Source organism: Lysinibacillus sp., from assembly GCF_032093475.1.
Classification (GTDB): Bacteria; Bacillota; Bacilli; order Bacillales_A; family Planococcaceae; genus Lysinibacillus; species Lysinibacillus irui.
Genome location: NZ_DAMDAY010000010.1, coordinates 1 through 50,768 on the forward strand (window position 1 = coordinate 1; position 50,768 = coordinate 50,768).

74 protein-coding genes are annotated in these 50,768 nt (G+C 37.5%); 3 read left to right on the forward strand and 71 right to left on the reverse strand.

Going from position 1 to position 50,768, the window contains the following annotated elements:
* From RT445_RS04180 to RT445_RS04445, 55 genes are all read right to left on the reverse strand, one after another.
* Window positions 1-89, reverse strand: an 89-nt coding sequence (locus RT445_RS04180; protein WP_313469899.1) for a phage holin, incomplete at its 3' end; no start/stop codon positions are given.
* Between the two features lie 13 nt (window positions 90-102).
* Window positions 103-351, reverse strand: a complete 249-nt coding sequence (locus RT445_RS04185; protein ID WP_066036374.1) for a hypothetical protein — start codon at window positions 349-351, stop codon at window positions 103-105.
* 143 nt (window positions 352-494) lie between these two features.
* Entirely contained in the window at window positions 495-683 is a 189-nt protein-coding gene (locus RT445_RS04190) for a transcriptional regulator (RefSeq protein ID WP_313469779.1), read from the reverse strand.
* A 92-nt stretch (window positions 684-775) separates the two neighbouring features.
* Entirely contained in the window at window positions 776-1,933 is a 1,158-nt protein-coding gene (locus RT445_RS04195; protein ID WP_313469781.1) for a siphovirus ReqiPepy6 Gp37-like family protein, read from the reverse strand.
* 33 nt (window positions 1,934-1,966) lie between these two features.
* Entirely contained in the window at window positions 1,967-2,200 is a 234-nt protein-coding gene (locus RT445_RS04200) for a hypothetical protein (RefSeq protein ID WP_313469784.1), read from the reverse strand.
* A gap of 15 nt (window positions 2,201-2,215) precedes the next feature.
* The gene (locus tag RT445_RS04205) at window positions 2,216-2,617 is read right to left on the reverse strand and encodes a hypothetical protein (RefSeq protein ID WP_313469786.1); all 402 of its coding nucleotides are present in this window, start codon (window positions 2,615-2,617) and stop codon (window positions 2,216-2,218) included.
* A 12-nt stretch (window positions 2,618-2,629) separates the two neighbouring features.
* Window positions 2,630-4,129, reverse strand: coding sequence for a pectinesterase (locus tag RT445_RS04210; protein WP_313469788.1), 1,500 nt, complete (start codon window positions 4,127-4,129; stop codon window positions 2,630-2,632).
* A gap of 14 nt (window positions 4,130-4,143) precedes the next feature.
* Entirely contained in the window at window positions 4,144-5,004 is an 861-nt protein-coding gene (locus RT445_RS04215; RefSeq protein WP_313469790.1) for a phage tail family protein, read from the reverse strand.
* Between the two features lie 9 nt (window positions 5,005-5,013).
* On the reverse strand, window positions 5,014-8,616 hold the full coding sequence (locus tag RT445_RS04220) for a hypothetical protein (RefSeq protein ID WP_313469792.1): 3,603 nt from the start codon (window positions 8,614-8,616) through the stop codon (window positions 5,014-5,016).
* Window positions 8,617-8,664: 48 nt separating this feature from the next.
* Entirely contained in the window at window positions 8,665-8,790 is a 126-nt protein-coding gene (locus RT445_RS23670) for a Com family DNA-binding transcriptional regulator (RefSeq protein WP_396631791.1), read from the reverse strand.
* A gap of 19 nt (window positions 8,791-8,809) precedes the next feature.
* Window positions 8,810-9,379 (reverse strand): bacteriophage Gp15 family protein, encoded by a 570-nt coding sequence (locus RT445_RS04225; RefSeq protein WP_313469794.1) that lies wholly within the window; start codon window positions 9,377-9,379, stop codon window positions 8,810-8,812.
* Between the two features lies 1 nt (window position 9,380).
* Window positions 9,381-9,779, reverse strand: coding sequence for a hypothetical protein (locus RT445_RS04230; RefSeq protein ID WP_313469796.1), 399 nt, complete (start codon window positions 9,777-9,779; stop codon window positions 9,381-9,383).
* Between the two features lie 105 nt (window positions 9,780-9,884).
* On the reverse strand, window positions 9,885-10,328 hold the full coding sequence (locus RT445_RS04235; RefSeq protein WP_313469798.1) for a phage tail tube protein: 444 nt from the start codon (window positions 10,326-10,328) through the stop codon (window positions 9,885-9,887).
* Window positions 10,328-10,750 carry a minor capsid protein gene (locus RT445_RS04240; RefSeq protein WP_313469800.1) on the reverse strand — a complete coding sequence of 141 codons (423 nt, stop codon included), beginning with the start codon at window positions 10,748-10,750 and terminating at the stop codon, window positions 10,328-10,330. The genes RT445_RS04235 and RT445_RS04240 overlap by 1 nt, the downstream gene beginning before the upstream one ends.
* Complete coding sequence (locus tag RT445_RS04245) at window positions 10,750-11,076, reverse strand: minor capsid protein (RefSeq protein ID WP_313469802.1); 327 nt, start codon at window positions 11,074-11,076, stop codon at window positions 10,750-10,752. The genes RT445_RS04240 and RT445_RS04245 overlap by 1 nt, the downstream gene beginning before the upstream one ends.
* The gene (locus tag RT445_RS04250) at window positions 11,076-11,420 is read right to left on the reverse strand and encodes a putative minor capsid protein (RefSeq protein ID WP_313469805.1); all 345 of its coding nucleotides are present in this window, start codon (window positions 11,418-11,420) and stop codon (window positions 11,076-11,078) included. Before RT445_RS04250 ends, RT445_RS04245 begins: the two co-directional genes overlap by 1 nt.
* Window positions 11,420-11,803, reverse strand: coding sequence for a head-tail connector protein (locus RT445_RS04255; RefSeq protein WP_313469807.1), 384 nt, complete (start codon window positions 11,801-11,803; stop codon window positions 11,420-11,422). Before RT445_RS04255 ends, RT445_RS04250 begins: the two co-directional genes overlap by 1 nt.
* Window positions 11,803-11,994: a hypothetical protein gene (locus RT445_RS04260; RefSeq protein WP_313469809.1), complete on the reverse strand. Its 192-nt coding sequence runs from the start codon at window positions 11,992-11,994 to the stop codon at window positions 11,803-11,805. The genes RT445_RS04255 and RT445_RS04260 overlap by 1 nt, the downstream gene beginning before the upstream one ends.
* 10 nt (window positions 11,995-12,004) lie before the next feature.
* On the reverse strand, window positions 12,005-12,979 hold the full coding sequence (locus RT445_RS04265; protein ID WP_313469812.1) for a phage capsid protein: 975 nt from the start codon (window positions 12,977-12,979) through the stop codon (window positions 12,005-12,007).
* 15 nt (window positions 12,980-12,994) lie between these two features.
* Window positions 12,995-13,552, reverse strand: coding sequence for a phage scaffolding protein (locus tag RT445_RS04270; protein WP_313469814.1), 558 nt, complete (start codon window positions 13,550-13,552; stop codon window positions 12,995-12,997).
* Window positions 13,553-13,657: 105 nt separating this feature from the next.
* The gene (locus tag RT445_RS04275) at window positions 13,658-13,918 is read right to left on the reverse strand and encodes a hypothetical protein (protein ID WP_313469817.1); all 261 of its coding nucleotides are present in this window, start codon (window positions 13,916-13,918) and stop codon (window positions 13,658-13,660) included.
* Window positions 13,915-15,042: a phage minor capsid protein gene (locus RT445_RS04280; protein ID WP_313469819.1), complete on the reverse strand. Its 1,128-nt coding sequence runs from the start codon at window positions 15,040-15,042 to the stop codon at window positions 13,915-13,917. Before RT445_RS04280 ends, RT445_RS04275 begins: the two co-directional genes overlap by 4 nt.
* Before the next feature lie 4 nt (window positions 15,043-15,046).
* Window positions 15,047-16,540, reverse strand: coding sequence for a phage portal protein (locus tag RT445_RS04285; protein WP_313469821.1), 1,494 nt, complete (start codon window positions 16,538-16,540; stop codon window positions 15,047-15,049).
* A 27-nt stretch (window positions 16,541-16,567) separates the two neighbouring features.
* A complete protein-coding gene (locus RT445_RS04290; protein WP_313469823.1) occupies window positions 16,568-16,801 on the reverse strand; it encodes a hypothetical protein in 234 nt (77 codons plus the stop codon).
* Window positions 16,802-16,876: 75 nt separating this feature from the next.
* The gene (locus tag RT445_RS04295; RefSeq protein WP_313469825.1) at window positions 16,877-18,178 is read right to left on the reverse strand and encodes a PBSX family phage terminase large subunit; all 1,302 of its coding nucleotides are present in this window, start codon (window positions 18,176-18,178) and stop codon (window positions 16,877-16,879) included.
* Window positions 18,150-19,028, reverse strand: coding sequence for a terminase small subunit (locus RT445_RS04300; RefSeq protein WP_313469826.1), 879 nt, complete (start codon window positions 19,026-19,028; stop codon window positions 18,150-18,152). Before RT445_RS04300 ends, RT445_RS04295 begins: the two co-directional genes overlap by 29 nt.
* Before the next feature lie 113 nt (window positions 19,029-19,141).
* The gene (locus RT445_RS04305) at window positions 19,142-19,489 is read right to left on the reverse strand and encodes a hypothetical protein (RefSeq protein WP_313469829.1); all 348 of its coding nucleotides are present in this window, start codon (window positions 19,487-19,489) and stop codon (window positions 19,142-19,144) included.
* A 592-nt stretch (window positions 19,490-20,081) separates the two neighbouring features.
* Window positions 20,082-20,207 (reverse strand): hypothetical protein, encoded by a 126-nt coding sequence (locus RT445_RS04310; protein ID WP_313469831.1) that lies wholly within the window; start codon window positions 20,205-20,207, stop codon window positions 20,082-20,084.
* A gap of 6 nt (window positions 20,208-20,213) precedes the next feature.
* The gene (locus RT445_RS04315; RefSeq protein WP_313469833.1) at window positions 20,214-20,627 is read right to left on the reverse strand and encodes a LuxR C-terminal-related transcriptional regulator; all 414 of its coding nucleotides are present in this window, start codon (window positions 20,625-20,627) and stop codon (window positions 20,214-20,216) included.
* A gap of 283 nt (window positions 20,628-20,910) precedes the next feature.
* A complete protein-coding gene (locus RT445_RS04320; protein WP_313469836.1) occupies window positions 20,911-21,087 on the reverse strand; it encodes a hypothetical protein in 177 nt (58 codons plus the stop codon).
* A gap of 179 nt (window positions 21,088-21,266) precedes the next feature.
* On the reverse strand, window positions 21,267-21,605 hold the full coding sequence (locus RT445_RS04325; RefSeq protein WP_313469839.1) for a hypothetical protein: 339 nt from the start codon (window positions 21,603-21,605) through the stop codon (window positions 21,267-21,269).
* A gap of 32 nt (window positions 21,606-21,637) precedes the next feature.
* Window positions 21,638-21,892: a helix-turn-helix domain-containing protein gene (locus RT445_RS04330; protein ID WP_313469841.1), complete on the reverse strand. Its 255-nt coding sequence runs from the start codon at window positions 21,890-21,892 to the stop codon at window positions 21,638-21,640.
* Window positions 21,877-22,287 (reverse strand): RusA family crossover junction endodeoxyribonuclease, encoded by a 411-nt coding sequence (locus RT445_RS04335; RefSeq protein WP_313469844.1) that lies wholly within the window; start codon window positions 22,285-22,287, stop codon window positions 21,877-21,879. Before RT445_RS04335 ends, RT445_RS04330 begins: the two co-directional genes overlap by 16 nt.
* Before the next feature lie 15 nt (window positions 22,288-22,302).
* A complete protein-coding gene (locus RT445_RS04340) occupies window positions 22,303-22,641 on the reverse strand; it encodes a hypothetical protein (protein ID WP_313469847.1) in 339 nt (112 codons plus the stop codon).
* A gap of 79 nt (window positions 22,642-22,720) precedes the next feature.
* On the reverse strand, window positions 22,721-23,317 hold the full coding sequence (locus RT445_RS04345) for a dUTP diphosphatase (protein WP_313469850.1): 597 nt from the start codon (window positions 23,315-23,317) through the stop codon (window positions 22,721-22,723).
* A gap of 198 nt (window positions 23,318-23,515) precedes the next feature.
* The gene (gene ssb / locus RT445_RS04350) at window positions 23,516-24,022 is read right to left on the reverse strand and encodes a single-stranded DNA-binding protein (RefSeq protein WP_313469852.1); all 507 of its coding nucleotides are present in this window, start codon (window positions 24,020-24,022) and stop codon (window positions 23,516-23,518) included.
* On the reverse strand, window positions 24,019-24,180 hold the full coding sequence (locus RT445_RS04355; RefSeq protein ID WP_313469854.1) for a hypothetical protein: 162 nt from the start codon (window positions 24,178-24,180) through the stop codon (window positions 24,019-24,021). Before RT445_RS04355 ends, ssb begins: the two co-directional genes overlap by 4 nt.
* Window positions 24,177-24,416, reverse strand: a complete 240-nt coding sequence (locus RT445_RS04360; protein ID WP_313469856.1) for a hypothetical protein — start codon at window positions 24,414-24,416, stop codon at window positions 24,177-24,179. The genes RT445_RS04355 and RT445_RS04360 overlap by 4 nt, the downstream gene beginning before the upstream one ends.
* Entirely contained in the window at window positions 24,413-24,601 is a 189-nt protein-coding gene (locus RT445_RS04365; RefSeq protein WP_313469859.1) for a hypothetical protein, read from the reverse strand. Before RT445_RS04365 ends, RT445_RS04360 begins: the two co-directional genes overlap by 4 nt.
* Window positions 24,594-25,046: a hypothetical protein gene (locus RT445_RS04370; RefSeq protein WP_313469861.1), complete on the reverse strand. Its 453-nt coding sequence runs from the start codon at window positions 25,044-25,046 to the stop codon at window positions 24,594-24,596. The genes RT445_RS04365 and RT445_RS04370 overlap by 8 nt, the downstream gene beginning before the upstream one ends.
* A 32-nt stretch (window positions 25,047-25,078) precedes the next feature.
* Window positions 25,079-25,951, reverse strand: coding sequence for a DnaA ATPase domain-containing protein (locus RT445_RS04375; RefSeq protein WP_313469864.1), 873 nt, complete (start codon window positions 25,949-25,951; stop codon window positions 25,079-25,081).
* A complete protein-coding gene (locus RT445_RS04380) occupies window positions 25,863-26,798 on the reverse strand; it encodes a DnaD domain protein (RefSeq protein ID WP_313469867.1) in 936 nt (311 codons plus the stop codon). The genes RT445_RS04375 and RT445_RS04380 overlap by 89 nt, the downstream gene beginning before the upstream one ends.
* A 181-nt stretch (window positions 26,799-26,979) precedes the next feature.
* On the reverse strand, window positions 26,980-27,153 hold the full coding sequence (locus tag RT445_RS04385) for a hypothetical protein (protein WP_313469869.1): 174 nt from the start codon (window positions 27,151-27,153) through the stop codon (window positions 26,980-26,982).
* Between the two features lie 13 nt (window positions 27,154-27,166).
* Window positions 27,167-27,904 (reverse strand): PD-(D/E)XK nuclease-like domain-containing protein, encoded by a 738-nt coding sequence (locus RT445_RS04390; protein WP_313469871.1) that lies wholly within the window; start codon window positions 27,902-27,904, stop codon window positions 27,167-27,169.
* 16 nt (window positions 27,905-27,920) lie between these two features.
* Window positions 27,921-28,829: a hypothetical protein gene (locus RT445_RS04395; protein ID WP_313469873.1), complete on the reverse strand. Its 909-nt coding sequence runs from the start codon at window positions 28,827-28,829 to the stop codon at window positions 27,921-27,923.
* A 71-nt stretch (window positions 28,830-28,900) separates the two neighbouring features.
* The gene (locus tag RT445_RS04400; RefSeq protein WP_313469876.1) at window positions 28,901-29,185 is read right to left on the reverse strand and encodes a hypothetical protein; all 285 of its coding nucleotides are present in this window, start codon (window positions 29,183-29,185) and stop codon (window positions 28,901-28,903) included.
* Complete coding sequence (locus RT445_RS04405; RefSeq protein WP_313469879.1) at window positions 29,182-29,460, reverse strand: hypothetical protein; 279 nt, start codon at window positions 29,458-29,460, stop codon at window positions 29,182-29,184. Before RT445_RS04405 ends, RT445_RS04400 begins: the two co-directional genes overlap by 4 nt.
* Before the next feature lie 208 nt (window positions 29,461-29,668).
* Complete coding sequence (locus tag RT445_RS04410) at window positions 29,669-29,803, reverse strand: hypothetical protein (protein ID WP_258859247.1); 135 nt, start codon at window positions 29,801-29,803, stop codon at window positions 29,669-29,671.
* The gene (locus RT445_RS04415; RefSeq protein WP_313469881.1) at window positions 29,787-30,029 is read right to left on the reverse strand and encodes a hypothetical protein; all 243 of its coding nucleotides are present in this window, start codon (window positions 30,027-30,029) and stop codon (window positions 29,787-29,789) included. The genes RT445_RS04410 and RT445_RS04415 overlap by 17 nt, the downstream gene beginning before the upstream one ends.
* On the reverse strand, window positions 30,026-30,538 hold the full coding sequence (locus tag RT445_RS04420; protein WP_313469883.1) for an XRE family transcriptional regulator: 513 nt from the start codon (window positions 30,536-30,538) through the stop codon (window positions 30,026-30,028). Before RT445_RS04420 ends, RT445_RS04415 begins: the two co-directional genes overlap by 4 nt.
* A gap of 173 nt (window positions 30,539-30,711) precedes the next feature.
* On the reverse strand, window positions 30,712-31,008 hold the full coding sequence (locus RT445_RS04425) for a hypothetical protein (protein WP_312507360.1): 297 nt from the start codon (window positions 31,006-31,008) through the stop codon (window positions 30,712-30,714).
* 35 nt (window positions 31,009-31,043) lie between these two features.
* A complete protein-coding gene (locus tag RT445_RS04430; RefSeq protein WP_313469886.1) occupies window positions 31,044-31,283 on the reverse strand; it encodes a hypothetical protein in 240 nt (79 codons plus the stop codon).
* Window positions 31,283-32,038 carry a Rha family transcriptional regulator gene (locus RT445_RS04435; RefSeq protein WP_312507362.1) on the reverse strand — a complete coding sequence of 252 codons (756 nt, stop codon included), beginning with the start codon at window positions 32,036-32,038 and terminating at the stop codon, window positions 31,283-31,285. Before RT445_RS04435 ends, RT445_RS04430 begins: the two co-directional genes overlap by 1 nt.
* A gap of 208 nt (window positions 32,039-32,246) precedes the next feature.
* Window positions 32,247-32,513: a helix-turn-helix domain-containing protein gene (locus tag RT445_RS04440; protein WP_313469888.1), complete on the reverse strand. Its 267-nt coding sequence runs from the start codon at window positions 32,511-32,513 to the stop codon at window positions 32,247-32,249.
* 18 nt (window positions 32,514-32,531) lie between these two features.
* A complete protein-coding gene (locus RT445_RS04445) occupies window positions 32,532-32,753 on the reverse strand; it encodes a helix-turn-helix domain-containing protein (RefSeq protein WP_313469890.1) in 222 nt (73 codons plus the stop codon).
* 144 nt (window positions 32,754-32,897) lie between these two features.
* On the opposite strand from RT445_RS04445, the gene RT445_RS04450 reads away from it, so the two are divergent.
* The 3 genes from RT445_RS04450 to RT445_RS04460 all read left to right on the forward strand — a co-directional run bounded on the left by RT445_RS04450 (window position 32,898) and on the right by RT445_RS04460 (window position 35,123).
* Window positions 32,898-33,299, forward strand: coding sequence for a helix-turn-helix domain-containing protein (locus RT445_RS04450; protein WP_313150728.1), 402 nt, complete (start codon window positions 32,898-32,900; stop codon window positions 33,297-33,299).
* A gap of 105 nt (window positions 33,300-33,404) precedes the next feature.
* Window positions 33,405-33,893, forward strand: a complete 489-nt coding sequence (locus RT445_RS04455) for an ImmA/IrrE family metallo-endopeptidase (protein ID WP_112116973.1) — start codon at window positions 33,405-33,407, stop codon at window positions 33,891-33,893.
* Between the two features lie 30 nt (window positions 33,894-33,923).
* Window positions 33,924-35,123 carry a site-specific integrase gene (locus RT445_RS04460; protein ID WP_312507366.1) on the forward strand — a complete coding sequence of 400 codons (1,200 nt, stop codon included), beginning with the start codon at window positions 33,924-33,926 and terminating at the stop codon, window positions 35,121-35,123.
* A 246-nt stretch (window positions 35,124-35,369) separates the two neighbouring features.
* On the opposite strand, the gene dusB is transcribed toward RT445_RS04460, so the two are convergent.
* The 16 genes from dusB to RT445_RS04540 all read right to left on the reverse strand — a co-directional run.
* Window positions 35,370-36,410 (reverse strand): tRNA dihydrouridine synthase DusB, encoded by a 1,041-nt coding sequence (gene dusB, locus RT445_RS04465; RefSeq protein WP_274795188.1) that lies wholly within the window; start codon window positions 36,408-36,410, stop codon window positions 35,370-35,372.
* 92 nt (window positions 36,411-36,502) lie between these two features.
* A complete protein-coding gene (gene folK / locus RT445_RS04470; protein WP_274795187.1) occupies window positions 36,503-37,015 on the reverse strand; it encodes a 2-amino-4-hydroxy-6-hydroxymethyldihydropteridine diphosphokinase in 513 nt (170 codons plus the stop codon).
* Window positions 37,015-37,380: a dihydroneopterin aldolase gene (gene folB / locus RT445_RS04475; protein ID WP_274795186.1), complete on the reverse strand. Its 366-nt coding sequence runs from the start codon at window positions 37,378-37,380 to the stop codon at window positions 37,015-37,017. The genes folK and folB overlap by 1 nt, the downstream gene beginning before the upstream one ends.
* A complete protein-coding gene (gene folP / locus RT445_RS04480) occupies window positions 37,380-38,234 on the reverse strand; it encodes a dihydropteroate synthase (protein WP_274795185.1) in 855 nt (284 codons plus the stop codon). The genes folB and folP overlap by 1 nt, the downstream gene beginning before the upstream one ends.
* Window positions 38,235-38,247: 13 nt before the next feature.
* Window positions 38,248-39,087 carry an aminodeoxychorismate lyase gene (gene pabC / locus RT445_RS04485; RefSeq protein WP_274795184.1) on the reverse strand — a complete coding sequence of 280 codons (840 nt, stop codon included), beginning with the start codon at window positions 39,085-39,087 and terminating at the stop codon, window positions 38,248-38,250.
* Entirely contained in the window at window positions 39,088-39,669 is a 582-nt protein-coding gene (gene pabA / locus RT445_RS04490) for an aminodeoxychorismate/anthranilate synthase component II (protein ID WP_274795183.1), read from the reverse strand.
* A complete protein-coding gene (locus RT445_RS04495) occupies window positions 39,666-41,075 on the reverse strand; it encodes an anthranilate synthase component I family protein (protein WP_396631776.1) in 1,410 nt (469 codons plus the stop codon). The genes pabA and RT445_RS04495 overlap by 4 nt, the downstream gene beginning before the upstream one ends.
* A 149-nt stretch (window positions 41,076-41,224) precedes the next feature.
* Window positions 41,225-42,154 (reverse strand): cysteine synthase A, encoded by a 930-nt coding sequence (cysK, locus tag RT445_RS04500; protein ID WP_274795182.1) that lies wholly within the window; start codon window positions 42,152-42,154, stop codon window positions 41,225-41,227.
* A gap of 240 nt (window positions 42,155-42,394) precedes the next feature.
* Complete coding sequence (locus RT445_RS04505) at window positions 42,395-43,366, reverse strand: peptidyl-prolyl cis-trans isomerase (protein ID WP_274795181.1); 972 nt, start codon at window positions 43,364-43,366, stop codon at window positions 42,395-42,397.
* Complete coding sequence (gene hslO, locus RT445_RS04510) at window positions 43,350-44,231, reverse strand: Hsp33 family molecular chaperone HslO (RefSeq protein WP_274795180.1); 882 nt, start codon at window positions 44,229-44,231, stop codon at window positions 43,350-43,352. The genes RT445_RS04505 and hslO overlap by 17 nt, the downstream gene beginning before the upstream one ends.
* 21 nt (window positions 44,232-44,252) lie before the next feature.
* Window positions 44,253-45,020: a type III pantothenate kinase gene (locus tag RT445_RS04515; RefSeq protein ID WP_274795179.1), complete on the reverse strand. Its 768-nt coding sequence runs from the start codon at window positions 45,018-45,020 to the stop codon at window positions 44,253-44,255.
* Between the two features lie 317 nt (window positions 45,021-45,337).
* Window positions 45,338-46,171, reverse strand: coding sequence for an aldo/keto reductase (locus tag RT445_RS04520; RefSeq protein ID WP_274795178.1), 834 nt, complete (start codon window positions 46,169-46,171; stop codon window positions 45,338-45,340).
* A gap of 142 nt (window positions 46,172-46,313) precedes the next feature.
* Entirely contained in the window at window positions 46,314-48,344 is a 2,031-nt protein-coding gene (gene ftsH / locus RT445_RS04525) for an ATP-dependent zinc metalloprotease FtsH (protein ID WP_274795177.1), read from the reverse strand.
* Window positions 48,345-48,625: 281 nt separating this feature from the next.
* Entirely contained in the window at window positions 48,626-49,168 is a 543-nt protein-coding gene (hpt, locus tag RT445_RS04530; protein ID WP_274795176.1) for a hypoxanthine phosphoribosyltransferase, read from the reverse strand.
* 67 nt (window positions 49,169-49,235) lie between these two features.
* Window positions 49,236-50,642: a tRNA lysidine(34) synthetase TilS gene (gene tilS / locus RT445_RS04535; protein ID WP_274795175.1), complete on the reverse strand. Its 1,407-nt coding sequence runs from the start codon at window positions 50,640-50,642 to the stop codon at window positions 49,236-49,238.
* A gap of 34 nt (window positions 50,643-50,676) precedes the next feature.
* On the reverse strand, window positions 50,677-50,768 hold a 92-nt coding region (locus RT445_RS04540; protein ID WP_313469901.1), incomplete at its 5' end, for a hypothetical protein.

Here is a 50,768-nt window from a genome sequence, read left to right on the forward strand (position 1 = left end):
GTTACTTGTTGAACTAGTAATAACAAAAATGCGAAAAGTGATACTAAGAATGGTTTATGCTTTAAACGTACTTTCCAGTTGATTTTCATTTGTTAATTCCTCCTAAAAGATGTGTTTTTCCATGCGATCCATACGGCCTTCAAGTGATGTTAAGCTTTTGCTTATTTCACGCATTGCATTGGCTTGTTCCCCTTGTGCTTCTGTTAATGTTTCTAAGTTTTTTAATAGTCGTTCTTCACGCTTATTGGAATTCCAAAATACATAAACGACCAAACAAATACACAAGATTGACCACACCACCTGTGAGTTTGCTATATGACTTGCTGCCGTTACTGCGGATACAATATCCATTCGATCACCTAACCTTTGCCCTTTTTTGTGTAAATAAAAAGCCATGAGAAGCATTGAGATTCAGTACAACGTACTATTGCCCATCTCGATTGCTCTCATAGCATAATAAAAAGCACCCTCGACTGAGAGTGCTTTATTTTTAATCATCTTAAAGGATTGAACGATGATGGTGAATGAGATATTTTGTTGAATACTCCGTAGACGTGACCGCATTCACTACAATATACCACATCAAACCAATCATCTCCGCCTTTCGATTTCTCTTCGCTTCCTTCAGAGACGATATTTTGTAATCCTACCACTCCACACTCAGGACATTTTGGTTCTGCCATTAATACCCCTCCCTTCTTTATCCTATAATTCGACAAAAGGAAAGGATTTCCTTCTATTAATGACAAAAAATAAAGCTAGTCCATGACTGCGTTTACCTTCTAACCTCACCACTAATTTGTGATAGTTCCTGCTTAATTTTTTGAATCAATGTGGGTCGATTATTCCCAAAAGTAGCCTCTATTTCAAATCCACCAACCTCATGAATCTCTTTTATATCAGTTATTCGAGCATCCATAGTAACGCCCCATTCCATGTTTTGAATCGTTGGTATATCGCCAAGATCATAGTCTTTTTGATAAACAAAAGGACTATTAGTTAAGATCTGACCTTCTAGATATTCTTCTTGAATTAATTCGGCCAGTTGTTGTTTCCCACGATCTGTTAATGCCTGTACAATAACTTGCTCTGGTAGTGGTTGGTCGTCATCATCGGTTTCTGCTACATCCCTAGCATCTATAAAGACTTCATGGCGGTTTATTCCTGTGCCAGCACCTGTCGCTTGGACCTCGATTACACGCCTTTCAACGCCCTCGCCTTGCCCAGCAACGATTGCTACATTTTTATAGTTTATCTCGCTCTGTGTGTATTGTAACGATCTCAAGCTATCAAACTGTGGACTGAAAATCACAGGTGGATTAACTGATTGTCCAGATATTAAGCTCTTGCCCTCCACAACATCAAAGACCCACTTCTTATTTCTTATATCTAGTGTGACATCCCAACCTAGACCACTGGCAATTGATAACGTACTCACTTCTTCGGCTACATTTTTAAATCGCGATGAATAAGTAGTATGGGCACCTCTCTGTAAATCAGGAGCTATAACAAGTTGAGGTATTTTACGCCTTGAATCAACCGGATTCACTAAATTATTATTAACGTAATGTTTCATAATCGTTTCAGAACTACCCGACTTGTAATCATAAGCAGTATGAGTTGGTGGCATTGTAATTCTCTGTGCAACAACTGATTTAAGAGCATAACCTTTAATAAGCCAGTTCTCTGTAATCTTGCCATTTTCATCTAACTCAATTTCACGGTGCTTAATTATAAAAACCTTATTCAAATCAGTACCGATAAGAATAAGGTTATCTTTTAATAATGTATTTGCGTATTTCATGTAACGATTAATACGTAACTCAATTGCCCCGATGCCATGCCATGAACGATTAAAAAACATGGACTCATAGTTGTCGATTTCAGCTAAGATGTCCATGTTTAATGACAATATTCTAATCGGTTTTTTCATTGTTTCACCTACTTTCTGACATAAAAAATACACCTACAATAGTGGTGATTCTTGTTCAGCCTTTTTGATAGATAGTGTTGTATCATATTCTTCCTGTGAAATGTAATTTTCAACTAACGCATTATCAATTTCTCCTAAACTGAAGGTAGTAGCTGCATGCGTCTTTACTGGATCATGATAATCAGTTGGAATAGTAGAAAAAGATCGATTACCATATTTAAATATATTTACTGCATATGCTTTAGTTAGAATTGTATTTGTTGCCATCAAAGACCCACTCCTTTAATTTAATATTGTTTCCATAAATTCAAGCATCATTGCGTTTGTATTTGCAAGCTCTTGTTTCAAAGTTATATTTTCTTTAACTAAATCATCAAAAGTCTTTTTTTGATAATAATCTTTTAGATTAGCTAAACCATCTGGCACTTTATCTCCATATGAGTATTTGTTACCTTTTTCATCAACTAAGTACCGGTTGATCTTCGGTCTATATTCACTTTTTTCTTCCGAAACTTCTTCTAAATAGACTAAGCTATCAACCACCAATACCCCTACAATATTGTCATCAAAATCTCTAAAAATATCATTCTTACAAATTAACGAAGTTGGTGTTACTTCGACAACATCATTAGAAAATAGATGAATGGTATTGTCTGCCTTTAAATAAAGAATTCCTACATTCATTTATCCTACCCCCTATAAAATTTGTCCACCATTCGTTATTTTTTGCGGTGTTGTTGCTGTCAAAGTGTGATTACTTTTGTGTATTGTTGAACCATAAGAATTCAATCCCAATGTATTCCCTGACCCCTTCATTGCATCAAGAAATATTTTCGAACCATTATCCGCTAGCAAAACTCCGTCAACACTTGTACAATTTGACACAGAATTATTTTGCATAAATCCATTGGACTGACTAATATAAAATGCACCCGATGCTCCAGCTGCTGTTCTAGTCAATCCGAATATCGTGAATTCAAAAACCCTATAAAGGGCAATAATCATTGTAAAAGCAAAATTATTAAGTTGCACCCTATCGCATTCTGTAATATTTATGACTGGTATAATAGTATTCACTCCAGAACCAGTTATAGTGATTTTAGCACCTCGAAATCCAGTAATATTAACGGAAGCATAATTTCCATTCGCAACAGTTATAATTATTTCTCTGCCTATATTCAACTTTTTGATATGATCAACTGCATATTGAATGGTTTTGAATGCCCCTGTACCTGTTGAACCTCCTTGTTCTGGTGTATCTTTTCCATTTGTACCATCTACATAAAACCATAGTGTAGTAGTATCGTAATTCAAGTTTGGTACATCAAGTTTAAACTCTTTCCACTCATACCATATTTTAAAGTAATCATCATAATATCTTTGTAGTATTTTAGAATTATCATTAGAACTGCTAGTACTAGGAATGAAAGCAATTTGATAAGGTCTTTTCGCATAACCTCCCGCGTTCATAACTTGCAAAAAGAACATTCTGTCAGAAGGCAATGTGCCTCTAGTTCCCCACGAACGATTCCCCCAATAAAATCCAGTTTTGAAAAGAGTATCAATGTTAATTCCATCTTGATTAGGATTTACTAGATTTGTTGTGTCCCAAACAAATTGTTTGTCATTAACTTGATAGTCAATTAATTCTTCCAAAGCAGCATTATCAAAGTTAGGCAAGATTTTACTTCCTGCCCACGGACAAATAACATCTATACCACGTTCATCTGTAACTGCATTAGTAGAAATAAACGTTTGTCCTCCATTTATTCTTACCTGTGCTAATGAAATTTCATATAAGTTAGGAGTTTGTGTTAAAGCTGGTGGTACCGGATTTGCACTTGGTACTCCTTTTTTGATAAATGCTTTTACATAACGTGCTTCGGTGCTTAAATCCATACGAATAACGATACGGTCAATACGGCTATTTCCTAATGTTTCAGTATCATGAGTCAACTCCTTGAAGCTATCGTTTTCGTAATAACGACCAAGTAAAAATGCAATACCAGTATCAATTTTAGTAATCATGTTTGAACCATTTGCAGTTACCTTAAGTTGATTGCCAGCGCTTTTCATCAAACCTGTGGTAACAAGTGCTTTGAAGTAATCTGTAAACTCTTGTGCATCATACTCTCTATCATAGGTGACACCATCTTCTTGTAAGACAGCATCAAAAAATCTATATTTCTCTGCCATTTATTTCACATCCTTTATACACTCAAATATCTATGCTTGTACTCTACATAAACCTCTGGATTACCACCCTCTGTAATAAACCCGAATTTGGTTTCTCCGACTTCTAGTGAGAAGAATGTAGACTCTAAATCAATGTAGTGAAACGCATTTTCTACAACCCCATCAGGAGCTACAATTTCCACTCGCTTATTGCCAAATGACGTATCTAAAACTAATTTATATCCTGGTGGTATTGTCCGATTTACCTTTATAAACTCGCCTGTTGTTACATTAGTGATCTTTGGATTTATGGCTGCACCCCTAAATTCCACAATAATTGGAGTTGGAACGTCACCTTTGTTTATGAGGATACGAGAATCACCCCTTGTCGCAAAACGGACTGGAAATCTGAACTTAAAACGAAAATTACCTACGAAATCTTCCAGCTTGTAGTTTTCAGCAATAATATCTTTCCAGTGTGGATCAGGTGCAACTAATTGTATTAATGCCTTTTGGAATGTTGCTTGTCGATTATCACTACCATCAGGGAAATTAGGTAAAGCAGTAGCAATAGCTTTTATTTCTCGTACCCCTGAATCACTGATATATCGTAAGGTTCCTGCCTTTAATCTTGGATTAAATATTGATGCAACTTTTCTACGTTTCGTCTCTGTATCCTCGGTATCGCTACCTATGATTTTAATTTCAATATCGATATATCTAGGTTCTAAAGCAGTATCAATTAATGTTGCACCATCTTGGTAAGGGGCTTTCTGCATTTGTATCTCTGCTTCAACATCACCTAACCCAGTAATATTAACCAAGCGAAAAGGGCGACCATATAGTTCTATGGTTTCGCCCTTCGAGTTGATATATTCTAATTTGAATTTGTACATACTGCCCTCCTAATTAAATTCCATAGCCAAACGGCGAAGCATTTGCTCTTGTTTGCGAGCTGCTTCACTTGGTGTAGTTGGGGTTTGGTTAAAATGATTTACTATTTGTGGTGCAAAGCTACGTCTATTGTCATTTGATACATTGCTAGATGAAGTATTAACAGGTGATCGTGTACTCAATTTACCTAAGTTTGCCCGAACACCTCGTAATGGATTAATCACTGTTGGTTTAACTAGCTCCCCTAGTTTTTCAGAAGCTCTTGCGATTATTCCCTCGTTTTTATCAATACCAACAATAAAACCTTTAGCCATATTACCAGCTACGAAATCACGCATCCAACGTGATGGTGAATGAATATCTAAAGCACTTTGAATTGTACTTTTAATCGTGTCTGCTATTTGTTTTGCTTTTGATTGTAATGGTTTTTCCATTGAAGATAGACCATTTAATAAACCTCGACCAGCATCCACCCCGACTTGTTCAAGTGAGGATAACTCTGTAGAAGTAGTTTTAGTCAGTGATTTTATCTTTGTAGTCCATTCTTTTTGTAAAGAATCTAATTGTTTATTAGCTGCATCGCGTAATCCTTTGATTTGCTTTTCGGTATCATTTTTCATACCAACATGTTCTTTTTCAGCTACTTCTCTAGCCCATTTAGCCTTTGTACGATATAGCTCACTATATTGAGTAAGTTGTGCATCGGTCATGCTGTTAAGTGCCACAAGCTCTGGTAAAGCGTTTGGACCCATTTCACGTAATTCAGCTAATAACCCTTCATCAATAGCTCTTGTTGCTAAATATTCGATCTCTCGTTGCCATCCTTCAAAATGAACAATCTGGGACCTTAAATTATTCATGAGTTCGTCGCCAGATCGGTTAAGTTCAACTACGAATTCATCAAAGAGTCCTTTAGTGTTTTTTAAGGTAGCTTCACGTTTTGAAACTGAATCTTCATAAGCTTTATTTAAAGCTTCTTCACTTTTAGCGAGATCTTCGTTAATTTTAATAATTTGATTTGAGTATTCGGAGTTAATAGCTGTGATTTCTTTATTCACAGCCTCTACAGCTTTCTTGTATTCTTGCTGTGCTCTAATACGTTCGGTAGTACCTTCGGCAAATAATTCAAGTGATTGCTCCCAAATCCTCGCTTCATCCAGTAAAGAAAGTTCTTCCAAAGACTTTTTATCAGCAACATAGTTTTTGATAACTTCTAAATACTCTTTTTCGGATTTTTCTACAAGAGCTTTGTATTTCTTTTGAAAATTAATTTCAGATTGCATTTTATTATCTTTGTATGACGCTTCTAATAATGCAATCTCTTGTTGTTCTTGTTTTGTTAATTTACGTTTCTTTTTAGCAGCATTATTATGGATTTTGTATATCTTCTCAAGCGTTTTCTCATTTTTATCTTCATTCTTTCGGTTGAACTCGTCTAATAGATTTGTGTATTCTTTCTGGTATTCATCTGAAACAGCAAGAATACCGTCACCAATACTCTCCATGGCTTTTTGTACTTTTGGGCTTGATTGTTCCATACCGATTACTAAACCTTCACCAGTCCATAAACCGATTTGTCTCATTACACGAGATGGAGAATGAATACCCAAAGTACTTTTAATAGTATTGGTAATTCCATTACCAATCGATTTTACTTTTTCCCAAACATCTGATGCTAAAGATCCGATACCATTAATAAGACCTTGAATTACGTTTCTACCGATTTCGTAAAGATTTACACCGTTTTTTATATAATCAACAGCTTTTGACCACAAATCTGTAATTGTGGTTTTAACTGTTGTCATGATTGATTTTGCACTATTTAAAAGACCATTAAACTTAGAAACAACCTCATCCCAAATACTCTTAGCAGTTTTAACTACTGCCTGTTTCAAAGCATTCCAAATGGTTTCTCCAGTTGAACGTAAGTTGGTGAAAATACCCTTTGCACTATTAAATAGATTCGTAAAATATGAGGCAACCTTAGTAGCCATTTCACTTGCAAAACCACTAACTTTAGAGCCCATAGATGAAAACACCTTGGCTATGTCATCCCACATACCCTTAATGATGTTCCATCCTGCCTTAGCAAAATTAGTGAGTAATGTTTTTAACCCACCAACAAATGAGAGTGTCATCCAGCCAACAATTAGGTCGATGGCACCTGAAAAGAGCTGTTTGATACCTTCCCACATTTTGCTGAAATCACCAGTGAAAAGACCACTAAATATTTTGATAGCACCCATAATAATATCAAGTGCGCCAGTAATTACTTGTTTGATTGCTTCCCAAACTGTCTCAATGATAAATTTCACTGCTGGCATAATAAACTCAATCACTGACATTATGCCTTTAAATGCATTCGTAACAGCTTCTAAAATCTGACTTCCGTTTTCATCGAAAAACTGTTTAATTTTACCCCATGTTGTAACAATGAAATCAACTGCACTTGTTAAAATCGGCATTATTACATCAAGCAAAGCATTAAACGTATTCTTAACACTTTCTAATATGGATTGCCCATGTTCATCCCAAAATTTTTTGATCGTTGCTAATTGAGATTGAACGAATGATATTACTTCACCCAATACATTTTTAATCGTTGTTACAACTGTATCAAAGGCCGTCTTAACAGTTGTGATTACACTTGCGCCGTGCTCATCCCAAAAAGCCTTTAAATTCTCTAGCCCAGTTTGTACATATGGCTTAATAGAATCGATAGCTGCTATTACGGCTGTTTTAATCGAATCAAAGGTGCTAATGAAGGGCGCTGGGTCAAACCCTTGGATAACCTTCGTTAACAACTTGATGCCTTGGATAGCAGGCTCTAAAATAGGACCACCTAATAATGTTTTTAGGTTTTCCCATGCTTGTTTTAAGTTACCGACTTGGTTTTCTAAACTATCAGATTCACGAGCTGCTTGTCCAAGTGCTCCAGATAGTTTGTTACCATCCTCGACCATTTGTAAGAGCGTTAATTGCTTCTGTGCTTCTGATAAATCGTTAAATGACTTACCATACAACTTATTAGCTGCCGCATTACGTGTTGTTTCTGTTGAAGAAATACCTAATGCCGAGTCATTTTCATAGTTACCTTTTAAATACGACTGTAAGCTTTCTGTAACTTCCTCAATTGATTTATCGTAGAATGCTGCGCTATCTGCTGCGGCTAAAGTAGCTCGTTTTGTTAAATCTAATGCTTCGGCAGTATCGGAACCCGACGTTTTTGCAAAGGCAGCCATCATTGTAAAACTGCCCTTTAATCGTTCTGGTAAAATGCCTGTTTCTTCCGCAATACTATTCAAGCTACTTGCGGCTGTTTTCTTCAAATCACCGAATACTTGATCAAATTGAGCATTTAAAGCTTGAGCATTGGCTGCCGCCTTTACAAGTGGTGCGGCTAGACCTCCGATAGCTGCTCCTATACCAACTACTGCCGTAGCTCCTACGGCTGCAATAGATGCTACTGTCTTTAATCCTGACCCTACTTTGGCTAACCGACTACTACCATTGCTATCTAAATCATCGAATTGTCCATTTATATTAGCTACGCCACGTGCAACACTACCATCATCTAAAACGACATCAATGACAATGTTTCCATCAGCAGCCATAATAATCCCCCCTCACACGCTAATCGCTTGCTTGGGGTTCTGGACCCTCTAATTTTTTGTATCTAATTTGTTAATAGTGCTACATCGAGGGCATTTGATTTCTGCTTTACCCTCTAACATGCCTAATTTACGGTCGCATTTAATGCAACGTACCGTTTTCAAAGTGACCACCACCTAATAAAAAAGAAGCCTATCAGAGAGGCTTCAATGCATATGCTTTCTTCAATTCTTCGACTTCTTTACGGTACTTACCTGACCCCCTGCCTGTTGGCAATGGCATTTGACGTATTTCAATTACCTTTTTAAACTTGGTATCTTCACGCAATCCGGATAACAAAGCCTTAAATTTGTACCAATGTAATTTACCCTGTTGTTCGATTAAATCTATACCGTAGTCCTGCATAAATGAGGCGTAAATGTATTCAGCATCTTGACGAATATCATAAACAGTATCTTTAGATTCATCTTCTTCTTGACCAGGCATTAAATTTCCTAATAGATCATATTCCAGTTCTTTTTCATCATCAAAACCTATTAATGCGAAATAGGCTTGATTAAATATTTCTGCCTGTTCCTCTATAGGGCAATCTAATGGCTGGTCAAACAACATTTCTATACCTGTTAGAATTTGTGTAAGGTCATCCAGCTCATTGTCATTTAACATGTCAACAAGCCTCAAAATATTGTCAAATGACATATCAACCTCATATAAACGGCCATTTATTTCTACAGAACTAACTAACTCATCTGATAAAGAAAACATGTTAATCGCCTACTTTTTTCTTCTTTTTCGAGTTACCTTTATTTTTGGCCTTTAGATACTTTTGAACCTTTTCTTGCTGTGTCATTCCGTTTAATGAACTGAATTCTTGAGTGATACCTTGTAACAACTCAAATAATTGTCGTGTACATTCGATCGTTGAAGGTGTTTGGTTGTAAATCTTTTTAAATGCACCATCACCTAAGAGTAAATCAAATCCCTTTTTCAAGGCTTTCTTAGCACCTTCATCATCACCTTCTTTGATGTTGCTAATTTCATCAACCACCTTTTGATGATTGCCTAATAAAGCCTCAATTGATTCATCTGATGTATCAAAGTTAAACTGTAAATCTCCGATAAACACTGGAATGCCTGTTTGTCTTGTTTGAATTTTAATAGCCATTTGTTTTCCCTCCAAATAAGTAAATTAAAAAGAGAGCATTATTCAATGCCCTCTCCTGCTGGTTCTTCTGGTTCTGTTCCTGTATTGCCCGATTCCTCGGGCTCACTAGGGTGTTACTGGTGCTGGGGTAATCTTCGGTCTACTATCCCAAGAAATTGAACATCCGAAAGTAGCATACTCCGAAGCTTCTCCACCAGTTACTTTAATTTCTGTAACCGTTGCTCGACCTTCCAAAATTGAGCCATCTGTACGTTCTTGTTTGAATGCAATTTTACGACCTTCGCCAGTTTCAAACTCGAGGCTTGCGATATACTTCATAGCTGGATCCGTTTCATCATACATACCCTCAAATGAGTATGATTTTTTCACTGATACTACATCTGATTCTGGTGTACCATCACCATCATAAAAAGCTGAATCTTCGGTTGACTCGTCCGAATCATCTGTAACAGAAGAAATCCATTTTGCTAATCGGTGTGTTGCTGTGCTTGTGTCGTCAGTCCATGGACCAACAAAATATTTGGTTAAGGCGTTCTTTTTACGTGCCATTATTCAACCACTCCTTTAAATATAGTTATTTCAGCGCTAATGGATAGCACCCATACAAAAAACCCTTGCTCATCTTGTTGAAGAAAAGAAGGGAATGAAGTAATTTTTATTTCTTTAAAATCGTATGAATTGTTTGATGATGGCAAGTCGTTAAGGTTTTCGAGGCTTTTAGATAAGACATTTAAAGCATTCATACAAACGTCCTGACGCTTGCTTTTGACGTTTATTTGCACTTGATAAGCTTTATCCCTTGTTCCATCGAAAAACACAACTTGCGCGCCTCCTGGCATTGCCATAATGCTCATACTCTCGTCTGCTGCCAGTAAACCAATTTGACTTGTTAATGGTTTGCTAACAACAGTTCCTGTTAGCTTTTGTGCGTTGATATATTGATTCAATTTGATTAAAAAATCTAATTCCATTAACGCATCGCCGCCTTTGCTACTCGTTTCCATGATTCTAAATGAATGCTTTTTGCTTTCTGATCCCATTTAGGGCCAGTACCCGGTGTACTGTAATTGACCATTTGATTGTAGTACTGACGGCGAGCATAAGGAGCGTTCCAAACAATCGACTTTTCATCACTAGCAATCTGTGATTGGTTTCGTAGATCACTACTTTTCATAGGAGCATACAAATTGGCATCTGCGTACACTTGATTAACAAAAGCGTGTTGCCCTCTTTCAACCATCTGGGTTAATCGCGCCTCTACACCTCTTAGGTTTCGATTTATACGTATTCGGACCATTAAATCACTTCCAGTTCGTAATGATGAATTATGTTCTTAGTTGGATGATAACAAGGTACAATCTTTTTTAAAGTAAGCTCTCTACCTTCAAACGTGATGATAGATTCCTCTTTAAAATTCGGTATTGGTGTGCTGTTTACTACATCTACAAAGATCACACCCTCGGCCACAATCTTATTTTGAGTGTTATCACGACTAAATACAGTAGTAGGGTCAAAACGTACAAACATAATTTCCAAAGAATCATCATATTGAGAATTGCCAAAGTCGTCTTTTTCCTCTTGGATTCTTGCGTAAGTAATTGAATGTATGAGCCAACTCTTAGGTAATGGCTTAATATACATTAAATCACCCCGATTCCACTATAGAGCAGGCCAGTGTTACGTAAATACATATAAACATCATCAGCAACGATGTTATTGGTTTTTCTTTGATTATCTGCACCACTAGAAACTTGTGTACGCCCTATGGTAACTGCCAATGGACTATTCAATTCATGCGAGCTCGTACCACCCATATCATTGAAATAATCTATTTGAGCAGCTACAGCAGCCTTGAATTTATCTTTACGTAAAGGCACATCAAACTCTAAATCATGGTGCTGATAAAAATCACGAGTGATGCTATCTAACACATCACTCGCTTTGCGTTCATATTTCGGAAAATCAGCTTCGGTTACTTCTGAAAAGCCAATGCTTTGATATTCTTCATAAGTAAGATAAGGCACTAAGCATCATCCTCTTGAACATCTTCTTGATTTTTCGTGTCAATACGTTCTAGAAAGTCGCCTTCCCATTCTTTAAGATTTTCAATCGCTTCATTGGCACGCTTAACAGTTAGTTCAATTTCTTGCCCTACTTCGTATACCTCTTTAGTTTCTTTGTTTCTAAACTTTTGCAACACTTTGTATTGAACCATAATTTATCCCTTACCCTTCTGGCACTACTGCCGGTGCTGTAACTTTAACAACTGCCTTTTTGTTATCATCTAAAATGAACTCCCCTGCTCTACCAGCGCCTTGTAACGCTACGCCATCAAAGTCCTCTGATTCGATGGTACGCGCTGTATTGATACCAGTGAATGCTTTACCAACACCTTGAACATATACATAAGCAGCATCACCAGCTTGTAATTTCGTCTCTGGAATTTCGTTAATGAAGAAACCTTTGAATTTAACAATACCGTTTTCATCGATGTTTGCTGATGAACTCTTAGCACTTGTTGTTAATGGGTGATCTAGGATGGCGTTATACAGTTCTGGTTTAACTTTAGCTACTTTCGTGCCAATTGCTTCAATGTTAACAAAATACTTGGATAGCTTATTAAATAAAGCTAATACTTTGTCTGGTGTATAGTCCTCTAATGCTTCTGTATGCCCTGCTACGCTTGCAATAAATGCACTATGTTTATCATCAAACAATTTGACCTTAGCTTGTGCTTGTAAGTCAAGACGATCAGCAACTGCAGCATTTAAATCGTTGTTTACCGTATGCTTATCAATACCTTCGTGGAAAGTCCATTCCCAAGAGTAATTAACAGGTGTATCAGTATAGATAATTTCAGTACGAGGGCCAAAACGAGTACTATTGCCTGTACCAGTGCCGAAACCAACATTTGCACCTTTGTTATAAGTTGAGCCAACTACAACAGGAATGTCGCTAGTTTTGACCATGAACGCTGTTTGATTGTGTTGCACTCCGTCTAATGCTTCAAGACCACCTGTGAAAAAGTCACTGAAATAGGCTTGTTTACGGAATACGGCTTGTAGTAACTCTTTGAATTGTTGTTGATAACTACGTGCTGCTTTGCCTTGATTCCCTGTACCAGCAAAGTATTGTAAATCTAATTGCATAAGCGATGGTTGTGTAACTGTAACTGCCATTAACATTTGTAATTTAGTCATTATTTTTCCTTCTTTCTATTCGTATTTTGCCATCTTAGCGGCGAATGGATCATCGTTTGTGTTTGAAGGTGGATTGTACTGTCCTTCACTCCAAGATGGTGGTTGTTGCTGTTGTTGCTGTTCTTCTTGGATAACTAAAAATGGTTTAGACTCTTTCAATGCTGCCATTTGGTCTTCAAGACCACTTTTCACATTACCGAGTTCATCTAGCTCAACTTTAGACTTGTCCAACTGGCTTATAGCAATATCAACATCATGAACCTTGTTAGTTAACCATAGTTTCATAGCACTGTTTAAACGTGTTTCCGCAAGCTCTGACTCATACTGTTCTTTAGCTGTTTTATTATCATCTTGCAATTGTTGAATTTGTTGCAAAAGCGCCTCATTGCCAGCTGCTTTTGGTTTCAGGTCCTCTAAATCCGTTTCGTACTTTGTAATGGTGTCTTTAGCTGTTTTAAGCTCTTGGATTTTGTCATCCAATCGACTTTTCGGAACCATTTGACCAAAACCCTCTAAAACCGATTGTGCCTGTTCCTCTGACAAACCTAATGCTATTAATTGCTCTTTATTCATTTCTATTTTCCTCCTAATTCGTTTTTTACGTGTAACGACACGTTAGGTATTAGACACTTGCTCTTTAACGTCTACAAGCGCTAAAAAGACGAAAATAAAAAGTCTCTAATGTTCTTTTGCTAATTTAGAAACATTTCTTTTTAAGTTTTTAAGAATTTCTTCGGTTGAAATATTATTGGAACTATTCTTTAATACCTCAAATAAATCAGTAAAATTTTTCTTGTGAAGAGCAACAACAAGTTCACCATAAGTGCGTTCAATCTTGAGCTTATAATGCAAAGTCCTTTTATCCCACTTACCAAAAAGCTTGTAGCAAATCCAAAACATTTGATGATAATACTTGATTTTCATATGTTTAAAAATCATCTAACCACCCTCTCCTTATCATATCTACGAACCAAGTCATGCTCGGCCACAAACTCACGTACTTTAGCTTGTCGATTCCTCACCAACTGCTTGTACTTCTGTACAGTTGCCTCATCACCTATTTGTTCAGCTAGCTTTAACGATCGCTTGGCATCCCTCACTTGTCGCTCATAGTACCGTTGCTTTTGTGATAACTGATATTGTTCATGAGCTTCCGTTTCATCAACCTGTATCTGATTATTTTCGTTGATACCTTCAATGAATGGATAAAGAATATGACGGCAATTGATTCCCCTAATGCCTGATGGTGTACCGTAGCCAAATTCATAGATACTTGGATACTTAGGATTACTAGATGGATTGCTCATAGAACAAATACGTCCTTGGATTTGAGCACATGCTGGTCGAGCATTGGGGTAACTGTTTACAACTACAAGATCAATGTCGTATTCCTCCATACGAGAAAGCCGTAATTCGTTATAAGTACGATTAACCGTGCTACGAATAACCGTGTCAGCATAATGTTCTAAATGCCAAACACGCCCTGCCTTATCAATGAAGCCTGTTTCTATGCCCTTCTCTGCCCATTTAATGACCGTTTCAGCGACAACTTGATTAATTGTCTTATTGCCTGCTAAAACCTGTGCAGTCGTTTCCTCGACGATTTTACGGTACAATCTAGTGACTGTACCCTCACCATGATTGGTAGTGATGAGTGTTTGATTAACAAAGTTATCTAGTTCTCTGAAAGTTTGTTTAACATAACTTTCTAATCTGGCATCTATATCACTTGGCATAGGCTTAGTTTCGTTGTTAGCTTTCGCTAGTGCTGCATCTATGCTTTCAATGGAGTCAAAACCAACATCATTAATCATTTGCTCAATCTTTTCTGCAGCAATCCCTGTCACTTCTGATAGGGCTTGGATGGTTTCTTGATTAAGCATTCGAAGTTGTTGCATTTTCTCGACCTGCCATTGAAGCACATAGTCTTTTTCAAGCGTTTCAGGCGTTTTAAGACGTTCAGCAATTTGCCTAAACAATTCATCTTCAAGAGCTACATAAATATCCGTGATCTGTGAGGTGTACATATTAAATTGATAGGGTGTTATGACTGGTCCTGCCATTTAATCACTCCCTGTTGCCAAAGAATGTTGTTTCTTTTTCAACTTCTTTACGTTCTGGCGCATTCCGTAATGTTTCGTCATGTATTTCCTTGATAATAAGTAGTGCTTCTTCTTCAGTTACACCAAATATCTTCATGATGGCACGCTTCTTGGAAGTTAATTCAGACACAACAAGTTTAATCTGCTTATCAATTTCTGCATTTTGATCTTCTGCAATCGAATCATCGAATGTAGCCGTGACATCATATTTAGCAGGTGGCGTATATAAACCATAGAGTTCAGCCACAACACCCATGCACTCGATTAGGTCACTAATACTCTGTTCAACGACATTCTCATGACTTTGTTTAGTTCGAAATGTTTTACTGTTCAAACTAACAACTTCTGTAGCTGTTTTTACTCCTTGACCTCCATCGAATGAAAATGAGCCAGCACTAAAACCAATTTGCATAGAAAATAAATTAAGTAATGCGTTAATTGCAGCGATATGTTCAGTAACACGTAAAACACTATTAATTTCTGTAATCTTGTTGTCATCCATTTCTGTGTCCATTGCTTCGTAGGATTCATCAGTGGAATCAAAATAACGGTGCAAAGTATTCGTTTCTGGATCTACCACAGTACGAATGGCTGCTGTAGGTACGATGATACGTTTTCGACCTAGCCTAAATTCTCGTTGAAAGCTATCAAAAGCAATATCAAGTGACTTTAATGTGTCATAAGCATTTGCATAAATTGAAATACCAAGAGGTACTGTACTATCGATGTTGTTCGCTAAATTCGGTTTGAAATAAGCAAATAAAGGGCGAGTTACATGGTCCAAAGGAACAATTTCAGCAAGATCCTTGAATAGCGTTCCAAGCGATACCTTTGTGCCTAAATCTTGACCATGAGTACTTTCATACAATTCGTTTTTGATGATGTACTGTTGTCCCTCAAACGTATGCCATTCAAGATGTGTATACTTTTTACCCTGCTTATTTATTTCAGAAATAAAAACACCCTCCATAATTCGCGTATTATCCCACGAAATAGGAAGGAAACAATCTGCTGTAACGTATGAAAGTTTGAGCTTACCATTAGCTACATAAGGTTTAACTACCATACCGCCTTGAGCAAACATAAATTCTAAGTATTGTTGGAAATTACCATTAAAGCCGTTCTCTTTAAAAACATCTTGGATAAATTCGTTGTAACCTGTGTCAGAAATGCTAATTTCACAGCGTTCATTGAAAATAAGCGTTGCTAATTCTTGCGCTGCTGATTTAGGCATGTTTAAAGTAGCCATTCGTCGTTTCTTAGCACCATCAATCGTATGATAATGAACATCGTGCATCTCACTATAGTAGCCTTGATGTAATGCTCGCCACTTTAGGATATTTTCATAATATGAATCGCTCAAACTAATCTTCTTATGGTCAGTGACCTGTTCGAGCTTCTTTATTAATCCCATCTTTGCCATCACCCCTTTCATCCAGTTAATCGCTCTATTGAACATGTCATCACCTACCTAAATAAAAACCACTCAATTGAGTGGTTTTTTAATAGTATTTATATTTTCTTCTTCACAATGAGGGCAATACGAATAGACTTTTACGTCTACTTCTTTATCATCTAAAGTTTCAGGATACCCTACTTCAATTCTATGTGGTATCACATCTTTTTCAGTTGCATAACCTTTGAAACCTTTATTTGTACTCCCTACTGTTTTATAAGTTTTTTCGCACTTAGTACAAAGAACTTCTACAAAAAAATTCATTACTAATGCACCTCCCAATATAAGTATAATCCCTATATTTGAAGGATACTATTTTATATCCTGACTTCTCGTAAATTAATATTTCAATCCTAATTTTCTAAGATTATCATTCACATAGTACTGGAATGCATCACATGTATGGTCATCCACTTTGATAACCTTTGGATCATCAGTTTGTAAGGTATCTGCATCCCATTGGTATTTTCGATGTTCTTCTAAAAAGATTTGATTGTTTGGTGTATTCAACACGAAAAAACGCCCTTGAGCCAATAGGTCCTGAACGTTATCAATCATGTCTATTTTTTTCTTTTTTGCTACCGGATGCAGCCGTATTCCATAATCTTTAAATATTTGATTACGTAATGCACCCTCTGCACTATCAATTGTTTGCACATCATATTGACGTTTAAATTCTTCTCTGACTTTATCCAACCAAGTTTTAAAATCCCCTGATAACTCACTAGGAGCCTTCTTATTAACCTTGTTTTCTGGACTGTAATACCACGTATCTAGCAAAATAACATTGCGTCGCTTGGTATAGGCTAAAGCTAAATGAGTTGTAGCTGATACTTGGTGTCCTGTATCTGTTGCGGTATCTATTAGTATGATGTCATCATCACTTGGTAAATCATCAATCACTTGCATGTGACTCATGTTATAAACCATGTCACCTAATCCAATAACCTCACCAGCGTACATCCATCGCCAATAATCAATGTCATTCTCTTTGTACTTCTCGATTTTGCGTAGCATTTGAGCTGATAAGAAGCCCTTCTCATCATCCATATAAGTAGAATGATGAATAAGGTAATCATCATCACCAGCCTTGCTATCAGTCCATTCATTCACCCATGCGTAAGGGTTTCGTGGTGGGTTGTAAGAGTAATACACTTTTACATCTTTATCACCTAGATCTTGACGAATGAATGTATCTGAAACAATATCAATGTCCTCAACACCCGCGAATTCAGCTAATTCCTCGAACCATAGTGCCATTACATAACCTTTAGCAATTTTAGCTGACTTGATTTTCATAGGATCATCTACACCATAAAAATAAAATGCTGTGTTTGTAGCTTTATGACGAATGACTAGAGGTGATTTACCGAAGTAAAATTCATCTTCAAGCTTCAACATGTAGATAGCCCACTTGATTTGTTCATAAACAGAAGTTGAAAGATATTTACCTACTTTTCGAAGCACAACTACATTGCCCAAGTCATCCTCAACAAATTCGAGAACCAGTTTCATACTGATTACAGATGACTTCATACTCGAACGGCCTCCTTTAAGGATTATGTTCGATTCCTCTGCCAGCCAAAACGAATAAAAATGAGGGTTCATTAAATCAAGAACGTTCACTGTTTGCACGCTCATTCATTAATCGCCTCATTTCTTCTTTATCGTTCACTATTATAGTTCTGCTGGATGTTTGGCTTTCGTTTGTTATCTGTTTCACTTCGGCTTTCGTCTTGTTGACATTCATACGGACCTGTTCAACCTGTAGTTGTTTTAACTCTCGTTCATTTAACAAATCTAAATGTTTCGATAGGAAATCCAATGCTTTCATCTTGTCAGCTAGTTTAACACTGATTCCATCCTTACCCTGTTTAACCTCTGTAATGAGTGAACCATCTATTTCAGTAGATTCATTCAGATGCACATAGTTGAAAGCGTAGGTTTTAACATTGCCATTCATATCTAGCTCTGGTTGCCCATCATCGTTGTAAACGACTTCTTCTTGCCTCCCGAACTTCACATAGTCAGTAATATCAGCAAAAGCTATGTCTATCCATTTTTGAATGAGTGTGCGTTTATCAAGTAGTGCATCCTCGGTCAATCCATCTCGAACCTTAACGATTTCTTCTCGAATCTTAGGGTTTCTAAGGTGTTTACTCCCTTCAACCATTGCCGTTGAGTAGGCACAACCATAAGCCTTCTGATAAGCCTTGGTAGCATTCCACGACTTAACGTAATACGCTACAAATAGGCGTTGTTTATCAGTTAAGCCATCATTACCTTCAGCTTCAAAATAAACAACTTCATCCATGGGTGCATCCTCTTTTATGGTTGCAACCTTCTTAGTTTTGGTTGCATCCCTCGACCATTTCTCACGGCTCTTACGGCTCTTTAATGTACCAAGCTTTATATCATGCTTTTCAGCAAGATCAGCAAGCGTAATCTTTGTGGTTTCCCACTCCTGTTTAATTTCATCCCAATTAGCCATATCTCATAAACACCACCTCCATCGTCATTTGTTTGTTTTGTAATCACCCCATTATGCTAGTTGCTTGTTAAAAATAAAAAAGTTGCACCAAAAAAGATGCAACCTAAATCAATCTACAGTACGTTAATATTCACAAGGTTTGAAGGGAAGGTGTCATCACCTACTTCTTCATTCGGTCTGAAATACATCGATAATTGATGATTATAATTGATGTTATATGGAATATTTTCTGTTCCAACACCTACAAATATTGGTCCACTTTCGACACCATCTGTAAAAATCAACAAATAGCCCTTTAATTCTGATTGAATTGATATAAGTGAAGTAGTACTTTCAGAATTATTAAAAGTATTAACGCAATAAACTTGAGTATAATGATCTAAACTTAAAGTTGTTCCATTTGACAATTCATATCCTGCACCTGATTGATCTAACTCTATATCTGCTAATCTTATATTCATATTTTCACCTCCTAACTACCCAATCATAACCCAGAAGATGAAATATATGTAATAACTTTTTGCTCTCAAAACCACACCAAACTCTGCCCTCTCAACTCGTAGCGTTTTGGCTGTTTGATGCAGTTTTCAAAGCAAAAGAAAAAGCCTCCATCCGAAGATGAAAGCTTTGATATTGTGGTAAATTGTCGAGAGCTCACTTGCGACTCGTGGTAGAGCGACACCACGTTATTTTGTAACGAATTGTGTTCTAGTTTTATAGTGCATTTCCGTGCACTTGTAGTAAGTTTGACTGAAATTATGGAAAGTGGACGAAGTTCACATAGTAACCACTCCTTCAGTTTTATTAGCCTTTTATATTAATTAAGATACCTAATCTCTTAAAAAAATATGGGCCGGCCGTGTATGTCTTGCTTCGAACATGTTTACGAAGCGCAGGTCGGTCGTCGGTCTGTCTTTCCCTAATATTTAGGATTTTATAAATACCAAGTGAAGAAACATTTACCTGTCCGACCTCCCCTCCATTTTACATCTTCTATTTTCTTTTCTCCTAATGTCGAAAGTATTGAAACTTTTGAAAGTATTGAAACTATGTTCAAAATGCTGTAATGATCTCTTTAATCATACTTACTACTCCGTAGACTGATGCAACTACCCAACCAACTATTGCTGCACCATTCATTTCAAACTTGTACATATCTTTGACTAGTACCTTCCACAACTACTATCACCCTACCATCTGTTTAATAATATTTTCTTTGATATTTCTGATATGGGTATGACTTACTCCCATGTTTTTAGAAATCCAATTCTTACTTTTGCCGTCCAACATCCAGTTCAGCACTTGCAACTCTCTGTCGCCTGTTACTCTATCGAGAAGCTTCTGAACCTCTAAAAGTTTTCTCTCATACTCTGCTACTCGCTTTATATTTTTCGAACGTCTAATAGCCTCCTGCATAATTGGATCACCTACACCACCTACTGCTTTCGGTAATGTAGCCTCAATTCCATACTGTGCCGTTTTTGCCCCAATAACCATTTCTGCTCGCATTTCTTTGATGGCGTTAACCATCCAGTGGTAGTCTGTAATCATTGAATCTAAAGCGTCTGGTGTAATCGTTAGTGTTCTTTCTTTTAACATAGGTTTGCCCTCCTACGGTGTGATATACTAGAGTTGTGAACACCATCAAAGGGCATAAACCAATTCGAGCTGTAGCGTGTGACGACGCTCCGGCTTTTTCTTTTCCTAAATACAAATTTGTTATAAAATGGTTTGTATGAAAGAAGGTGATTTATATGGCATTTCTAGTGTTACTTGCAATAGCTTTAGGTTTAGGATTAGGCCTTCGTATTTTTGAACGCATGGTTAAATCCATTTAGAAACAATGTGCCTGGTAGTTGGCGATATCAGGCTATTCCATACCTTAAATTGTTTCTTTATTACTTAACAGTCCAGTGGACACTCGTAACTCATCCTTATATCCATCTTCATCCGTAAATTCAACTATTACTTCTTCATCATGTAAGTCGTATCCAATGAAAACACCTTTACCTAAATTCCTATGAAACACTTCCTGACCTGGTTTAAATTCCTTTGACATTTAATCTCACCTCTTTTGTTCAAAATGTTCAGTTAAACTTGAATACTAATTTGTCACATTTCAAACAGTACACATTCATTCCAACGCCTACGTAGCTCGAATTATGTGAGCAAGTCTTTTCTTTGCCCTTCTTTTTCCACCCCATATAATTAACTCCCTTTCTGAACAATATCTATCGATTAGCTTCCAACATAAACCACTATTACAGGATCCCAAGTATATTTTTTAATTTCTTCTTTTGCTAATCGTTCTATTTCAGCAACTTCTTCATCGTTTATTGTTTTATTGCCATATCGTTCTGTGTAAATATCTTCTTCGATAGTTTCTAATAACTCCTCATATTCATCACTAAAATAAACTCGTTCGTCATTGTAAGTAGTTGATTCAGTAACTTCGACTTTTTCGATTTCCCCAACAGTGTATGAGTAGTCATGATTACCTTCTGATGAATACATAACAATTAATCTACGTTCTGGATTTTCTGTAATTGCATTTACAAGTTGCTGTTTTTTATCCATTGTTTTTCTCCCTTCGTAGTGAGCAATATCTTTCAACTAACCACTTTCTTCTTTCCTAGCAATCCACCAGCCCTTGGACCAATCCGTCCTGTCATTTCAAGATCCATTGCAATCAACGCCACGCTCACCTTACTTGTATTAAGCCTGTCAGCTATTTTGTTGATTGGATATCCTTGATTCCATAGGGTTATGAATGTTTCTATTTGGCGTTGTGTAAAATCAAATTTCACGATTTCATGAACCTCACCAGTGAATAAGATGTATCGACTCTCTACTTTTCTTGCCATTCAATTGTCACCTCTGCCCTTGGATTATCCGAATACAACTTACGAGCAACCAACTCTGTCACTTGGCTATCGTCATGCCATAAAACCTTGCTTAAACCATCTTTAATGCCCTTCACCAGATTGTCGATGTCTGGTTTAGTTGTTGGTCTTAAAACTCCATCTACAGCTTGCTGATGCTTTTTCTTGCTGAATGATTTAGGTATCTTGCGATAAACATCGATAGATAGCTTTATATCCTCTGTAATTAAAGTTTCTGGTGCATGTTCTGCAGCTACTAATCTTACAAATGATTTGTAGTCTTTTGATTCTTTCGGATCGAATGTGCCGAACTTAGTCACTCGCGGTCTTTGCTGTGCCTGCACATCTCCTGGTATTTCAAATGTGAGTACGTTCATGTTTGCCCTCCTAGCCTATCGAAATTCCAATGACTTTCCCCGATTTGCTGCTAATTCCATACCGTCCGCTAAATCTAGAGCTTTCGATTTTTCGTAATCATCTTCCCAACCGGATACTAACTCTCTTAATCTAGGCGCTACTTGTTTACATTCATCTGGGGTAAGCTCACCATCACAATCCGAATGATTTAACAAAGGGACAATATCATCTTGATAGATATGGAAAGGGATATTTCCACCAAACCCTACCATGTCATCTAAATCCATCTCTATTTGTTGTGCTAATCTTCTTCTGAAATTGTTAAATCCTGAATAACTCCAACCAACATCACAATGACTAAAATTTAAACCCAATTTTTATTCCTCCTATCAGCACTCTTAGAAGCTGCTGATAAAACAACCTAATGCCGTTCTACCAGCAGCGTGTGTTTAATTAATAACCGTTTGTTTGTCTAGCATGATTAATACGATTCTTTTCAAAATAAGCCGTCTCTACTTCATCCCATGTGAAGGCAAGTTTTGTACCCAGTTGTAAAAAGCTTTCGAATGCTTGCGTGTACAAATCTCTGATTTCTGCTGGTCCTGATTCCATTCGAATGATTTCCTCCACGACTTTTAATGTTTTGGAATGTACGTCTAGGAATTGTAATGTAATGCTGCCATTTTCGTTTGCCACTGGATATTCACTAAGTTTCACCCATTTATTCGCACCTAGTTCAAGTCCAATCGACAAAATGAAATGCAAGCAGTCAACGTATTCTTCTAATACATAATTTCGTGGTTGATCATCATTATTAGAACAAAAACCGTCACAATGAGGACATTCACAAATCCCTTCGAATGCCGTTCTTGGCTTCTGGTCCTTACTCCACTTCTTAAACCCACGCCATTCATTAGCGCATTCACCGAGCTCAACCTGTAAAGCTAGTAGCTTCCAGTCAAGATTGTCCTGCCCTCGTAGCTCTGGATGCTCCTGCATGATGTGCTCGTCCAATACTGCTTGTGTTTCAAATAGTTTCGTTAAGTTCATAAACTCACCTGTTCCCTTTCAGTGTTAAATTCCAATAGTATTTGATAAGGTCTTGGATCTGCAGAAATGTAATTCATTCGACTAGCTACCATCCAACCTCTCTCCGTATCATCCGTAACCAAACGTTCTAATTCTCTTGGTGTCCTAGCCTTGGTGATTTTTCTTAATGTTGGCATGTGTATCACCTCGATTAATTATTTAGAAGGGGAGATCATCCTGATTTACTTCCATTGGCCCCTTATTATTCGCAAATGGATCTTCATTACCTCTCAAATAACTCGGCTGATTATTGCCGTAATTCTGCCCTTGTGGAGCCCCTTGATAGGTTCCACCTGTATTTGTACTAGATTCGTAGTTTGATGTACCCTGTGAGCTTCCTGTGCTGTTTCTTGGCTCTAAGAATTGGATGCTGTCTGCAACAACGTCTGTTGTAAAAACACGCTTACCATCTTGCCCTTCATAACTGCCTGTTTGGATTCGCCCTTCCAAACCTATTAAGTTACCTTTCTTCATGAAGTTTGCTAGATTCTCCGCATTCTTACGCCATGCCTGGCAACTTATGAAGTCAGCTTCTTGTTCACCGTTTTGCCCTTTGAATGTACGGTTTACTGCAACTGTGAACCGACATGATGCAATTCCATTTGGTGTGTAACGTAATTCAGGATCTTTTGTAAGTCGGCCAACTAAAATTACACGGTTTATCATGGCTTACTCTCCCATCGATCAATAACTTGTCCTAAACTTTTATGGGCCTTGCTATAAGATTCATCGTTTAATTCTTCAATTTTGACTCCTACAGATGAAGCAAGACGCTCGATTACCTTTTGTGCTTCTTTCAATGTTATTAAGTCCTCGAATGTCATGCTGAAACCTCCTTCTTGTCCCAAACCTCAATTATTTGAAACCCTTCTTTTTTTAGTGATTTAAAATCAGGATGTGCAACTGGTACCGTAGCCCATATTCGCTGATCATTTTCTTTTTTAAACATCGTTGCAAAGGTCTTATATTTCTTGTATTCTGCAGACTTTTGCACTTTAACTTTCGGTACTGACTTACGAGCGCTTGGAATATCGATTGGAATGCCGTTACGTCGTCTCATGCAGCCATAGCCCCTTCCATTTTCATAATCAGATAATCCGTAGCCTCGTCTGCATCTTTCAGCCCCACCATGACTCTCAATTGCTCCAATCGCTTATAAGCCATGATTTCGTTGTGCTTTCCTCCAAAACGTTGATGTTGCCCAAGGTATAGAATGATTTGGTCTATTAAAAATTGTTCATTCATGAGCTTCACCTTCCAATACTTCTTTTGCTCTTGCATGCATTTCTAGTTGTGTCAATTGCGGTTCATCTGAATCTTGCCAAGTTGTTGCAATGTCTATTAGTGCTTCACAAAGTTGTTCATTTTTAATAACCAATGCTTCTTGCTTTGCCTTGTGATTCTTACAAGCATTCTGCAATGTTTTAACCTCTTTTACTTTTTGACGAACAATTTTCCTTGTATCTCTAAGCATTCCACGTAGGTATTCAACCTCCGCAACAAGCGCTGGCACATCTTCACGAGCATGAGCTATAAATTCAGCCGAGTTGTGTGATAGTGTTACTGTACCTAAATAATTAAAACCACCTTTATTCCAAATACCTCGTTCTTCCTCGTCATACTCCCATGGCCCTGGTGTAGCCTTCGCCACTCGTTCTTTAATTGCATTCAACTGTTCTTGATTCATCATCCCTTCACCCTCCATCAAGGGGCTGTTGCCCCTCACTTATTTTCAAATACCTTACGTAATCGGTAGTTCACTTTCATGTTCTTTGGAATCGTTACCGTGAAATCTTGTGCCATTTCAAACAGCCTGCTTGTTAATGCTTCATCTATATAAAGCATGTCATCTAATGACAACTCGCTTGATATAAGCAACGGTTTATTGTTTAGGTAGCGATAGTTAACCACTTCAAAGATTGATTCAGCTTGCCAAGGCTTCACATCAACCTTTCCGCCAATTGGCTTGAACAGATCATCAATAAACAGCACATCAATTTCCTTCATTCGGTCCATAATTTCGTTCTTACGTTCAAAGTTGTTAGCAGCCAGATTGTTCATCCCATCCTTGTAAGGAAAATAGAGAACCGGCACTTGCTTTGTATGAATCAGGTAATTAGAGATAGCCGTTAACAAATGTGTTTTGCCGCAACCGGGTTGTCCAATTAACATGATGCTGTTTTGGCGATAGCCTTTAATCTCGTCAAAAGCCCTGAAATACTGATTGGCCTTACTTTTCATTTCAGCAACCTTTGGATGTACACCCTCGGTCGAGAAGTTTTTAAAACTCATTTTCTGAAATTCTTCTGTAATTTCGCTAGATTTGATTAAGCGATTAAGTTGACGCATTTTGGAGCACTCACATTGTTGCCATTCGTCCGAATCAAACTTCAAGGTGATTTCTATTAACTGATCTTCATCACGTACTAACGTCGTTTCTCCAGCTTTCTTACGTACCATATATCCGCCTTCGTCCTTACATTTAGGACAGTTGTAAGCAGGTTCTTCAGTCGCTACAGTAGTCTCCGAAAACGCTTGGCTTTTGGCTTTGAGCTTGTCCATAATTGCTGCCATTGGATCGCTTAGTTTCTGCATTAATCTTCACCTGCCAATCTGCGTATGATTTAACTCCTTTTTCAGTTCGCCAGTTACGTAAGATAGCTTCTACATATTCCATATTTGATTTACCGTTATCTGCTGTTACTTTTATGGCCTCGATAATTAGTAAATGGTCTGGATAAAGTTTGAGTAGGTTGTCCATCTTTTTGTGATCTGTAAAATTGCTAACACGAATTGCTTGGTCAAAGAAGTTTTTTATAGCTAGAAATTCATGATCAATTAGTGAAGGAGCGACAGACTGACCGAGTTGCTTTTCTTCTTTATCTTTATCTTGTTCTTCTTCTTTTTCTTTTTCTTCTTCTTTTTCTTCTTCTTGTCCACTTATCGTTGACGTATCGTGTGACGTTACGTACGAACCCTTGATATTACTAGATTTAGCGTTTTCATCACGTATCGCTGACGTATCGTAGTACGACTCGTAGACGTTACGTATTGAATCGTTTGGTATACTTTCACCAACCCATTCAATAAGCGTTGTATCTTTCACATTTTTTAACTCTGATTTCACACAATCGAGTATCGGCTTTCCACCTCTAACTAAGTTGTATTTGCCCCAATTCTTAATAGCTATTTCACGTGTTTCAGCATTGTATCTAATCAGTTTGTGGTGCTCTATGAAGCGTTGTAACAATGCATTTGCACTCTCTGGTGAGTAACCTAAATCAAAAGCTATTTGTTTTTTTGTAATTTGATAGATACCGATTTGAGTTGTACTTTCATTCGTTAGCAAATATAGAAAGAAGTATTTATCCTCTGCTGTCATTTCTTCAACGACACGTGGATCGTTCCAGAATGATGTGTGTACTAATCTAAATTTAGCCATTTGCCCTCGCCCCTCCTACTTACGCTTTCTACGTGGTCGATTAAATGTTTTATGATGCCACGCTGTCCATTTTGGTGCTGGTGGTAGTTCCTTTGCCCAAGATTTAAAACCACGCCGTAATTCGTCGTACATATACAACCCTCCATATTTTCAATATTCAAATTTTTAATCACACATTTATTCAAATAAGACCATCCAGCCTTTCACATACTGCGAAACTACCACTCACTTTGACAATTCGATAGTTTGGGTATCTTCGCATGTAATCCAGTACCAAGCGCCTGATTTCATCGTTATCCTTTGCCTGCCCAAATATCCAAGCAGGCAATAACACTTTCGTTGGTACATTGTTCATTCAATTGCACCACCTAATCCAGTAGATACTCAATTTCAAATGTGCCACTAAGTTTCTTAGTCCCTCGGCAATATTCGCACTTGTCACAACGATGTGCATTTTTACGCTCTAACTTTGCATCTATGATGCTCGGTAGCATCGATTGAACATATTCTTTCTCGAAGTCGAAACGCCCTGAATCGAAGTGTAAAACTGCTTTATCGGGTGGCGATTCTTTTGTAACTGCCACAATGTAAGGATCATAGTAACGCCCTGTATTTTGAAAAATGATTTCTCGATATACCCACATCTGGAGCACATAATCAAAAGCTTGTACAAACGAAACCCAAGTATTATATTTCTCGCTCCAGTACCGTTTTCGAAGCTCCTGTGTACTTTTTAAATCGCTGAAAAATCCACGATTATGATTTATGTTATCGACTTTAATTTTCCACTCTACTCCAAATAGTTCCCCTGTATAGATGACCTCTTTTTCCCCTTGTAAAGCGAACATGCAAAACTCGTCATTTTTAATGGTTTCAATCATGTCGTCAGCTTTTTCGTAGTCCTTATACTTGTTGCCGCGATTGTTATAAATGCTGTCGCGATTCAGTTCTAGAAATTCAGTAAATGCCACATCACTTTCAAAGGCTGAATGAAGATAAGAACCAACCATTAGTGCTGTAGAGGGAGGACGAGAAAACTCGCCCCTAACTTCTGCAAACGTTCTAGCTTCACAATCCATAGCACTTTTAAACTGTGATACTGACATAAAGTGCTGGTTTGCCTCATTCGAGTGGTAATTCTGGCTGTTCAACTGGAATGTCGTTTGTTGCATCTGATTTCACCTCTACTTTTGGTTCTGCTTGAGCTTGGAAATCAGCACCTAAACCACTTGATTGATTTTTTGCAATTTCTTTATCAAACCAATCCTCTACCTTACTCATGCCGTCTTTTAAGCTGTTAAAAATGTTAATTAACTCAACATAATCATATTCAGTAAAGGATTCAGCATTATACCCAAACTTTGCTTCTATCATTTCTTGAGTAACACGATGTTGCTCTTTGAATGTTTTAAGCGCATTTCCGATACGATCTTTTAGAGGTCCTTTACTGTTTCCAGCTAGGGTGTTGTTACATTGAATGATGGCCTTGTCCACAATGTCTCCAGGAATGATGCCAAGGATACAAGTTCTCAATCTTCGAGCACCATCGTTAGCTACTTTTTCATAGATGTCTCGCGGATCATCCAATTTTTTTATTGCTCCTTTCGCTTTCATTGAGTGTTTAACCGTGAACACTTTCTCTTGACGGACATTTGTTTCTAGGTCCCAGCAATAAGCCTTTGCAACCGATTCCCCATCGCGTTGTTCAAGCTCTTGAATACCAAACGATAAATTGCCCCAGTTTTGAGCTAAGACTTCTGCTAAACGGATTGATGGCCCTGTAACTCTTTGTCCTCCACGAGGATATTGATACATAGCCACCTGTGCTAATGCTGGACGTTGGCATGAATCAATAATTCGTTGTTCAGCTTGAAACGTGTTTCGCGGGAATTGCTTTGCCATAAATATCTGTCCTTTTACTTCCTCCATTTCACGAGATGCACTAGCTTGAGCTAGCGCACCTCCTGTATTTTGAAATGAAGGTTGTCCCATTTGAGGATTGTTAAATTGCTCTGTTAATCCATTGTTCATTTGTAATTCCTCCTGTAATGCGCTATAATGGCGCTAATATTTGATTTGTTTAAGCCACTCTGCCAAGTGGTTTATTTTTTTGTATGAGCAAAACCATAATGCTCCTCCACATAAGCAATAACCTCCGAATCACTCATGTTGTAAGTTGAATCATCCCGATATCCAGCAGCTAAATAATCACTGATATTGTCGATGTGAATTAACACCTCTCCTATCTCGAAATACACATCACCACAAGCTATGAAACTCCCAAAATCATCGTGCATTTCAAAGGTTACAACAGGCTTATAAGGTTGTGATGGATACTCAATACGACCAAGTACCATAGGGTTTTCTACTTCTAAAAGCACACTCACGCTATCGCCTCACGTTCACAGCAAACGAATGAAATGCCGTCTTTTTCGAATCTATACTGTGTCCAGCTTGCGTCATCGTAGCCTATGAACGTTTCGACATTACAGTTACCTAGTTTTTCAATAGTTTCTTTGCGGTGTAAATGTACTAGAATATCACCGTTATTCATTGCGCTATCGCTGTACTGTACACTGATAACATTTTCTGACGGAATTCCGTAATGCTCTAAAATGTTTGGTAAATCTGCAATCCTAGATATTGCTTGATTTAATTTCATACATATCAATCCTTTCTATTATTGTTTTGATGGCATCCCATCAAGCAACTCACAGTGGCAAAGCTAAACCGTAGGGAGACGGTGCTGTAAGCTGCTTGACGAGAGCGAGATAACTCTCGCAAACGTCTGAACTTGTGATATAATAGATTTAGATTCATATATTCCTTGTCTATGGCTGTTTAATCGTTGCATCGATTAAGCAGCTTTTTTATTGCCAACAAGTGATAATGATTGGCACTCCGATAATAAGCATTGTAATAACTGCACTAATGCAAAACTTCCTGTGTGATTCTGGTACATCGTCATCTGGTAAGTAAAAATAGTTATCAAGCCATTTCCACAACCTTATCCACCACCTTCGCTAGTACTCCATTCTTATTAAGCTGTTCAACAGTTGCCCATAACCGTTTGCGCTCATGTAGTTTTTCTAGTTGTTTCAACGAATTATGTTGGTCTCGTTCTAGTTGTTTTGCTATGTTGATACGACCTGATTTAACGTGTAGTTTGATTACATCTGTTAGATCTTCGATACATCTAATTTCATGCTCAATTTGTTCATCTATATTCATTTGATAAATCCTTCCTGTTGCAAATAGTTATAGTGTTCATTCCATACTCCTGAATAACTGATGCCAATGTAGTCAGTTCCAACAGCAATGTAATTTGTGGCAGCTGTTATAAGCTCCACTATTTCTTCAAGTGTTTTCTTATGTTCCTCACGTTCTTTTGGTGTTAAGGCAAACGCAGGTTTCGACATACTTGTATTTTTAATTGCAACTAATGCTTCTTCCAACTCCTCAATGGTTTTTTCTCTGACGCTGCATCGATGTAAATCTACATTCTGACCATCTAGCCAACGAGGACCTGTACCTGTGTATTCATATTGAATAGCCATTGCGAGCTTAGGATCATCGTATTTGTCCATCATCTTACGACCAATATCTGCTGGCACCTTAGACCGCCCTGTTTCATACTTGGATACAGTCTCTCGTACAACTCCCATATCGAAGCCCCACTGTAGTTGTGTATCATCTCCTCTAAGACCTTTCATGATTTCTCCCACTGCTGTAACAGTCACTTTAATCACCCTTTCTATTTAGTTAAGGTCACATACAAGTTAACTTTTATTTGAGATGCGACCATCAATTTTTAGTAAACTGTGTATAATAATGGTTAAGAGGTAGATTTGCCCCTACCTCTCGATTTCTACTAGATTGGTAGTTTGATTGAGGCCATTTGCCCTGGCCTCTCCTAACTTGCTCTTAATTTTTTTACTGATTGAACCTGATTTGTATTTTGTTCAATCCATTCAAAAACTAAATCCCTTGGATATCTCCCATGAATGTGTTCAAATCTTGGGAAACTATCTATTTTTGTTAATTTATAAATTGCACCTCGTTCACACTGAAATATTTCGCAAAGGTGTTCTTGCTTCAACATGTGAGGGTACTTATTAATTGAGATATTTTTCAAGACCTGTTCAATCTCTTCACGTATGATTAGTCGGATTTTTTCAAATATGTTAGTGATAAAATTAGGATCAAACATAATAGCCCTCCTGTTTTATGTGATTTTTAAAGACTTTAAAATCTATTTTCTGTACGTTTAAGAGCACTGCTTGCTTCTTGTAAAATTAAAATTATTTCGTCAATTTGTTCGTAATTTAGACTTAATGTAATTCCAATTGTTTCTGCAAAACCATCATCCGTATTACCTTCAACTGGATTAATAGAAATAACAGATAAAGCATGGTTAACATCGGTATCTGTTTCAATTGCGAATTCATCAGTCAATAACGTATTTTTACGAATTAGTTCAATCATTAGGCGCCCAACCCTTCTACTTTAATTTGATGTTTAATCGCCATCTCTTTTACAATCGCTAAATATATTTCAGTTAAGCGTGTATCATCAGCAATAACATCAAGTTTTGAAACCTTATCAAGTTTTGCTTTAGTCGCTCCATTAAGCGCCATTTCTTTCTTACGATTAGTTAAACGAATATCCAATTTACATCGAGCACGCTCATCTAAGACTTGATAGCTTTCGTTTCGAACTTTTCGATATTCTTCAAAACCTCCGCGAGCGAGCGCAATTTTATTGAGGATTGTTGTTGTTTTCTTTCTCCATTCAGTAGGATTAAGAGCAACAATTTCAGCAATATTATCTTGCTTAGTTTCTAATTGCAGTTGTTTTGCTTCCACTGCATTCAATCGACGTTCTTGTTCAACGCCCTGTTGTGCCATCATGGCAATTAATTCAGCAGTAGTCGGTTGAGTTAATTGACGTTCCATTTCATTGAACGCTTGGATGTATTTCAATTTGAAAGCTAAAGCTTTGCTTCCAGTGAAGCCCATCGCTAACAAAGTAAAACCATCTCGGTTCATATAAAACATTCGGTATTTCTGTTTGTTTTGTGGGTGTTCATAAGTTCCTTCTTGGAAGTAATTTTGGGCTTCCTCAATTTTGAGGAGACCCTCAATTTCACGTAAAACATTGTCATGACGCTTTTCGAATGATTCGGCAACCTGTAAAGATGTAGTAACTACTTGTTTGTTTTGAATGATTACTAGATTCATAATAGAACCTCCTTATTTGATATAATAAAAGTCTAGCAAATAGTCTAATTACCATTTATGGAAATAAATTCATCCTTGTTGGTTTCGTAAAGCTTTTTATTTCAAGTTACTTTGTAATTAAATGTAAAGTAATACTTCGTAGGTATTCGTTTGTATTTATTTAAAAAGTAAAAATGGAAATTATTCGAATTTTCGTGTCAAGTATTTTTTATAAATCGCAAAACAATTCAAGAGATGAAGTTTCTAATGCTGTTTCTAATTTCATAGAAACTTCTAACCCTGGTTTCGCTCGTCCTCTTTCGATAGCACTAATCATTGACGCAGAACAACCAACAATTTCACCAAGCTGTGCTTGTGTAAGACCTTTTGATTTCCTTTCAGCAATCAAACGTTTTCTCTTTGAGCCTTTTAAATTCCTGAATTCATTCGATGGATATTGCTTTTTACGTTTTGATTTGGTTGTGTTCCATCCCATGCTTTCGTTTCCTTTCTTTTATGCAGTTTTTATTTGTGCATTTTTTGCACAAATTTCAATAAAAAAAATGGTCCAATCTATGCCTAATGCTTTTCCTATTGATTGTGCAACTTTTACACTTGGTCTTAGGCCGTTCTCAATTTTTGTATAATAAGAACGTTCAATCCCGACCATATTTGACACTTGCTCATGAGACAACTTTAGAGCTTTTCTTTGTTTCTTTAAGATTTCTGGAAACATGTGATTACCTCCTTTGTGCATTTCTTACACATAGTATATCGTGCATTTTTTGCACAGTCAATAGTTTTTGTGTAGTTTTTTCACAAAATATTTATTGTGCAAAAAATTCACTTATAATATATAGGATAGAAAGGAGCGTACTGTATGAAATATGGCGAGATATTAAAGAAACTGCGCACTGAAAAGGGTTTATCCCAAAAGGAATTAACTGACCGCCTTACATTAAATAGATCAACATATGCTCGTTACGAAACATCTTCTACTCAACCTGATTTTGAAACTCTAAGTAAATTAGCCGACTTTTATAATGTATCTGTTGATTATCTACTCGGCAGAACCAATAACAGAGAGGCTTTACATACACAAGCTGGTATCTCGGACGATGATTACAACAACCTAAGTGCATATCAGAAAGAAGTTATTGATTTCTTTTTAACTAGAGAGGACTTGTTCTTTAAAAACCAACCAGAAAATTTGTTAGACGCACTAGAGCAATTCGAAATTTTCTACGAAGTGTTAAAAAGACAACAAGAAAACAAAAAGTAATTTACATTCTTATGTAGGTTTTCCAGACATTTAAAAATTCGCCTTTTCTGTGGTGAATTTTTTTGTTAATATCAAAAGAACATATGTTTGCAAAAGAGGGATGTTATGACTTTCGTTTATACACACTTAGAAGATTACATTAGAGACCTTTATTTAAGTATTGGTGTAACTAGCCCAGAACAGTTAGACCCAAAAAACATTGCTTCACTACTTGGGATAAACTTAATTTATCTACCTTGCGATTCTACAAATATAGGTAATGTAATTTTTTTAGACTCCAGATTATCAAAAGAAGAACAATGGCAAGAGTTTGGTCATGAATCATGTCATGCAACTTTACATTCTGGTAATCAAGCGAAATCTAATCCTCTCTTTAGAGAGTATCAGGAATGGAAGGCAAATAGTTTTGCGCTGCACTTTTGTGTACCTACTTTTATGTTAAATCAGATTAAGCTGCCTAAAAAAAAGGAGCTTGCGATTATCAAAATCTGTTTACTTTTTAATGTAGAGTACGATTTTGCAGAAAAGAGATTAGATCAATATTTAAACAACCATTTTCCATCAGCAAATTTAAATATACGAGTCTTTATTTAATCGATTAACTTTTTTAACGGAGGAGATTACATGGCTTCTATCCAGAAATATGAATTGAAGAATGGTAAAGAGCGATGGATGTATGTGATTGAAAATGGTACTAACCCTGCTACTGGAAAACGAGAAAGGATTGTCAAAAGAGGTTTCTTGAAAGAAAAAGAAGCTATTAAAGCTGCTCGAGCAATGGAATACGAGATAGATAAATGGAATTTAGATTTTAAAAACAAAGCTACCTTTCATGATCTTGGAGAGGAATGGTTTGAACGTTATGTAAAGAGTGGTGTGAAAAACAGTACTATACGTTCAAAGGATTATCATTTAGATAAATTATACGAGGGTTTTGGTCATGTTAAGGTTCAAAATATAACACAAGATGTTTATCAAAAATTTCTATTTAAACTTCATGAACAATTATCTTATAACACATTAACTAATGTTCATGGAACAGCGAAGCAAGTTTTTAAATACGCTCGGGAAAAGAAAATTATATTAGATGACCCTACAGAATTTACAATTGTTCCAAAACGCATTAAAACTGTAGAGGAAATTGAAAAGGAGACTATCACCGATACATACTTCGAAAAACATGAATTAAAGGCGTTTTTAGACGTTTGTTATCAAAGTGGTAAAGTAGGTGATTTTGTTTTCTTTAGCACGTTAGCATGGACAGGAATGCGCCCAGGTGAGGCGTTAGCGTTAAAGTGGTCAGATATCGATTTTGAAGAAGGGACCATTAATATTACTAAGACTCTTTATAATCCCAAAAATAAATTTGATCAATTTGAATTAACTCCACCAAAAACAGATGGATCCATTCGTAAAATCGATATTGAAGAAGAATTGATAGGGTTGTTGATCGGACACCAGCTCAATCAAAAAAAGATTAAAACAATTTACGAAAAGCATTACAAAGACTTTGATTTTGTTTTTGCACGCCTTTATGGAGAATTTATGGGCTACCCTTGGTATTTACGAATTGTGAATCGTCACATGAAATTAATTTTAAATAAAATGCCTAATTTCAATAAGCAACTAACACCCCATTCGTTTCGACATACACATACTTCACTTTTAGCTGAAATTGATGTACCGTTAGAATTGATTATGGATCGATTAGGTCATGATGATGAAGATACAACTAAAAAAATATATCTCCATGTTACACAAGACAGAAAGAAAGAAGCGTCAGAAAAATTCGGCAAATTGATGAGAGAACTTCAAAAAACATGATTTTTTACGGTTTCGGCATCATTTGGGCATCATTCTGTAAAAAGAAAGCCCGAAACCCCTTGATATATAAGAGGTTTTGGGCTTTTTGTCCGCGTTTACGTCCATAATATTTCTATTGTACACAATTTTAGTGCTGTAATCATCTCTTTCAGTTTATTTTCAATTCAACACAAGATGATTAATAATTCTAAAAATTAAAGTCAGCACAAAAAGGCGTCTCTTATAATAGTGAGACGCCATAAAAAACTATATTATTAATTCTTTTGCTTCAGGAACGATTAAATTAGATTCGACCTCTTCATATTCCTGTACAAGACTATTTAATAGTACACGAAGATCCGCTGCTGTTTCAGTTTGATTAATCGCATTACGCGCTTTACCATTACCGCGAATTCCTTTTAAGTACCATGAAGCATGTTTACGCATTTCACGTACTGCTATTCCTTCGCCCTTTAACTGGAGTAAACGTTCAAAGTGCAATAGACATACATCTATCTTTTCACGGATACTCGGTTCTTCCTTTAGCTCACCAGTTTCTAGGTATTGAACGGTACGATAAATCATCCATGGATTACCTAATGCTGCACGACCAATCATAACAGCATCTACTCCTGTTGTATCGAGCATCCGTTTAGCATCTTGTGGCGTTTCCACGTCACCATTACCAAGCACAGGAATCTTCACGTTTTCCTTCACTTGGCGAATGATATCCCAATTCGCCTTACCCTCGTACATTTGTACACGAGTACGTCCATGGACTGCTACTGCAGAGGCACCTGCACGCTCAACAGCTTGTGCATTTTCAATGGCAAAAATATGCTCATCATCCCAGCCAATACGCATTTTTACGCTGACAGGTTTTTTAACTGCATCAACAACAGCTGCCACCATTTCATATACTTTATTTGGATCTAATAACAAGCGAGCTCCTGCTTCACATTTTATAATTTTATTAACTGGGCACCCCATGTTGATATCAATAATATCAGCAGTAGTATTTTCATCCACATACTTCGCCGCTTCCACTAAGGTTGCTTTATCTCCACCAAAAATTTGTAGTGACAGAGGATTTTCACGTTCATCGATATAAAGCATACCTAATGTTTTCTCATTTTTTTGGACAATGCCCTTATCACTAATCATTTCGGCATAGACAAGCCCTGCTCCGAACTCTTTAACTGTTAATCGGAAAGCAGAGTTACAAATCCCTGCCATGGGCGCTAAAACTACTCGATTGTCCATAACAATATCGCCAATTTGAAATGGCTTCTCTGTTGTATGACTCAACGTTGTCTTCCTCCTCTAAAGGCTCTTTCCTCTTCTTCGCTATCTATGTTAATGCTGTGCATTAAAATTCATTGATACTGTATTTCTATAGCTTAATGTACCGTCGAAGGTTCTTTAAACGTTTTCCATAAGGTTACACCTTCATTTTCGCAATCCATTTGCTGCAACAGATTATGTGCTTGTTGTAGTTGTTCACCAAGAGGTGATGGTGTAATCTCAACTAAGGGTACTAAGACAAACGCTCGCTCGTACATTCTTGGATGGGGAACAATTAAGCTCTCAGTTTTAATATTTTCGTGATTGTATAGCAAAATGTCAAGGTCAATGATTCGTGGGCCCCAGCGGAATTCTCTTACACGCCCTAATTCCTGTTCAATTGATTGGCAAATCTCCAACATATCAGCAGATGAGACATTCGTTTTAATATGAACAGCTATATTTAAAAAATCTGCCTGATCTGTGTACCCCACTGCAGCTGTTTCATAAACAGATGAAATACGAACAACCTCAATATTACTTTTTTCCTTTAATAGGGCAACGGCATGCTGAAGATTCTCATATCTCTCTCCCATATTAGTTCCGATAGATAGGTAGACATCCTTCATTAGAAATCACCTCTCGTTACCTCAACAGACACCTCTTTATAATAACCATGAATAGGTGGGTCTGGTTTAATTAGCTCTACTCGAACGCCCTTTACTTTATCAGGGTAGGTTGTTAATACTGCATTCGCTATTTTCACAACAAGAGCTTCAATAAGCTTTAATGGATCGCCCTCTACGATATCACGACATATCGCATATACCTCTGCATAATTGACTGTATAAGAGAGATCATCAGTTTCCCCAGCCTTTGTCATATCTACAGCAAGAGAAACATTTGCTCTGAAGCGTTGACCAAGAGTCGTTTCTGCTGCTAATACACCATGATAGCCGTAAAACTGCATGTCCTTTAAGTGAATATAATCCATCACGCTTCCTCCTTAAACAAACGTTTTCCTACTAAAATATCAGTCATATGCGTGGCACGTGCCATTTCTTTTACATCATGAACTCTTATCATATGACAACCCTTTTCAATACCGTAAACTACTGTTGCAGCAGTCCCTTCAAGACGCTCCTCGACAGGTAGGTTCAAGACATTGCCAATCATTGATTTCCGTGATGTCGCTAATAACACTGGATAGCCCATAGCTACTAAATCCCTTAAATGTTGCATCATAGCAATATTTTGTGCAGTGTTTTTAGCAAAGCCGATACCTGGGTCTAAGATGATATGATGATCAGGAACGCCGGCTTGATGTGCAATAGCGATACTTCTTTCTAAATCCGCTTTTGCCGAGGCCCAAAAATCAATACCATAGTCCATATTTTCACGATTGTGCATTAAAATAATGGGAACATGCAAATCTGCAGCAACTTGGGCAATTTCCGGCTCCGCTTTTGCTCCCCATATATCATTAATGATGTGTGCCCCCGCTTCAATTGCGGCACGTGCTACATTTGCTTTATACGTATCAACGGAAATAATCGCCTTTACTTCTTTGGCTAACGCTTGAATAACAGGTACGATCCGTGCAATTTCATCTTCATCTGAAATTCGTTCATACCCTGGACGAGTAGATTCCCCACCAACGTCAATTATTTTAGCTCCATCAGCAACCATTTTTTTCGCTTGAGCAACAGCAGCTTCAACATTGTTATACTTGCCACCATCTGAGAAGGAATCTGGTGTAACATTTAGAATGCCCATAACAAATGTTTCTTTTGTATAGTCTAATGTAATACCATTAATGGTTAATGGTTTCGTATATTTTTCTAGCATGAAAACGCTCCTTCTATCCTTGCTCCACTTCTTGAACAAATGCTTCATGTAAACACGAATAAATTGGCCCTTTATTGCCTAAAAATTGTAGGTTTTCTAAGCTACTTATAGGCACAAGCTCTTGCACAGAATTGGTAATGAAGCATTCTGTACTTTGTAGTAAGTCTTCTTTTGTATAAAAGCCTTCCATCACCTTAAGACCAAGAGCATTGGCCTTCTCTAAGACCCATGCTCGAATAATCCCTGGTAAAATGCCTGTCTCTAAAGAAGGCGTATATAGTATATCATTTTTTACCCAAAAAACATTTGATGTTACCCCTTCAGCTACATAACCCTCTTGCGTTAAAAAGAAACCTTCTTGCTGTGCCAATGACGGCATTTCAAAGCGACCGAGTACGTTATTGCCATAATGATGTGATTTAACACGTAATCCTTGTTCAGGTGTATTGCGTGGAGTTGAAAGCCATTGGGCTATTTTCTCAGTCCCCCGCGGTATGTCCTGAAGTTCTTTACGAAAGATGATGACATTGGGTTGTTTATATTCGGTTGGCTGTAGTCCAATATTATGCTCTCCAGCTGATACATTTAAACGGAAGTAGCCATCTTGCCCGCCTGCTAGTTCATTTAATTGCTGCACTACCTCTAGTAAAACATTTTCAGGATAGGTTAAATGAATGTGGTATTGTGATAATGCAAGCTGTAATCTTTCCATATGTTCTTCCCAGCCAAATACCTGACCTCCATATGTCCGAAACGTTTCAAAAAAACCCAATCCGTACAAAAATCCATGATCAAATGGAGAAATACGCAAATCCCGTGCAGCCACATAGTGCCCATTCATCCAGCATTGCATCTATTTCACCCCTTCGACGTGGGTTTCTATAAATTGGCGAAGGAGTCTTTTACCTTGCTCAGTCATAATGGATTCTGGATGATATTGTACACCCTCAATTGGATATTCTTTATGACGAAGCCCCATAATTTCTCCCTCCTCAGTCCAAGCTGTGATTTCAAGACAAGCGGGTAATGTCTCTTTCTCTACAATAAGGGAGTGGTAGCGAGTTGCCAGGAATGGGTTTGGCATGCCTTTATGCAAACCTACTTCAGCGTGGAGTACAGGTGATGTCTTTCCGTGCATTAGACGCTCGGCCCGTATGACATTGCCGCCAAATACCTGTGCAAGCGCCTGATGACCAAGACAAACACCCAAAATCGGAATATTTCCTGCGAAATATTTAATAATGTTCAAGCTTTCACCTGCTTCATTTGGGCTACATGGTCCCGGTGAAATAACAATCATATCTGGTGCTAGTTGTTCTATCTCCTCTGCCGTTATAACATCATTGCGCTTCACCACTATCTCATGACCAAATTCACCCAAATATTGGACGATATTATAGATAAAAGAATCATAATTATCAATCATTAAAATCATTTTGCTCGCTCCTCTGCCATTGCCTTTGCCTGCCACATTGCCTTCGCTTTATTTAACGATTCCTGATACTCTCTTTCGGGAACAGAGTCAATGACAATGCCTGCTCCTGCCTGGATATGCGAAACTCCATCTTTTATAAACGCTGTCCGAATGACAATATTAAACTCCATGTCACCTGTAAAGCCGAGCCAACCAATCGAACCTGTATATAAACCACGGCGCACAGGCTCTAGTTCCTCAATAATTTCCATAGTGCGGATCTTCGGAGCTCCTGTAATTGTCCCTCCTGGGAACATTGCACGAATAACATCCGCATTTGTTTTACCTTCTGCTATTTCGCCTCGTACATTCGACACAATATGCATTACATGAGAATAGCGCTCAATGACCATAAACTCGTCCACTTCCACTGTTCCATAGGTTGACACCCGACCTAAATCATTGCGCTCTAAATCCACTAGCATCACATGCTCAGCGCGTTCTTTATCATTATCAATTAATTCTTGTGCTAATGCTAAATCTTCCGCCTCTGATTTCCCTCTTGGTCGAGTACCAGCAATTGGCCTTGTAGATAATTCATTTCCATGGCGTTTGACTAATAACTCCGGGGATCCAGAAACAACAGCAAAATCTGGTGCTTCAATATAAGCCATGTACGGTGATGGATTAAATGCTCGTAATGCCTCATAGACATCCATAGCTGAAGCATTTAATTTCTTGGACTGTCGAACAGACAAATTCACTTGAAACACATCACCCTGTGCTATATAGGTTTGTATTTTTTTTACGGCTGCCTCAAAATCTGTTCCAGCAAATGAAACAAGTAGTTCATTTTCATCATTGATAACTTCTACAGCGTTTGTTTTTTCAAATTTTCGCGTAGCTAGTCCATCTTGTGCTGCAACCTGCCAGTTATGAGCCCACTGTTCCAAGTTAACATCACTTTCGTCTATCTTCATAAGCGTCACTATATTGGTCTTCACATCATGCACTGCCCAGCAATCAAATATATAAAAATAGTTGTCTGGTATTTCTAAGTCATTCTTCGCTGTATTGGGAAGCACTTCAATTTTACGTGCATAATCATATGTGACAAATCCAATGGCTCCCCCTTGAAAAACAGGAAGCTCCGCATGATAAGGAATTTTATATTCTGCCACGAGCTCTTCCAGTAAGGCCAGAGATTCACCCTGTAAAACTTCGTGTCTACCATTTCTCCAATTGACTGACAGTCCATCCTCTACCGATTGTGCAATGGCTAATGGATTCCAAGCAGCAATCGTAAAATGTCCACCACGTCCACTTTCTAAAAATACATGTGCTTGTTGTGTCTCTGTTTGTTTCTTGTAGCTATAAAAAAATGAATCTGCATCCATCGTTAATGTTTTCGTAAGTATAGTCTTCAAGTCTTCTTTCCCCTTTAAACATATGATGTGATTCCATCTTAACTTGAATAGTACATAGAAGCGAATATTTTTATAATTTTAATAGTGTCCATTTCTAGGCATTAAAAAGGACCCCTTTTATAAAGGAGTCCTAACATAAAAATTAAAAATTAATCTTCAAATTGGTATAAAGGTGTTGATAGATAACGCTCACCGTTTGAAGGAACGATCGCAAGAACATTTGAACCCTTACCTAAACGTTTTGCTGCTTCAATTGCAGCATAGATAGCAGCACCAGATGAGATACCACATAAAATCCCTTCTTCACGAGCCACTTTACGCGCTACTTCAAAAGCAATCTCATTTTCAACAGGGAATACTGAAGAATAGATGTCAGTATCTAATACTGCTGGAACAAATCCAGCACCAATACCTTGAATTTTATGTGGCCCTGGTTGACCACCAGAAAGTACTGGTGAATCCTTTGGCTCAACTGCAATGATTTCAATGTTTGGATACTTTTCTTTTAATACAGCACCAGCACCCGTAATTGTACCACCCGTACCAACACCAGCTACAAATGCATCTAGTGTTAGACCATCAAATGCTTCTACAATTTCAGGACCAGTTGTTAGACGGTGAATAACAGCGTTCGCTGGGTTTGTAAATTGTTGTGGCAGGAAGTAGCCGTGCTCTGCAGATAATTCCTCTGCTTTAGCGATTGCACCTTTCATACCTGCTGGACCTGGAGTTAACACTAGCTCTGCGCCATAAGCTCGTAAAAGGTTACGACGCTCTAAGCTCATTGTTTCTGGCATAACTAAAATGGCTTTATATCCTTTAGCAGCTGCAATCATTGCAAGACCAATACCTGTATTACCGGATGTCGGCTCAATAATTGTACCGCCAGGTTTTAATGTCCCATCTTTTTCGGCCGCCTCAATCATTGCTAAGGCTAAACGGTCTTTTACTGAACTACCTGGATTAAAATATTCTAATTTTACATATACAGTACCTTCATTTTCACTTGTTGCATGATTTAATTTTACGATTGGTGTTTTACCAACTAATTCAGCTACTGAGTTTGCTATTTTACTCATTTAATAATCCACTCCCAATCCCTACTATTTTTATAGGTTTTACTTATTTTGTATTTTATCAATTTTTCCATTCGATTGTCAATAAATAAACCGTATATTTTCAGAATATTTATCTGATACTTTGTTTTTAAATAAAGATAAAAAGAATCTGCCTCTTTTATTTGGGTTTGTCACTACAAATGCCTGCAAGTTTGATCAGACTCGTTGTACCCACAAAAAATTGCAGACTCTTTTCGTTTATCACTTTTCCTTTTTAGACTCTCCATAATACCAAGTAGCATTAAATTCAGACCAAAATGCTTCTGGTGTTACGGATTGTGGTAATTGCTCTAAAGCCAATTCCCGCTCTATATGTTCTTTCACATCGTCATATGTAAAGGATTGTCCTTCTAATACCTCTTGCACTTGAACAATTCCGTAATGACCATTATCTAATTTAAAGGCCTTACTTACCTCTTTTGTCTTAAGAGATTTCACAGCATTAATAATTGCGGGGTCTATATTTTCCTGATTCTCTGTAAGGTAGCCAATATCTCCCCCTAGACTAGCTGAGGCACTATCAACGGAAATTTCACGTGCCAGCACCATAAAATCAGAGCCATTTTTTAATTCACCCAATGCTTCGTCAGCAGCCTTTTTTGAATCGACTTCAATAAAATTGGTACGATAGCTTGTTTTTGTATTATATAATCCTTGATTTTCCTCATAATACTTTTCAACACTTTCTTCTTCTATCACTACGTCCTTTGTGAGTACTTTATCCAATATAAGCTGTGATCGAATTTTTTGGCGTAGCTGCTCTGCTGAAAGATTTTGCATGGCCGTATCAAACTTATCTTGAGCAGAACGCATTAGCGCTAGTTCAAGGTCAATTTCTTTGTCTGTAACTTTTATTTTATATGTTTTAGCTGCCTTTTCCATGACCGATTCATTCACTAAATTTTGGAGTGTTTCTTTACCATATCGTTCTTCCATGGCAATCATCCATTCTTGGCGTGTAATTACATCCCCGTCAATGGTAGCGACCTGCTCATCGCTACCAATTTCCTGACCTTTATTCGGGATCAACCAACTAATGAACCACAAAATATTTCCTAATAACAAAATCGATATAACAGCTAAAGCAGGTTTTGTCTTTAAACGACGTTGCAGTAAAGGCGTTTGGTTTGGTGATACAGTGGTTGAGGGTCTTCGATTACGCGTTGAGCTCATCGATAAACCCTTCTAACTCATCTTTAGAGAAGCTGTATTTTTCTAAGCAGAAATGACACTCTGCTTCAGCTCCGCCATCCTCTTCAATCATTTCTTTAATTTCTGCAGTTCCTAAACCTAAAATTGCTGCACCAAACCGCTCTTTAGAACATTGACATTTAAATTCAATTGGCATGGAATCTAAAATTTGCAGGTGACCATTTCCTAAAACAGCTTCTAGAATTTGCTCTGGCGTAAACCCTTTTTCAATCATTTTTGAAACAGGCTCTATTGTAGCAAGGTGTTGTTCAATTTCTTTGATCGTTTCTTCCTCACAACCAGGCATTAATTGTAAAATAAATCCACCAGCTGCAAGAATAGTGTTGTCTGGATTAACGAGTACACCTAATCCAACAGATGACGGTACTTGCTCAGAAGTAGCAAAATAATAAGTAAAATCTTCAGCAATTTCACCCGAAACAATTGGTGTTTGTCCAGAGAACATATCTCTTAATCCAAGATCTTTTACGATTGTAAGAGCTCCTTCTGTTCCAACACCTGCACGAACATCTAACTTACCATGTTCGTTTAAATCAAAGTGAACATGAGGATTTGTCACAAACCCACGTACTTCACCATGTGCATTACTATCAATCACCATTGGTCCAATTGGGCCATTACCCTCAATTTTTATAGTGATTTTCTCTTCGCCTTTTAACATAGCTCCCATCATGACAGCGGCTGTCATTGAACGACCTAAAGCTGCTGATACAACCGGCCATGTATTATGACGACGTTGTGCTTCTCCTACTGTGGCTGTTGTACGGGCTGCAAATACACGTACTTGACCATTAAAACCTAAACCTCTTACTAAATAATCATTCATAAATAGAATGTCCCTCATTTCCTATTGGTTACGTTTATATAGCTTATATAAACCCTTTAAAGTTAGAAATGGATCCACAACATCAATTATTTGTGTCTCCCCTGCGATCAGATTTGCTAGTCCACCTGTAGCAATCACTAACGGCTCCTCTTTACTTTGTGCTTTCATTCGGTTTACAATGCCCTCCACTTGTCCTACAAAGCCATAAAAAATTCCTGCCTGCATGGCAGAAACGGTCGTTTTCCCGATAATATGTGTAGGTCGAACTATTTCAATACGCGGCAATCTCGCAGCTTGTGTATAAAGAGCCTCTGTAGAAATAGTTATGCCCGGTGCAATAGCACCACCCATGTAATCGCCCTTTTCGTTCAAATAACAATAGGTTGTCGCTGTACCAAAATCAACTATGATACAAGGGGCTTTATATAAATCAAGAGCTGCTATGGCATTCACAATGCGGTCAGACCCTACCTCACGCGGATTTTCGTATTTAATATTTAAACCTGTTTTTACACCAGGACCAACTACCAAAGGCCTTTTTTGAAAATATTTCTGACACATTGCCTCTAATGAAAACATAATTGGTGGCACAACTGAGGATATAATAATGCCTGTAATTTGTTCAAATGAAATGCCTGCGTGATTAAAAAAAGAAAGAACTTGCATAGCATATTCATCTTCTGTTTTATGAAGGTCTGTTACCATACGCCAATGGAAGGCTAATTGATCGTTGTCATTGTAGACACCTAATACAATATTAGAATTCCCTGCATCTAAAACTAAAATCAAGGCTAACACCTCCCATATCGTCATTGTAACTTTCGCCACTCTATTGTTACAACTTTTGTCTAAAAAAAGTGAATATACTTTAGAAAATGATACCACACTTTTTATCTTGATTCAGCAGATGTCCCTCTCGTCTAAATGGTGGAAATGAACGCTTTTTGTTTGATAATCAGTTGTCAAACACACGCAGAAAAACGGAACATCGTCAAAAGCCCACATTTACCTCAATACCTCTTATGAATGTCATAAATTTTGAAGAGTAATCAAAAAACATTGTTCTTTAAAAAGGAGCTTCCTTAAAGTAGGAAGCCCCATTGAAATTATTTGAAATTAAATGTTTCTGGATCTGGACCGCAACGTAATCCATCATTTAACGCATCTAACTGCGCCATTTCCTCATCTGTTAAAGAAAAGTTAAAAACATCTAGATTTTCGACCATACGTGTAGGTGTCATCGTTTTTGGAATCGTAACTACATTATGTTGTACATCATAGCGTAATACAATCTGCGCAGGCGTTTTATCGTATTTAGATGCTAACTCTTGAATTAAGGCTTCCTCTAGTAGGGAACCATTCATCAATGGAGACCACGCCTCCACCTGTATGCCTTTATCCTGACAATAAGCACGAACTTCCTCTTGTGTTAAATGCGGATGGAATTCGATTTGATTAATAACAGGGACAACAGTAGTTTCCTTCAAAAGCTTTTCTAAATGGTGTACGTGGAAATTACTAACCCCAATTGAACGTACTCGATCATCTTGATATATTTTTTCTAGTGCTTTATAAACTTCAATGTAATTTTCGTCAATCCCTGGCCAGTGCACTAAATACAAATCCAAATAGTCTAACCCGATTTTTTCTAAACTACTATCGTAAGCAGCAAGTGTTTCGTCATAGGAAAGACCATCGTTCCAAACTTTTGATGTGATAAATAGTTCATCACGAGTTACTAAACCTTCTTCTATGGCTGCACGTATTCCTCGTCCAACACTTTCTTCATTACGATATACCTGTGCTGTATCAATGCTACGATAACCCTTTGCAATTGCTGTTTTTACAGCTTCAGCTAAGTCATCTCCTTCAGGTACTCTAAAAACGCCATAACCAACTAAAGGCATTTTAAGTCCATTATTCAATGTTACATTTCCCATGCTTAAACACTCCTATCTATAAAATATCCTCTAACGAAGATTCGTATAGAGCTTATCTTTCACTCCTATATCCTAATGCTTATTAGTAATAAAAGGCAAAGAAAAAGACTGCTTACCAAATTAGTAAACAGTCTTCCTACTTTTAATCACGTTTTTCATCGATACCTTTAGGAGCATCATTTTGTTGTTCTTTATTTTCTTTAGCTAAATCAAGAGTTGTTGGATTCGGCTCTTTACTCAGTAGCTCTTTTTCAACAACTGGTTTACCAATTGTATCTAATGTTGGCTTCGCTTCAATTTTCGGCGTATTATCCTCAATTTTTTCTACAGCCTCTGGCTCTGGTAAAACACCATGGTCACGCAAATGCTCGATTTCCTGTGCATTTAACGTTTCTTTCTCCATTAAAGTATTGGCAATTAAATCAAGCAGCTCACGTTTTTCCGTTAGGATACGTTTTGTACGCTCATATTGAGTATCAATAATTTTTTGCATTTCTTTATCGATTTCATAAGCTACAGAATCAGAGTAGTTTTGGTCTGAATTAAAGTCGCGACCAAGGAATACATTACCGCCCTGACTTGAACCAAATTGCATAGCACCAAGGTTTTCACTCATTCCGTATTCAGTAACCATTGCACGAGCAATGCTTGTAACCTTTTGGAAATCATTATGTGCCCCAGTAGAAACTTCACCAAGAACAATTTCTTCAGCTACACGACCACCAAGGAGACCTGCAATACGATCTAAAAGCTCTTGCTTTGTTGTAAAGAAGCGCTCTTCCTTCGGTAACATAATCGCATACCCACCCGCTTGACCACGCGGAACAATTGTTACTTTGTGTACTGTATCTGCTTCATCAAGCTCAAGACCAACAACTACGTGGCCGGCTTCATGGAAGGATACAAGTTTCTTCTCCTTGGCTGAATATACACGGCTAGCTTTAGCTGGACCAGCGATTACACGGTCAGAAGCTTCATCGATATCTGCCATATTGATGGTGCGTTTACTTTTACGAGCCGCAACAAGCGCTGCTTCGTTTAATAAGTTTTCTAAATCTGCACCTGAGAAACCTGGCGTACGTTGTGCAACTGCTGCTAAATCAACTGTATCTGCTAATGGCTTATTGCGTGCATGTACTTTAAGAATCGCCTCACGTCCTTTTACATCAGGATGTCCTACTGTAATTTGACGGTCAAATCGACCAGGACGTAATAACGCTTTATCTAAAATATCTGGGCGGTTTGTTGCAGCGATAATAATAATACCTTCGTTTGCTCCGAAACCATCCATTTCAACTAACAATTGGTTAAGTGTTTGTTCACGCTCATCATGTCCACCACCAAGACCTGCGCCACGTTGACGACCAACCGCATCAATCTCATCAATAAAGATGATACATGGTGCGTTTTTCTTAGCATTTTCGAATAAATCACGGACACGTGATGCACCGACACCTACAAACATTTCTACGAAATCAGAACCCGAAATTGAGAAGAAAGGAACGCCTGCTTCACCTGCTACTGCACGGGCAAGTAATGTTTTACCTGTACCTGGAGGACCTACAAGTAAGATACCTTTTGGAATACGCGCACCAATTTCAGTAAACTTGCGATGGTCTTTTAAAAATTCTACAACCTCAACAAGCTCTGCTTTCTCTTCATCAGCACCTGCTACATCTGTAAAACGTACTTTTTTCTTTTGATCGTCATAAAGCTTAGCTTTACTTTTACCAAAGCTCATCACTTTATTTCCGCCGCCTTGAGATTGACTCATTAGGAAGAAGAATAAGAAAATGATGATAATGAAAGGAATAATTCCCGTAAAGAATTGAATCCATCCACTTGTTTCTGGTGCTGCTAAATAACTAATATTACTATCTTTATCCCTAGCAGCCTCATCGATACGGTCCATTAAAGATTGGTTATCACGAGGGATATTCGTTGTAAAGCTTTGACCCTTTTCATAACCTTTCAGTGTACCTTCAACGACGTAAACTGATTTATCAGGTTGAATTGTTGCACTTGTTATTTCTTTTTTATCTAGAGCTTCTTGAAACTCATGATAAGATAATTCTTTCGTTGGTGAATTTCCACCATTGAAAGTACCAAAAATACCGATAATCACTAGGAAAATCAGTAGATAGAATATGGTATATCGAAATATTCGATTCATCTCCAGCCTCCTCATTACAAACAGAAAAATTATAAGTAAAATCTTAACATATCATGATTTCATCATACAACGAAAAGCCCTACTTAAAAAATGTTTCGTTCACTTTTTGCCGTTATCAAAACAGTTTTTAGGCCATCTTTATACGTCCCAGCGTAATTGTACCTGTTCCTTGGACTTGATTTAGCTGAACATTGTGTCAAGATTTTGAATTATGTTAAACATAACGAAAAATACGTGACTTGCGCTGGAGGTCTTACTTTAATAGCTGGTCTTTTTGTATCTTAGAAAGAATAAACTTCAGGCTTCAAGATACCAATATAAGGTAAGTTGCGATATTTTTCTGCGTAATCTAAACCATACCCTACAACGAAGCCATCTGGCACTTCAAAGCCAACATAATCAGCAGATAGGTTTACTTTGCGACCTGATGGTTTATCAAGTAATGTAACAATTTTGATGGATTTTGCTTTGCGATATTTAAATAAATCCACTAGATAGCTTAACGTTAAACCACTATCAATAATATCCTCGATGATTAATACGTCACGTCCCTCAACGCTTGTATTTAAATCCTTTAAAATCTTTACTTCACCAGAAGAAACAGTAGCGTTACCATAACTAGAAACATCCATAAAATCTAATTCAATGAAAGAATCGAAACGTTTCATTAAATCAGTCATAAATGGCATTGCCCCTTTAAGAACACCTACAGCTAATGGGAATGCATCTTTGTATTCCGCTGTTAGTTGTGCTCCTAAGTCTGCAATTCTTTCTTGCAATTGTTCTTCTGTAATCATAATTTTTTCGATGTCATTTTGTAACATATCGATTCCTCCTCGTGATGTATCAAAAAATCTTCAACCTATTACGTTGAAATATTTTACAAAGACCTTAGTCTACGATGAGCACTGTATCATCGTTTGGTTGCGGAGTGGTTGAAAAAAATATTCCCATACGCACACCAATTACCGCTACCACCTCATCAGTTTGAGAAATCAGTAACGGCCAGCTATTTCGCTCATTTAAAGGAATCTTTTCATCTATAAAAAGGCGAGATAAGCGTTTTGGCTGATCCATTCCTTTTAACAGCATTTTATCTCCATCCTTCCGTGCTCGAATGTAAAGCGGTAGATGGAGTTTGCTAGCGTTAAAATAAAAAAGTTGTGCAGTATCCGTCAGCAATTCAGACGATAAATCATGCAAATTGACTACGCATAAGCGTTCACCATTTATCAGTGTTGTCCATCCATTAGCAATTGAAATAATCTGTTTCTCAGGAGATGTTTGATCCTCTAATGGTTTATTCTTCTGAATCGTTAATTTCCCGTAACGGCGAACTGCTAGAAAATCTTCAGGCAAGTGAATTTCAGCATACCCTGCTGTTGTATCACAAAGCTTTAAAATTGAAGTCAATAAAGCAAAACTTTGTATCGTATTTGAATCTTTGTAAAGATAGTTTAATAGTATTAAAATGAGCCTCCTTTGTAAAGCAAGTGGTATCAATTGAAAAGCCTCAATTTCTAGGCTATATGTATTTTCGTTACTTCTTATTACGGTTTGAGAAAATACATCTTGGGCTAATGACATTAAAAAGGCGTCGTCTACTTGTAAATGCTTTGTGAAATGGGTGATTTGTTCAGTTACCCGAGGATTTTCCGCCTCCAGTAAAGGCACTACATGATGTCTAAATCGATTGCGTACATAAGTATCTTTGGAATTGCTAGCATCTTCTCGATAATCCAAACCTTTTCTAAGTAAATATTCCCTTATTTCAGACTTTGTAACCGTTAAAAACGGACGAATTAATGATTTTCCTTCAAAAAGTCGTTGGGGACGTATGCCTTGCATACTATTCATTGTTGCGTTTTTCGTAAGGGCCATTAATACTGACTCCAGTTGGTCATCCGCATGATGTGCAGTTACAAGCTTATTTGCATTTATTTTTCCCAAGATTTCTTTGAAATATCGATACCTTTCTCTACGACAAATGAGCTGTGTATTACCATTTTCCTGTGCCATAATTGCAGGTACTGGAATCTCGGTAGCATGTAAGGAAACACCATTGTCGTCACAATACTTTTGGACAAACGCTCTATCTTCAGCTGAAGCTTGTCCTCTCAACATATGGTCAACATGCACTGCTTCTACTTGAATATTCCACTGCTCCTGTGTCTGTACAAAGTAATGGAGTAATGCCATTGAGTCCACTCCACCCGAAACGGCGATGAGAAGATGGTCGCCTTGCTGTAATAATTGCTCTTCTTCAATAAATGTTTTGACCTTTAATTCAAATGACAAACGCTTCTCCTCCCCTTTTCGTTGTTATTGATTATCAGTGACTCATAGAATATTGAGCTGGTCTAAAAACAGACCATGTCGGTACAACATGTGTCACCTCTAACATTAGTACTGTACAATCGTCCT

Bases quoted from the DNA above. Each gene is read 5' to 3' on its own strand.
- RT445_RS04185 (WP_066036374.1), bottom strand. From the start codon at position 351: ATGGATATTGTATCCGCAGTAACGGCAGCAAGTCATATAGCAAACTCA.
- RT445_RS04190 (WP_313469779.1), bottom strand. From the start codon at position 683: ATGGCAGAACCAAAATGTCCTGAGTGTGGAGTGGTAGGATTACAAAAT.
- RT445_RS04195 (WP_313469781.1), bottom strand. From the start codon at position 1,933: ATGAAAAAACCGATTAGAATATTGTCATTAAACATGGACATCTTAGCT.
- RT445_RS04200 (WP_313469784.1), bottom strand. From the start codon at position 2,200: ATGGCAACAAATACAATTCTAACTAAAGCATATGCAGTAAATATATTT.
- RT445_RS04205 (WP_313469786.1), bottom strand. From the start codon at position 2,617: ATGAATGTAGGAATTCTTTATTTAAAGGCAGACAATACCATTCATCTA.
- RT445_RS04210 (WP_313469788.1), bottom strand. From the start codon at position 4,129: ATGGCAGAGAAATATAGATTTTTTGATGCTGTCTTACAAGAAGATGGT.
- RT445_RS04215 (WP_313469790.1), bottom strand. From the start codon at position 5,004: ATGTACAAATTCAAATTAGAATATATCAACTCGAAGGGCGAAACCATA.
- RT445_RS04220 (WP_313469792.1), bottom strand. From the start codon at position 8,616: ATGGCTGCTGATGGAAACATTGTCATTGATGTCGTTTTAGATGATGGT.
- RT445_RS04225 (WP_313469794.1), bottom strand. From the start codon at position 9,379: ATGTTTTCTTTATCAGATGAGTTAGTTAGTTCTGTAGAAATAAATGGC.
- RT445_RS04230 (WP_313469796.1), bottom strand. From the start codon at position 9,779: ATGGCTATTAAAATTCAAACAAGACAAACAGGCATTCCAGTGTTTATC.
- RT445_RS04235 (WP_313469798.1), bottom strand. From the start codon at position 10,328: ATGGCACGTAAAAAGAACGCCTTAACCAAATATTTTGTTGGTCCATGG.
- RT445_RS04240 (WP_313469800.1), bottom strand. From the start codon at position 10,750: ATGGAATTAGATTTTTTAATCAAATTGAATCAATATATCAACGCACAA.
- RT445_RS04245 (WP_313469802.1), bottom strand. From the start codon at position 11,076: ATGGTCCGAATACGTATAAATCGAAACCTAAGAGGTGTAGAGGCGCGA.
- RT445_RS04250 (WP_313469805.1), bottom strand. From the start codon at position 11,420: ATGTATATTAAGCCATTACCTAAGAGTTGGCTCATACATTCAATTACT.
- RT445_RS04260 (WP_313469809.1), bottom strand. From the start codon at position 11,994: ATGGTTCAATACAAAGTGTTGCAAAAGTTTAGAAACAAAGAAACTAAA.
- RT445_RS04265 (WP_313469812.1), bottom strand. From the start codon at position 12,979: ATGACTAAATTACAAATGTTAATGGCAGTTACAGTTACACAACCATCG.
- RT445_RS04270 (WP_313469814.1), bottom strand. From the start codon at position 13,552: ATGAATAAAGAGCAATTAATAGCATTAGGTTTGTCAGAGGAACAGGCA.
- RT445_RS04275 (WP_313469817.1), bottom strand. From the start codon at position 13,918: ATGATTTTTAAACATATGAAAATCAAGTATTATCATCAAATGTTTTGG.
- RT445_RS04280 (WP_313469819.1), bottom strand. From the start codon at position 15,042: ATGGCAGGACCAGTCATAACACCCTATCAATTTAATATGTACACCTCA.
- RT445_RS04285 (WP_313469821.1), bottom strand. From the start codon at position 16,540: ATGTTCAATAGAGCGATTAACTGGATGAAAGGGGTGATGGCAAAGATG.
- RT445_RS04290 (WP_313469823.1), bottom strand. From the start codon at position 16,801: ATGAATTTTTTTGTAGAAGTTCTTTGTACTAAGTGCGAAAAAACTTAT.
- RT445_RS04295 (WP_313469825.1), bottom strand. From the start codon at position 18,178: ATGAGCGTGCAAACAGTGAACGTTCTTGATTTAATGAACCCTCATTTT.
- RT445_RS04300 (WP_313469826.1), bottom strand. From the start codon at position 19,028: ATGGCTAATTGGGATGAAATTAAACAGGAGTGGGAAACCACAAAGATT.
- RT445_RS04305 (WP_313469829.1), bottom strand. From the start codon at position 19,489: ATGAATATAAGATTAGCAGATATAGAGTTAGATCAATCAGGTGCAGGA.
- RT445_RS04315 (WP_313469833.1), bottom strand. From the start codon at position 20,627: ATGTTAAAAGAAAGAACACTAACGATTACACCAGACGCTTTAGATTCA.
- RT445_RS04320 (WP_313469836.1), bottom strand. From the start codon at position 21,087: ATGTCAAAGGAATTTAAACCAGGTCAGGAAGTGTTTCATAGGAATTTA.
- RT445_RS04325 (WP_313469839.1), bottom strand. From the start codon at position 21,605: ATGGATAAAAAACAGCAACTTGTAAATGCAATTACAGAAAATCCAGAA.
- RT445_RS04330 (WP_313469841.1), bottom strand. From the start codon at position 21,892: ATGGCAAGAAAAGTAGAGAGTCGATACATCTTATTCACTGGTGAGGTT.
- RT445_RS04335 (WP_313469844.1), bottom strand. From the start codon at position 22,287: ATGAACGTACTCACATTTGAAATACCAGGAGATGTGCAGGCACAGCAA.
- RT445_RS04345 (WP_313469850.1), bottom strand. From the start codon at position 23,317: ATGAACTTAACGAAACTATTTGAAACACAAGCAGTATTGGACGAGCAC.
- ssb (WP_313469852.1), bottom strand. From the start codon at position 24,022: ATGATAAACCGTGTAATTTTAGTTGGCCGACTTACAAAAGATCCTGAA.
- RT445_RS04355 (WP_313469854.1), bottom strand. From the start codon at position 24,180: ATGACATTCGAGGACTTAATAACATTGAAAGAAGCACAAAAGGTAATC.
- RT445_RS04360 (WP_313469856.1), bottom strand. From the start codon at position 24,416: ATGAGACGACGTAACGGCATTCCAATCGATATTCCAAGCGCTCGTAAG.
- RT445_RS04365 (WP_313469859.1), bottom strand. From the start codon at position 24,601: ATGAATGAACAATTTTTAATAGACCAAATCATTCTATACCTTGGGCAA.
- RT445_RS04370 (WP_313469861.1), bottom strand. From the start codon at position 25,046: ATGATGAATCAAGAACAGTTGAATGCAATTAAAGAACGAGTGGCGAAG.
- RT445_RS04375 (WP_313469864.1), bottom strand. From the start codon at position 25,951: ATGCAGAAACTAAGCGATCCAATGGCAGCAATTATGGACAAGCTCAAA.
- RT445_RS04380 (WP_313469867.1), bottom strand. From the start codon at position 26,798: ATGGCTAAATTTAGATTAGTACACACATCATTCTGGAACGATCCACGT.
- RT445_RS04385 (WP_313469869.1), bottom strand. From the start codon at position 27,153: ATGAACAATGTACCAACGAAAGTGTTATTGCCTGCTTGGATATTTGGG.
- RT445_RS04390 (WP_313469871.1), bottom strand. From the start codon at position 27,904: ATGTCAGTATCACAGTTTAAAAGTGCTATGGATTGTGAAGCTAGAACG.
- RT445_RS04395 (WP_313469873.1), bottom strand. From the start codon at position 28,829: ATGAACAATGGATTAACAGAGCAATTTAACAATCCTCAAATGGGACAA.
- RT445_RS04405 (WP_313469879.1), bottom strand. From the start codon at position 29,460: ATGAAATTAAATCAAGCAATATCTAGGATTGCAGATTTACCAAACATT.
- RT445_RS04415 (WP_313469881.1), bottom strand. From the start codon at position 30,029: ATGAATATAGATGAACAAATTGAGCATGAAATTAGATGTATCGAAGAT.
- RT445_RS04425 (WP_312507360.1), bottom strand. From the start codon at position 31,008: ATGTTTGATCCTAATTTTATCACTAACATATTTGAAAAAATCCGACTA.
- RT445_RS04430 (WP_313469886.1), bottom strand. From the start codon at position 31,283: ATGATTGAACTAATTCGTAAAAATACGTTATTGACTGATGAATTCGCA.
- RT445_RS04435 (WP_312507362.1), bottom strand. From the start codon at position 32,038: ATGAATCTAGTAATCATTCAAAACAAACAAGTAGTTACTACATCTTTA.
- RT445_RS04440 (WP_313469888.1), bottom strand. From the start codon at position 32,513: ATGGGATGGAACACAACCAAATCAAAACGTAAAAAGCAATATCCATCG.
- RT445_RS04445 (WP_313469890.1), bottom strand. From the start codon at position 32,753: ATGTTTCCAGAAATCTTAAAGAAACAAAGAAAAGCTCTAAAGTTGTCT.
- RT445_RS04450 (WP_313150728.1), top strand. From the start codon at position 32,898: ATGAAATATGGCGAGATATTAAAGAAACTGCGCACTGAAAAGGGTTTA.
- RT445_RS04455 (WP_112116973.1), top strand. From the start codon at position 33,405: ATGACTTTCGTTTATACACACTTAGAAGATTACATTAGAGACCTTTAT.
- RT445_RS04460 (WP_312507366.1), top strand. From the start codon at position 33,924: ATGGCTTCTATCCAGAAATATGAATTGAAGAATGGTAAAGAGCGATGG.
- folK (WP_274795187.1), bottom strand. From the start codon at position 37,015: ATGAAGGATGTCTACCTATCTATCGGAACTAATATGGGAGAGAGATAT.
- folB (WP_274795186.1), bottom strand. From the start codon at position 37,380: ATGGATTATATTCACTTAAAGGACATGCAGTTTTACGGCTATCATGGT.
- folP (WP_274795185.1), bottom strand. From the start codon at position 38,234: ATGCTAGAAAAATATACGAAACCATTAACCATTAATGGTATTACATTA.
- pabC (WP_274795184.1), bottom strand. From the start codon at position 39,087: ATGCAATGCTGGATGAATGGGCACTATGTGGCTGCACGGGATTTGCGT.
- pabA (WP_274795183.1), bottom strand. From the start codon at position 39,669: ATGATTTTAATGATTGATAATTATGATTCTTTTATCTATAATATCGTC.
- cysK (WP_274795182.1), bottom strand. From the start codon at position 42,154: ATGAGTAAAATAGCAAACTCAGTAGCTGAATTAGTTGGTAAAACACCA.
- RT445_RS04505 (WP_274795181.1), bottom strand. From the start codon at position 43,366: ATGAGCTCAACGCGTAATCGAAGACCCTCAACCACTGTATCACCAAAC.
- hslO (WP_274795180.1), bottom strand. From the start codon at position 44,231: ATGAATGATTATTTAGTAAGAGGTTTAGGTTTTAATGGTCAAGTACGT.
- RT445_RS04520 (WP_274795178.1), bottom strand. From the start codon at position 46,171: ATGGGAAATGTAACATTGAATAATGGACTTAAAATGCCTTTAGTTGGT.
- ftsH (WP_274795177.1), bottom strand. From the start codon at position 48,344: ATGAATCGAATATTTCGATATACCATATTCTATCTACTGATTTTCCTA.
- hpt (WP_274795176.1), bottom strand. From the start codon at position 49,168: ATGTTACAAAATGACATCGAAAAAATTATGATTACAGAAGAACAATTG.